At 66.8% G+C, this 56,378-nt stretch carries 48 protein-coding genes and 1 tRNA gene (1 of these 49 running past the window's edge); 27 read left to right on the forward strand and 22 right to left on the reverse strand.

Annotated features, from left to right (window positions below; all coding sequences use genetic code 11):
* The first annotated feature begins 1 nt into the window (after nt 1).
* Together ACFPK0_RS13905 and ACFPK0_RS13910 are read left to right on the forward strand one after the other, a co-directional pair.
* Nucleotides 2–871, forward strand: a complete 870-nt coding sequence (locus ACFPK0_RS13905) for a helix-turn-helix transcriptional regulator (protein ID WP_377341577.1) — start codon at nt 2–4, stop codon at nt 869–871.
* A gap of 48 nt (nt 872–919) precedes the next feature.
* Complete coding sequence (locus ACFPK0_RS13910) at nt 920–1,363, forward strand: nuclear transport factor 2 family protein (protein WP_377341579.1); 444 nt, start codon at nt 920–922, stop codon at nt 1,361–1,363.
* Nucleotides 1,364–1,653: 290 nt separating this feature from the next.
* On the opposite strand, the gene ACFPK0_RS13915 is transcribed toward ACFPK0_RS13910, so the two are convergent.
* From ACFPK0_RS13915 to ACFPK0_RS13925, 3 genes are all read right to left on the reverse strand, one after another.
* Nucleotides 1,654–3,990, reverse strand: a complete 2,337-nt coding sequence (locus ACFPK0_RS13915; RefSeq protein ID WP_377341581.1) for a S9 family peptidase — start codon at nt 3,988–3,990, stop codon at nt 1,654–1,656.
* A 305-nt stretch (nt 3,991–4,295) separates the two neighbouring features.
* Nucleotides 4,296–4,673: a hypothetical protein gene (locus tag ACFPK0_RS13920; protein ID WP_056084559.1), complete on the reverse strand. Its 378-nt coding sequence runs from the start codon at nt 4,671–4,673 to the stop codon at nt 4,296–4,298.
* A 286-nt stretch (nt 4,674–4,959) separates the two neighbouring features.
* Nucleotides 4,960–5,859: a LysR family transcriptional regulator gene (locus ACFPK0_RS13925; RefSeq protein WP_377341583.1), complete on the reverse strand. Its 900-nt coding sequence runs from the start codon at nt 5,857–5,859 to the stop codon at nt 4,960–4,962.
* Nucleotides 5,860–5,962: 103 nt separating this feature from the next.
* On the opposite strand from ACFPK0_RS13925, the gene ACFPK0_RS13930 reads away from it, so the two are divergent.
* The 4 genes from ACFPK0_RS13930 to ACFPK0_RS13945 all read left to right on the forward strand — a co-directional run bounded on the left by ACFPK0_RS13930 (nt 5,963) and on the right by ACFPK0_RS13945 (nt 9,936).
* Nucleotides 5,963–6,955 carry an aldo/keto reductase gene (locus ACFPK0_RS13930; protein ID WP_377341585.1) on the forward strand — a complete coding sequence of 331 codons (993 nt, stop codon included), beginning with the start codon at nt 5,963–5,965 and terminating at the stop codon, nt 6,953–6,955.
* 128 nt (nt 6,956–7,083) lie between these two features.
* Nucleotides 7,084–8,493 (forward strand): coniferyl aldehyde dehydrogenase, encoded by a 1,410-nt coding sequence (locus ACFPK0_RS13935; protein ID WP_377341587.1) that lies wholly within the window; start codon nt 7,084–7,086, stop codon nt 8,491–8,493.
* 55 nt (nt 8,494–8,548) lie between these two features.
* Nucleotides 8,549–9,373: an NADPH-dependent 7-cyano-7-deazaguanine reductase QueF gene (gene queF / locus ACFPK0_RS13940; protein WP_377341589.1), complete on the forward strand. Its 825-nt coding sequence runs from the start codon at nt 8,549–8,551 to the stop codon at nt 9,371–9,373.
* Nucleotides 9,370–9,936: a hypothetical protein gene (locus tag ACFPK0_RS13945; RefSeq protein WP_056607916.1), complete on the forward strand. Its 567-nt coding sequence runs from the start codon at nt 9,370–9,372 to the stop codon at nt 9,934–9,936. The genes queF and ACFPK0_RS13945 overlap by 4 nt, the downstream gene beginning before the upstream one ends.
* Nucleotides 9,937–9,946: 10 nt before the next feature.
* Here ACFPK0_RS13945 and ACFPK0_RS13950 read toward each other — a convergent pair whose 3' ends face one another.
* On the reverse strand, nt 9,947–10,516 hold the full coding sequence (locus ACFPK0_RS13950) for a hypothetical protein (RefSeq protein WP_377341592.1): 570 nt from the start codon (nt 10,514–10,516) through the stop codon (nt 9,947–9,949).
* A gap of 242 nt (nt 10,517–10,758) precedes the next feature.
* The gene (locus tag ACFPK0_RS13955; protein ID WP_007081333.1) at nt 10,759–11,142 is read right to left on the reverse strand and encodes an HU family DNA-binding protein; all 384 of its coding nucleotides are present in this window, start codon (nt 11,140–11,142) and stop codon (nt 10,759–10,761) included.
* 329 nt (nt 11,143–11,471) lie between these two features.
* Between ACFPK0_RS13955 and ACFPK0_RS13960 the strand changes: the two genes are divergently transcribed.
* Genes ACFPK0_RS13960 through ACFPK0_RS13970 form a run of 3 tightly spaced genes read left to right on the forward strand, consistent with a single transcriptional unit; the run spans nt 11,472 to nt 19,071 of the window.
* Nucleotides 11,472–16,178, forward strand: coding sequence for a PAS domain S-box protein (locus tag ACFPK0_RS13960; protein ID WP_377341594.1), 4,707 nt, complete (start codon nt 11,472–11,474; stop codon nt 16,176–16,178).
* Complete coding sequence (locus ACFPK0_RS13965; protein ID WP_056084539.1) at nt 16,175–16,633, forward strand: response regulator; 459 nt, start codon at nt 16,175–16,177, stop codon at nt 16,631–16,633. The genes ACFPK0_RS13960 and ACFPK0_RS13965 overlap by 4 nt, the downstream gene beginning before the upstream one ends.
* Nucleotides 16,630–19,071 carry an EAL domain-containing protein gene (locus ACFPK0_RS13970; RefSeq protein WP_377341597.1) on the forward strand — a complete coding sequence of 814 codons (2,442 nt, stop codon included), beginning with the start codon at nt 16,630–16,632 and terminating at the stop codon, nt 19,069–19,071. Before ACFPK0_RS13965 ends, ACFPK0_RS13970 begins: the two co-directional genes overlap by 4 nt.
* A 73-nt stretch (nt 19,072–19,144) precedes the next feature.
* Here the strand turns inward: ACFPK0_RS13970 and ACFPK0_RS13975 are convergent.
* Nucleotides 19,145–19,221 (reverse strand) — tRNA-Arg (locus ACFPK0_RS13975).
* A gap of 222 nt (nt 19,222–19,443) precedes the next feature.
* Entirely contained in the window at nt 19,444–20,940 is a 1,497-nt protein-coding gene (locus tag ACFPK0_RS13980; RefSeq protein ID WP_377341599.1) for an OmpP1/FadL family transporter, read from the reverse strand.
* Nucleotides 20,941–21,193: 253 nt separating this feature from the next.
* Between ACFPK0_RS13980 and ACFPK0_RS13985 the strand changes: the two genes are divergently transcribed.
* Both ACFPK0_RS13985 and ACFPK0_RS13990 read left to right on the forward strand, forming a co-directional pair.
* Complete coding sequence (locus tag ACFPK0_RS13985; protein ID WP_040670630.1) at nt 21,194–21,487, forward strand: YcgL domain-containing protein; 294 nt, start codon at nt 21,194–21,196, stop codon at nt 21,485–21,487.
* Nucleotides 21,488–21,575: 88 nt separating this feature from the next.
* Nucleotides 21,576–25,040: an ankyrin repeat domain-containing protein gene (locus ACFPK0_RS13990; RefSeq protein WP_377341601.1), complete on the forward strand. Its 3,465-nt coding sequence runs from the start codon at nt 21,576–21,578 to the stop codon at nt 25,038–25,040.
* A gap of 124 nt (nt 25,041–25,164) precedes the next feature.
* On the opposite strand, the gene ACFPK0_RS13995 is transcribed toward ACFPK0_RS13990, so the two are convergent.
* A complete protein-coding gene (locus ACFPK0_RS13995) occupies nt 25,165–26,988 on the reverse strand; it encodes a monovalent cation:proton antiporter-2 (CPA2) family protein (RefSeq protein ID WP_377341603.1) in 1,824 nt (607 codons plus the stop codon).
* A 103-nt stretch (nt 26,989–27,091) separates the two neighbouring features.
* Here ACFPK0_RS13995 and ACFPK0_RS14000 point away from each other — a divergent pair, with 103 nt between their 5' ends.
* Nucleotides 27,092–27,883, forward strand: coding sequence for a glutaminyl-peptide cyclotransferase (locus ACFPK0_RS14000; RefSeq protein ID WP_377341605.1), 792 nt, complete (start codon nt 27,092–27,094; stop codon nt 27,881–27,883).
* A 276-nt stretch (nt 27,884–28,159) separates the two neighbouring features.
* Here ACFPK0_RS14000 and hemB read toward each other — a convergent pair whose 3' ends face one another.
* A complete protein-coding gene (hemB, locus tag ACFPK0_RS14005) occupies nt 28,160–29,152 on the reverse strand; it encodes a porphobilinogen synthase (RefSeq protein ID WP_377341607.1) in 993 nt (330 codons plus the stop codon).
* Nucleotides 29,153–29,330: 178 nt separating this feature from the next.
* Between hemB and glk the strand changes: the two genes are divergently transcribed.
* From glk to ACFPK0_RS14020, 3 genes are all read left to right on the forward strand, one after another.
* Nucleotides 29,331–30,356 (forward strand): glucokinase, encoded by a 1,026-nt coding sequence (gene glk / locus ACFPK0_RS14010; RefSeq protein WP_377341609.1) that lies wholly within the window; start codon nt 29,331–29,333, stop codon nt 30,354–30,356.
* Between the two features lie 179 nt (nt 30,357–30,535).
* A complete protein-coding gene (locus ACFPK0_RS14015; RefSeq protein WP_056084503.1) occupies nt 30,536–31,219 on the forward strand; it encodes an HAD family hydrolase in 684 nt (227 codons plus the stop codon).
* 96 nt (nt 31,220–31,315) lie between these two features.
* Nucleotides 31,316–31,651, forward strand: a complete 336-nt coding sequence (locus tag ACFPK0_RS14020) for a hypothetical protein (RefSeq protein WP_377341611.1) — start codon at nt 31,316–31,318, stop codon at nt 31,649–31,651.
* 15 nt (nt 31,652–31,666) lie between these two features.
* Here the strand turns inward: ACFPK0_RS14020 and ACFPK0_RS14025 are convergent, their stop codons facing one another.
* The 8 genes from ACFPK0_RS14025 to secB form a co-directional block, all read right to left on the reverse strand.
* Complete coding sequence (locus ACFPK0_RS14025) at nt 31,667–32,899, reverse strand: ABC transporter permease (RefSeq protein ID WP_377341613.1); 1,233 nt, start codon at nt 32,897–32,899, stop codon at nt 31,667–31,669.
* A complete protein-coding gene (locus tag ACFPK0_RS14030; protein WP_377341615.1) occupies nt 32,896–34,101 on the reverse strand; it encodes an efflux RND transporter periplasmic adaptor subunit in 1,206 nt (401 codons plus the stop codon). Before ACFPK0_RS14030 ends, ACFPK0_RS14025 begins: the two co-directional genes overlap by 4 nt.
* Before the next feature lie 7 nt (nt 34,102–34,108).
* Nucleotides 34,109–35,995: an HlyD family secretion protein gene (locus tag ACFPK0_RS14035; RefSeq protein ID WP_377341617.1), complete on the reverse strand. Its 1,887-nt coding sequence runs from the start codon at nt 35,993–35,995 to the stop codon at nt 34,109–34,111.
* On the reverse strand, nt 35,979–36,683 hold the full coding sequence (locus tag ACFPK0_RS14040) for an ABC transporter ATP-binding protein (protein ID WP_377341619.1): 705 nt from the start codon (nt 36,681–36,683) through the stop codon (nt 35,979–35,981). The genes ACFPK0_RS14035 and ACFPK0_RS14040 overlap by 17 nt, the downstream gene beginning before the upstream one ends.
* A gap of 91 nt (nt 36,684–36,774) precedes the next feature.
* The gene (locus tag ACFPK0_RS14045) at nt 36,775–37,107 is read right to left on the reverse strand and encodes a DUF6289 family protein (protein ID WP_377341621.1); all 333 of its coding nucleotides are present in this window, start codon (nt 37,105–37,107) and stop codon (nt 36,775–36,777) included.
* 164 nt (nt 37,108–37,271) lie between these two features.
* Nucleotides 37,272–40,289 (reverse strand): DEAD/DEAH box helicase, encoded by a 3,018-nt coding sequence (locus ACFPK0_RS14050; RefSeq protein ID WP_377341748.1) that lies wholly within the window; start codon nt 40,287–40,289, stop codon nt 37,272–37,274.
* A gap of 152 nt (nt 40,290–40,441) precedes the next feature.
* Entirely contained in the window at nt 40,442–41,467 is a 1,026-nt protein-coding gene (locus tag ACFPK0_RS14055; protein WP_377341623.1) for an NAD(P)H-dependent glycerol-3-phosphate dehydrogenase, read from the reverse strand.
* Nucleotides 41,468–41,474: 7 nt separating this feature from the next.
* Nucleotides 41,475–41,984, reverse strand: coding sequence for a protein-export chaperone SecB (gene secB, locus ACFPK0_RS14060; protein ID WP_056085141.1), 510 nt, complete (start codon nt 41,982–41,984; stop codon nt 41,475–41,477).
* Nucleotides 41,985–42,281: 297 nt separating this feature from the next.
* On the opposite strand from secB, the gene rpmB reads away from it, so the two are divergent.
* Both rpmB and rpmG read left to right on the forward strand, forming a co-directional pair.
* Nucleotides 42,282–42,518 (forward strand): 50S ribosomal protein L28, encoded by a 237-nt coding sequence (gene rpmB / locus ACFPK0_RS14065; protein WP_007081352.1) that lies wholly within the window; start codon nt 42,282–42,284, stop codon nt 42,516–42,518.
* A gap of 10 nt (nt 42,519–42,528) precedes the next feature.
* Nucleotides 42,529–42,696, forward strand: a complete 168-nt coding sequence (gene rpmG / locus ACFPK0_RS14070) for a 50S ribosomal protein L33 (protein ID WP_056084493.1) — start codon at nt 42,529–42,531, stop codon at nt 42,694–42,696.
* A gap of 392 nt (nt 42,697–43,088) precedes the next feature.
* On the opposite strand, the gene ACFPK0_RS14075 is transcribed toward rpmG, so the two are convergent.
* Nucleotides 43,089–44,285: a DesA family fatty acid desaturase gene (locus ACFPK0_RS14075; RefSeq protein WP_377341626.1), complete on the reverse strand. Its 1,197-nt coding sequence runs from the start codon at nt 44,283–44,285 to the stop codon at nt 43,089–43,091.
* Between the two features lie 166 nt (nt 44,286–44,451).
* On the opposite strand from ACFPK0_RS14075, the gene ACFPK0_RS14080 reads away from it, so the two are divergent.
* The 5 genes from ACFPK0_RS14080 to mutM are packed head-to-tail and all read left to right on the forward strand — an operon-like array spanning nt 44,452 to nt 48,669.
* Nucleotides 44,452–45,213, forward strand: coding sequence for an ABC transporter ATP-binding protein (locus tag ACFPK0_RS14080; RefSeq protein WP_056607947.1), 762 nt, complete (start codon nt 44,452–44,454; stop codon nt 45,211–45,213).
* Complete coding sequence (locus tag ACFPK0_RS14085) at nt 45,210–45,980, forward strand: ABC transporter permease (protein ID WP_377341628.1); 771 nt, start codon at nt 45,210–45,212, stop codon at nt 45,978–45,980. The genes ACFPK0_RS14080 and ACFPK0_RS14085 overlap by 4 nt, the downstream gene beginning before the upstream one ends.
* A complete protein-coding gene (locus ACFPK0_RS14090; protein ID WP_377341630.1) occupies nt 45,980–47,335 on the forward strand; it encodes a GldG family protein in 1,356 nt (451 codons plus the stop codon). Before ACFPK0_RS14085 ends, ACFPK0_RS14090 begins: the two co-directional genes overlap by 1 nt.
* A 1-nt stretch (nt 47,336) precedes the next feature.
* Nucleotides 47,337–47,828 carry a hypothetical protein gene (locus tag ACFPK0_RS14095; RefSeq protein WP_056084473.1) on the forward strand — a complete coding sequence of 164 codons (492 nt, stop codon included), beginning with the start codon at nt 47,337–47,339 and terminating at the stop codon, nt 47,826–47,828.
* A 13-nt stretch (nt 47,829–47,841) separates the two neighbouring features.
* On the forward strand, nt 47,842–48,669 hold the full coding sequence (mutM, locus tag ACFPK0_RS14100; protein WP_377341632.1) for a bifunctional DNA-formamidopyrimidine glycosylase/DNA-(apurinic or apyrimidinic site) lyase: 828 nt from the start codon (nt 47,842–47,844) through the stop codon (nt 48,667–48,669).
* 115 nt (nt 48,670–48,784) lie between these two features.
* Here mutM and ACFPK0_RS14105 read toward each other — a convergent pair whose 3' ends face one another.
* The 3 genes from ACFPK0_RS14105 to yihA all read right to left on the reverse strand — a co-directional run bounded on the left by ACFPK0_RS14105 (nt 48,785) and on the right by yihA (nt 50,933).
* Nucleotides 48,785–49,549, reverse strand: coding sequence for a hypothetical protein (locus ACFPK0_RS14105; protein WP_056084467.1), 765 nt, complete (start codon nt 49,547–49,549; stop codon nt 48,785–48,787).
* Between the two features lie 85 nt (nt 49,550–49,634).
* Nucleotides 49,635–50,267 (reverse strand): thymidine kinase, encoded by a 633-nt coding sequence (locus tag ACFPK0_RS14110; protein WP_056084464.1) that lies wholly within the window; start codon nt 50,265–50,267, stop codon nt 49,635–49,637.
* 15 nt (nt 50,268–50,282) lie between these two features.
* Complete coding sequence (yihA, locus tag ACFPK0_RS14115; RefSeq protein WP_377341635.1) at nt 50,283–50,933, reverse strand: ribosome biogenesis GTP-binding protein YihA/YsxC; 651 nt, start codon at nt 50,931–50,933, stop codon at nt 50,283–50,285.
* Between the two features lie 383 nt (nt 50,934–51,316).
* Between yihA and ACFPK0_RS14120 the strand changes: the two genes are divergently transcribed.
* From ACFPK0_RS14120 to ACFPK0_RS14140, 5 genes are all read left to right on the forward strand, one after another.
* Complete coding sequence (locus ACFPK0_RS14120) at nt 51,317–52,075, forward strand: c-type cytochrome (protein WP_377341637.1); 759 nt, start codon at nt 51,317–51,319, stop codon at nt 52,073–52,075.
* A gap of 89 nt (nt 52,076–52,164) precedes the next feature.
* Nucleotides 52,165–53,055, forward strand: a complete 891-nt coding sequence (locus ACFPK0_RS14125) for a thiol:disulfide interchange protein DsbA/DsbL (RefSeq protein WP_377341639.1) — start codon at nt 52,165–52,167, stop codon at nt 53,053–53,055.
* 53 nt (nt 53,056–53,108) lie between these two features.
* A complete protein-coding gene (locus ACFPK0_RS14130) occupies nt 53,109–53,765 on the forward strand; it encodes a thiol:disulfide interchange protein DsbA/DsbL (protein WP_056084452.1) in 657 nt (218 codons plus the stop codon).
* Between the two features lie 96 nt (nt 53,766–53,861).
* Nucleotides 53,862–54,680 (forward strand): endonuclease/exonuclease/phosphatase family protein, encoded by an 819-nt coding sequence (locus ACFPK0_RS14135; RefSeq protein ID WP_007081369.1) that lies wholly within the window; start codon nt 53,862–53,864, stop codon nt 54,678–54,680.
* Nucleotides 54,677–55,111, forward strand: a complete 435-nt coding sequence (locus tag ACFPK0_RS14140) for a hypothetical protein (RefSeq protein WP_056607967.1) — start codon at nt 54,677–54,679, stop codon at nt 55,109–55,111. Before ACFPK0_RS14135 ends, ACFPK0_RS14140 begins: the two co-directional genes overlap by 4 nt.
* Here ACFPK0_RS14140 and ACFPK0_RS14145 read toward each other — a convergent pair.
* Nucleotides 55,016–56,378, reverse strand: the 3' portion of a protein-coding gene (locus tag ACFPK0_RS14145; protein WP_377341642.1) for a glycoside hydrolase family 17 protein. It continues 233 nt past the right edge of the window; 1,363 of the gene's 1,596 nt are visible here — the last part of the coding sequence; its start codon lies off the right edge, out of view; the stop codon is at nt 55,016–55,018. The genes ACFPK0_RS14140 and ACFPK0_RS14145 overlap by 96 nt on opposite strands.

Raw genomic sequence — 56,378 nt, forward strand, 5'->3', positions numbered from 1 at the left:
CATGGGCGCCTCCCATCTCACCGTGCTGTTCGACAGTCCGCTGCTGCGGATCACCGACATCGACTGCAGCCATCCCCGCGGTGGTTGCGGCGGCGAACGCGGCGACGAACACACCCACCTGATGCTGCTGCGGCGCGGCGGCTTCGGTTATCACCTGCGCGGGGCGGAATACGTGGGCGACCCCGCCACCGCCCTGCTCTACCGCGCCGGCGACAGTTACCGCATCTCGCATCCGTTCGAGGGCGGCGACGCCGGCAGTTGTTTCGAGGTGGCGCCCGCGCACGAGGAGGCGCTGTTTGGTCAACGCCTGCGCGGATCGGCCGACGCGGCGCGGCCCGTGGAGGCTATCGACCAGTACCGGCATCGTGCGCTCCACGCGGCGCTCGCCCACGATGAGCGCGATCGTCTGCGGATAGAGGAAGCGGCTGCCACACTGTGCACCGCGGTGCTTCGGCATGATGCGACGGCGAGCATCGCACCGCTGTCTCCCGCCATCCGGCGTCGGCTTCGTCAGGTGCAGGAAGTGCTGCTGGCCGATCCGACCACTGCCGCCGGCCTGGCCGAGCTCGCCACCCATGCCGGTTGCTCGCCGTTCCACCTTTCCCGCCTGTTTCGCCGCGCCTGCGGCAGCAGCCTGGTCGCCTACCGCACGCGCTTGCGCATCGCGCTCGCGCTCGACCGGCTCGCCCACGGCGCGGACAATCTCGCCGCACTGGCCAGCGAACTGGGCTTCAGCCATCAGAGCCACTTCGGCGCGACCTTCCGCCGACACGTCGGACTGACCCCGCGCGCCGCGCGCGAAACCCTGCGTCCGTCGGCGCTGGTCCGCACGGGCAAGAATTTGATAGCCGGACGCCGGCCGGAACCCTAGCGTCGGGGCCACGCCCGGCCTGTCGCCGGGCTTTCGACGGAGGCCACCATGAAACAGTCCGCCACCCTGCTCGCGATGCTGCTGGGTATCGCACCCGCCGCGGCAACCGCGCCGCACGCCTCGTTGCCGCCCGCGCTGGCCCGCGCGGTCGCCGCGTTCGATCGCGCCCAGGTCGAAGGCGATGGCGTGGCGTTGCAGCGCCTGCTCGCCGACGACTACGTGCTGTTCAACAGCCGCGCCCGGGTCGAGAACAAGGCGGACTTCATCCGCGACTACACCGCCCCGGGCTATTCGCTGAAACCGTTCACGGTCGAACAGGAGGTAGTGCGCTACTGGCCCGGCGGCGCCGTGCTCGGCGGCGTGGCCACGCTGGAGGGCAGCAGCGATGGCAAGCCATTCAAGGCGCGCCTGCGTTTCGCCGACATCTGGCGCGAGCGCGATGGCCAATGGCAGGTGATCTTCACCCAGGCGACCCGAATGAAGACACCGTAATCACCGCATGACTTCGGCAGGTTGACCGCGGAAACTGACGCGGGCACGCGCCCCGGGCTGCGGCCGGTAAGACGTTGAGCGAGGAGACGCGTTGCTGGCGCTGGGCCATGAGCTGACCCACGTGCGGCGCGGCTCCGCGTGGCTGGAAGCCCGCGATCGCGCATCATCTTGCTCCCTACCCTGCGCACACGGGAGTGCTGGGGCGGGGCGCTCTTCACCAAGTCGAGGTCAAGAGCGTTACTCCGTCCTGGCCTCCCGCTGCTGCGCAGGGGAGGAACCGGCCCTGGCGCTCACTTCCACGGCCACGCCTTCAATTCGTACTCCCTTGGTGGCGTATTGCCGGCGAGGTACTGCACGAAATAATCCCAACGCCGGCGGGTGGCGTACGGGGTGGATTCGGCGTAGCCATGGCGGGCGTTGGGGATCATCAGCAGGTCGAAATCCTTGTTCGCCTTGATCAGCGCATCGACCACCAGCAAGGTGTTGGATGGCGGCACGTTGTCGTCCATGGTGCCGTGCACCAGCATCAGGCGGCCCTTGAGATTCTTCGCGAAGCTCCGGTTGGCCTGGGCGTCGTAGTTGGTCTTGCCGTCCTTGCCGGTTTCCAGCAGCCCCTGCCATTTCTCGGCCCAATCGTCCTCGTAGTTGCGGTTGTCGTGGTTGCCGCTCTCGGCCCAGCCGACCTTGAAGAAATCGGGGTAATGGAACATCGCGCCGGCGGTGGCATTGCCGCCGCCGGAGTGGCCCCACACGCCCACGCGATCGAGGTCGATCCACGAATGCGCCTTGCCCAGCTGCTTGAGTGCAGTGACCTGGTCGGGCAGCGTGTTGTCCTCGATGTGCTCGAAGTACGCGTCGTGGAATGCCTTGGAGCGCCACGGTGTACCCATGCCGTCGATGGCCACCACGATGAAGCCCAGCTCGGCCATCGCCTGGTGATCGCTGCGTGCGGCCAGGAAGCTGCGGCCGCGCACCGAGCCGGTCTGCGGGCCGGGATAGATGTAGTCGATGATCGGATATTTCTTCGACGCATCGAAGTTCGTCGGCTTGAACATCATGCCGTACAGGTCGGTCTTGCCGTCGCGCGCCTTCACCGTGAAGGGGATCGGCGGCACCCAGCCGGCAGCCTTCAGGCGCGCGATGTCGGCGGTGGCGATGGGCGCCACGGTACGGCCGTCATCCGCGCTTCGCAGGGCGGTGATTGGCGGCACGGTGGGGGTGGACCAGGCATCGACAAACAGACGTCCATCCGGCGACAGCGTAACCGTGTGGTCGGCCGCCTCCGGGGTCAACAACACCGGCTTGCCGCCATCCAGGCTGACCTTGAAGAACTGCTGGTAATACGGGTTCACGCCCGCCGTGCGGCCCACGCCGCGAAACCACACGCTGCGGGTTTTCGGATCGAGCTTGAGCACCTCGGTGACATTGCCCTCGCCGGTGGTGATCGCGTGCTTGAGCTTGCCGTCGGTGAGGTCGTAGAGATACAGGTTGCCCCAGTTGTTGCGCTCGCTGAACCAGATCGCCTCGTTCGTCTCCGGCAGGTAGCGCCAGTTCACCGCGCCGTTGCCGCTCTCGTAATACGTGGGCACCTTTTCCTCGAACACGGTGCGCACCTTGCCGGTGCGCGCGTCGGCGATGCGGAACCACTCGTGCTTGTGGTCGCGCGAGGTGGAGACGAAGGCCAGGGTCTTGCCGTCGGGCGCCCATTTCACGTCGTCCCAGCCACCGTCGGGTCCGCAGCTGACGTCGTCGCACAGGGTGGAGCGGTGCTGGTCCGGCGGCATCTGCAAACGCGTGATCTTTTTCGCGGCGACGTCGATGATCACGCGCTCGATCATCGTCACGTCCTTGTCGCCCACCAGCGGATATTTCCACTTTTCCAGTTCGGGATGGCCGACCCTGGTCTTGATCAGGTACATGTCGCCGGTCTTGCGCTGATCCTGCTGGAAGGTGGCGATCTGCTTCGAATCGGGCGACCACTCGACGATGGCCTTGTCAGTGTGTTTCCAACCGGCGTTGTCGGTGGCGTAGCCGAAGTTCTCCACGCCGTCGGTGGTGAGCTGGGTCTCTTCGCCGGTGGCGACGTCGCGCAGCCACAGGTTCCAGTCGCGGATGAACGCTTCGCTCTTCTTGTCTGGCGACAGCGCGCCCGGTTCGTCACCGGTTTTTACCAACGTGGCGCGATCGACGCAGCTGGCCGTGGCGGCGGTCAGGTCGCACACGTAATGCTTCTTGCGCACGACGATGTCGATGCGGCCGTCCGTCCTCGCCTCGTAGCCGGTCACCGGCAGCTTCTTCGCATCGACCGGCTTGCCGCCGGCGTCGCTCAGTGCAGTGGCCAGTTTTGCCTGGTCGAACAAGGGCACGGTCTTGCCGCTGGCCGCATCCATCCGCACGAAATGATCGCCCTTGGCGTCGTGGTCCACGTACCAGAAGTGAGCGTCGTCCAGCCAATGGACCTCGGTCACCGCGTGATCGACCAGCGGCACGGTGTTGTAGCTCATGAACCGCTCCGCCTGCGCGTAGTCGCTCGCGCCCAGCGTGCGCCCCTGCGCGGCAACGCCGCCCGACAACAACCCCATCACCACCGCGCCAAGCAGGCGTGGCTTGCCGATCATCGAATGCATGCATTCCTCCACAGACGGATGGCATGCGCGCCACGATCCGCGCGCACACCTGACCGCAGGATGCTAGCGCATTGCCCACCGATGCCCCCCGTGCCAAAGGTCCATCCGTCAAACGCGGCGGTGCTCCGGGGAACGTCGAAGTCAGCGGTCCGCCTTGCGCGAATGCTTACCTGCACCGGCCGCCGCTGAACGCACCTGCCGCCCCGGTGGCGGTCCGGCGGGAAAAACGGTGCGCCTTGCGCGCCGGCTTCAACCCGCCGGGCCGTTTGCTGCCCGGACGGCCCGGGCAGTGACGCAGCGGGCTGTCACTGGATGTAACCGGATTCCTGGGTATCGACCTTGATCCGGATGAGTTTCATGGAACCGATGTTGCCCATGCCACCGTTGGAGAAGGTCAGCACGCCCTCACCCTTGTAGTGGTACTCGGTGCGCGAGTTGTCGCCACCGAAGTGGAAGGGAATCCAGGCTTTTCCGGTCATATACACCTTCTGGTCGGTCGGCGGACCGATCAAGTCCATGATCTGCTTCGAATGCATGCCCACCTGGATCTTGGCGAACTTGCTGCCCGGTGCCGGCGTTCCGATGACATCGGCGGCCTTCGGAGCACCGGCGCAAAAGCCCGCCGGAGCATAGCTGGCGAACAGCGCCAGCGACGACATGAATACGATCGACTTGATACTCATTGATTTGCTTCCTCCATGAATGGTGGCGGCCACAGCGACGAAACGGGTACGGACCAGGGCGACCTTGCACCGCCAAAACGGAACACCCGGGCGCAGGCCGACTTCGGTCTTGCTGCAGATGAAAAGATTGCGCCGGGTTGGATTGGCGGCGAAATCCTCGATGGATGATGGACAGGTGCACGGGGCGCAACAATCGGCGAACCCGCAGCGAAACGTAGGGGTTTTCCGAGCCTCGCGCCGTGGTGGTCCAGATACGTGCCGCAGGCCCGGATGGACGACAAGACTCTCAGCACTGCGCGGCGGTCAGCTCCACCAGCCAGTCGATGAAGACCCGCAGGCGCGCTGGCATCTGCCGCTGTTGCGGATACAACACGGTGATGGGCAGCGACGGCGGTGGATACGCTGGCAGGATCTCGCGCAGCCGGCCCGTCTTGAATCCCTCCGCGATGCGTTGGCGCGTCATCTGGGCGATGCCCAGGCCCGCTTCGCAGCAGCCGCGATAGGCATCCATGCCGCTGACGCTGACACAACCGGGCAGCGTGACCTCGCGACGGCGTCGGCCGACCATGAACTCCAGCGGCTCGGCGCGGCGGGTGTTGGGCGAAACCCAGTTCACCGCGACATGCCCATCCTGCAGTGCGGCCAGTGACTCGGGCAGGCCGTGCCGGCGCACGTAACCGGCGCTGGCCACGGTGGCCTGCTGCAGCATCCCCACCCGTCGGCCGACCATGCCCGAATCACCCAGATGGCCGATGCGCAGCACGCAATCCACGCCTTCGCGCACCATATCCACGAAGCGGTCGCCGGTGCCGATGTCCAGCTCGATCTGCGGGTAGCGTGCGAAGAACGTGGGCAAGGCAGGGATCACCAGCAACCACCCCAGCGAGGCGGGGAGATCGATCCGCAACCGACCCTTGGGCTGTATCGCGGCCTCGCGAAAATCCGCCTCGACCTCGTCCATGTCGGCCAGCAGGCGTCGGCAGTGTCCGTAATAGGTTTCGCCGTCGCGGGTGGTGCGCACGCTGCGGGTGGTGCGCTGGAGCAGCTGCGCGCCGAGGCGCGTCTCCAGCCGCTTGATCGCGTGGGTGACGGTGGCGCGCGGCAGGTTGAGGTCATCCGCCGCGGCGGTGAAGCTGCCCAGTTCCACGATGCGCGTATACAGCCGCATGGCTTCGAGACGGTCCATGGCGATTGTTGGTTGTTTTGGAATGGTGATGTCCATTATTGACCATTTATCCGGCCAACGTGGCGGCGCATCATGCGTCCACCTTCCACCACGGAGCCCCGCCATGCAGACCCGCACCCTCGGCCGCAACGGCCCGCAAGTTTCCGCCCTCGGCCTCGGCTGCATGGGCATGAGCGCGTTCTATGGCGCGCATGACGACGCCGAATCGATCGCCACCATCCACCACGCGCTGGAGCGCGGCTTCAACCTGCTCGACACCGCCGACATGTACGGCCCGCACACCAACGAGGTGCTGGTGGGCAAGGCGATCAAGGGTCGCCGCGAGCAGGCTTTCGTCGCCACCAAGTTCGGCATCGTGCTCGACCCGGGCAACCCGCAGGCACGCGGTATCGACGGCCGGCCCGAGTACGTGCGCGCCGCCTGCGACGCCAGCCTGAAGCGGCTGGGCATCGACACCATCGATCTGTATTACCAGCACCGCGTCGACCCGAGCGTGCCGATCGAGGACACCGTGGGCGCGATGGCCGAGCTGGTGACCGCGGGCAAGGTGCGTTACCTGGGCATGAGCGAAGCGTCGGGCGCGACATTGGAGCGTGCCTGCAAGGTGCATCCGATTGCCGCGCTGCAAAGCGAGTTCTCGCTGTGGACGCGCGACCCGCAGGAAAACGGCATGCTCGCCGCCTGTCGCAAGCTCGGCGTCAGCCTGGTGGCCTATTCGCCGCTGGGCCGCGGCTTTCTCACCGGCGCGATCCGCACCCCCGACGATTTCGAGGCCAACGACTACCGCCGCAACAGCCCGCGTTTCATGGGCGACAACTTCGACCGCAACCTGCAACTGGTCGAGAAGGTGAAGGCGCTGGCCGCCGACAAGGGTTGCTCGCCGGCGCAGCTGGCGCTGGCCTGGGTGCTGGCGCAGGGCGACGACGTGCTGGCGATTCCCGGCACCCGCAAACGCAGCCGGCTGGACGAGAACCTGGGCGCGCTGCAGGTGCGACTCCAAGCGGACGAGCTGGCCGCGATCGACGCGGTGTTCTCGCCCGGAGCGGTGGCCGGCCGGCGTTACACCGACGCGGGCATGCACATGGTCAACGTCTGACACCCCGCGGCGGGGCGACGAATCACCCGGCTCGCGACGATGGCGTGATAGAAAGGAGGCGAACATTCGCGGCGCGGGCGTCATCGAAACGCCGCGCCACGAATGGCCACCAGCACTGCGGAAATGCCTTGACCGATCCCGTCGCATTGAACGAAACGCTGCAGCGCATGCGTCACGCGCAAAGCGGCAATCCCCTGCCGGCATGGTCGGTGCGAGCGGGCCGGCTGCGAGCGCTGCGAGCGCTGCTGCGCGACCATCGCGCGGAGCTGGCGGCCGCCATCGACGCCGATTTCGGCCGCCGGCCGACGCAGGAAACCGACCTGTTGGAGCTGTTCCCCAGCCTCTCGGCGATCAGCCATGCGCTGCGCCACGGGCGGCGCTGGATGACACCACGACGACGCCTGGCCGGCGCGCTGTTTCTGCCCGCGCGCATCGAACTGCGACCGCAGCCGCGGGGCGTGGTGGGCATCATCGTGCCGTGGAACTACCCGCTGTACCTGGCGGTGGGGCCGCTGGTCGATGCGCTGGCCGCGGGCAACCGCGTGATGTTGAAGATGAGCGAATTCACCCCGCGCTTCTCGGCCCTGTTCGCCTCCTTGGTGGCGCGGCATTTCCATGCCGACGACGTGGTCGTGGTCACCGGCGCGGCGGATGTGGCGCAGGCGTTTTCCGCGCTGCCGTTCGACCACCTGCTGTTCACCGGCTCGACCGCGGTGGGGCATCAGGTGATGCACACGGCGGCGGCCAACCTCACCCCGGTGACGCTGGAGCTGGGCGGCAAATCACCGGCGATCATCGGCCCGGGCGCGCGCTTCGAGCACGCGGTGGAACGCATCGTGTTCGGCAAGCTGGTCAATGCCGGGCAGACCTGCATCGCGCCGGATTACGTGCTGTTGCCGCGCGATCGCATGGACGACTTCGTGACCGAGGCACGGCGCGTGATGGCGCGGATGTATCCGCAACTGGCGCAGAACGGGCAGTACGCCAGCATCGCGTCCGACCGCCAGTACCAACGACTGACCGCCCTGCTCGATGATGCCCGCGGTCGTGGTGCCCACGTGCATCCGCTGGGCGATGCCGCAGCGGATGCCACGCACCGGCTGCTGCCGCCGCAACTGCTCAGCCGGGTCGACGACAGCATGGCGGTGATGCACGAGGAGATCTTCGGCCCGCTGCTGCCGCTGCTGCCCTACGACACCATCGACCAGGCCATCGCCAGTGTGGCGGCGCGCCCGCATCCGCTGGCGCTATACCTGTTCGAGAGCGACAAGGCGCTGATCGAGCGCGTGCTGACACGCACGACCGCCGGCGGCGTTTCGGTCAACGACACGCTGTACCACATCGCCCAGCACGGCTTGCCATTTGGCGGCGTGGGCGCATCGGGCATGGGCGGTTATCACGGCGAAGCGGGTTTCCGCACGTTCTCGCACCTGAAGCCGGTTTTTCACCAGGCGCGGTTCAACGGTGCCGGCTTGTTCAATCCGCCCTATGGCGAACGGTTCCGCCGCCTGCTCGATCTGTTGCTGCGACGCGGCTGAACCGCAGCCACGGGGCGACGAGACACCTGCGTCGCGTATCAATAGACTTCCCGGCATGAATTCTCCCGAACACTCCCCGCTGGGCAAGGAAACGCCGTACGCGGACCGCTACGACCCCGCGCTGCTGTTTCCCATCCCGCGCGACAGCAACCGGGCGGAGTTGGGCCTGGCCGAACCCTTGCCGTTCCACGGCGTGGATATCTGGAACGCGTACGAATTGTCGTGGCTGGACCCGCGCGGCAAACCGGTGGTTGCGCTGGCCGAATTCCGTGTGCCGGCGACGTCGCCGCAGCTGATCGAATCGAAATCCTTCAAGCTGTACTTGAACGGTTTCGCCGGCGAGCGCATCGCGGACGCGGCCACCCTCACCCGTACGCTGGTGCGTGACCTCTCGTCCGCCGCCGGCGCGGTGGTCGGCGTGCAGCTGGGCGACGCCCGCGCGGCGGTCTACCCGGTCGACGATATGGACGGCCATTTGCTGGATGACCAGGCCATCGATATCGACGATTACGGTCCGCCGAACGCCGATTTCCTGCATGCCGATCGCAGCCTCACGCCGGTGGCCGAGACACTGGTGTCGCATCTGCTGCGCTCGAACTGCCCGGTGACGGGCCAGCCGGACTGGGGCAGCGTGCAGATCGCCTACCGCGGCGCGCCGATCGACCACGCGGGGTTGCTGCGTTACCTGGTGTCGTTCCGCAATCACAACGAGTTCCACGAGCATTGCGCGGAGCGCATCTTCGTCGACCTCAGCCGGTGCTGCGAACCGCAGCAACTGAGCGTGTACGCGCGCTACACGCGACGCGGCGGGCTGGATATCAACCCGTTCCGCAGCAACACGCCGGTCACTCCACCCAACCTGCGGACGGTGCGGCAATGAAGAACGATCGGGCTCGTTTCCGGGCGGCAACCATCGCATGCCAGGCACTGTGGCTGCTGGCACTGGGCGGCTGCGGCAAACCCGACACGCCGCCAGCCGCGCCGGCACCGGCACCTGCCCGCACGGTGCAAGCACCCGCCAGCGTGGCGCGGGTGGTTCCCGCGCCGGTGTCCTCCACGGCGGCGACGCCCGCACCGGCGGCAAGCGTCGCCGCCGCCGCGGCGATCAAGGTGATGCAGCTCACGCTGGGTACGAGCGTCGATGACGCCCACAAGATCACCGCGCCGGGCACGCGCTTCGCGCCCGACGCGAAAACGCTGTATGCCAGTGTGGATACGCGTGGCCAGACCGCCAAGTCCACGCTCAACGCGCGCTGGCGCTATCTGGAGGGCGACGGCCAGTTGATCAGCAGCATCAGCCAGTCGATCGCCGCCGACGGCCCGGCCACCACCACGTTCACGCTGCACAATCCCGATCTGTGGCCCGAGGGGAAATACCGGATCGAGATCTTCCTCGACGGTGCGCCGGTGATCCAACGCGATTTCGAGATCGCCAAACCCTGACCGCGCCGGGTCAGCCGGCCCGTCCGCCGTTCTCCCGCGTCACCGAGCCACCGAGATAGCGGTATTGATCGGGCGGCAGGTACAGCGGAAACAGGGTCGACTCCTCCTGTCGCAACAGCCGGCCCAGCAGGCTTGCCGCGCGCGCCACATCGGGTACGAAACGGCGGCGGCAGGTGGCATCCCACGGGGCGCCGAGATATTCCACCAGGATCGCCTCGATGCGCAGCACGTGGCGCCGCACGTCGGCCTGCACTTCGTTGAAGTGGACCATCGCCATCGTGTCGTGCTCGAGCGCGCAACGCAGGTACGGATAAAACTGCACGTCCTTGATCAGCGCCGTGCGCCGGAAACCATCGGCGAAATCCTGCAGGCAGGCAATCTGCGTGCTTTCGTCCGACGTGCGGCAGGCATCGAGCAGGGCGCGCATCAGCCCCCTTGCGGTCGCCGCATCCAGCTTCAGTTCGGCAACGAGGCGCTGTCGGTAGCGGACCGGAAACAGCGAGCCGCCGTCACCGGAGCTGGCCGTGGTTTGGCCCTCCGGAACCGGCGTTCGTTCAAGCATGCCGCGCAGCAAACGCATCGAAGCCCCCGTCCCTGAACCCCGGCCACGCCATCGCGTCGGCGCCGGGTCAAGTCCGAGTCTAGATTAATTTCGGGGTGATTCGACGAAATTGTGCGCTACCGCACGGAAATTCTTGCGCGCACATGTTTGAAACGAGGCGCCATGAGGGAGATTGTTTGCGCCTCCGAATCGTTTCCCCCACGACGGGAGGAACGAATCGGATGCGGCGGCATCACGCACGCCGCATCCAGGGTCCGACGTCAGGCAGCGGCGTCTTTCAGCTTCTTCAGCGGACGCACCTTGATCTTGACCGAGGCAGGCTTGGCGGCAAACACCTGTTCCTGCTTGGTGAACGGGTTGATGCCCTTGCGCTTCGGCTTGGCCGGCACCTTGACGGCGGTGACCTTCAGCAGGCCCGGCAAGGTGAACTCGCCAGCACCCTTCTTGTTGACGGAGGCGGTGACGGCGCCTTCCAGCGCAGCCAGCACAGCGCGCACATCTTTCGCAGCCACGCCGCTGCTCTCGACCAGGTGCGCGAGCAGCCCGGACTTGTTCAACGGTTCCTTGATCGGTTTCGGAGCAGCGGCAGGTTTGGCCACTGCTTTGGGTGCTGCGCCCTTCGTCTTGTTCGTCGTCTTGGCCATGGATTAATTCCGTGTATTCGATGATGGATGGTGGGTTTGCCGCGAAAACCCCTCTCGGCAATGTGGAATGTAGGGCAAGCGTGTTGGCTCGCCAAGTCATGATGCAGCTACAAAAGCGCTTACATGTCGCATCCCGGCGACAAGAACACCCCCGGCGAGGTCTTTCACGTCGATGTTCCCGTACCGGCGCGGGCGTGTTTTACTGCATGCCGCAGGCGAGGACAGGTGGATTCCAGGGGCGACTTTCCGGGGTTCATCGCTGCCGTTGCACCAGCAGGGTGTGCCTTGCGGCGTTGCGGGCGGCATGATGGAGTCATCAGGGGGATGACATGGCTGACGCCAGGCGGCATTTGCGGTTTCCGGTGACCGGCGCACTGCTGGTGCCCGCGCTCGCGCTGCTGGACGCCTGCGGCGCGACGCTCGCCGGATCCTTTTCGATGGAACGCGTGGCGCTGGATGCGTTGCTGGCCGTGCTGGCCTTGTCGGCCTGGTCGACGGCGCGCGGGCAGAGGCGTGGCGGGCTGGTGGTCGCCCTGTGTGCCACGGCGTGGGCGGCGCTGCTGATCAGGGCCGGGCATGTGCCCGAAGCCAGGCTGCCGCTCTGGTACATCACGCTGCTGGTCGTGCCGGCCGCCATCTGTGCCACCGTCACCACATCCGCCGCCGTGCGCGCAGCGGCACGCGGTATTGCCATGGTCGCCGTGTTTGCGGGACTGGCCTACCTGCTGCGGGCGTGGAGCGAACCACACACGGCCATGAGCCTGTTGCTCAGCGCGCTGCAGACGCTGGCGCTCAGTTGCACCGGGTGGCTGTTCGCTTCGTTGCTGGAGGAACCCGCGCGGCCTGCGGCCATCGCGCCGGCCGCGTTGTCGGGCATGGGCTGGATGGGTTTGCTGGGCTGGATGGTGCAGGCCACCGCGCTGGTGCAGGGCGGAACGTTCCTGGTGCCGATGGCGTTCAACACGGCGCTGGCCTTCGTGCTGCTGGGCCATGCCCTGTGGCTGCTGGGCAGTGGGCGCACGTTGGCGGCGTGGTACCTGGGCCTGCTGTGCATCCCGCTGGCGGTGTCGCCCTTGCTGGCGGAGTACCTCGACCGGGTCGACGTCGTCGGTGAACTGCTGTGGGGGCAGCAGGCGATCCAGGCCGAGAACGCCATCCCCGGCCGACTGGCACCCAACACCGCGTTGTCGTTGCTGCTGGCCATCGGCGGGTTGACGTGCGCGCTGTTCGCCCGGCGAAACCCTGCCTGGTGGAGCGCCACCTGGGCCTGCGGCCTGCTGATTTCGCTGGCCGGCGTACTGACGCTGGTGGGCTACATCTTCGCGCTGCCGGGCATGCGTACGCTCGGCCCGCATACGCCAATGTCGCTACCGGTGGCGCTGGGCATGTTGCTGCTGGGTATCGGGCTGGCCGCCAGCAATCCGCGCCCGCCATCGCAACACCACTACCGCACCGTGGTTTTCCCGGCGGTCATCTGCCTGCTGACGGTGGCGTCGTCGCTGCTGTTGTGGCGGTCGCTGGAACAACAGCAAAGCCGGCTGGAATGGGATGCGCTCCAAAGCCGCCGCGACAACGTCGCCAACCTGCTGCACGAAGGCATGAGTTCGCGGATGGAGGCCTTCGAACGGCTGGCGTCGCGCCTGGCCGGCATGCCTGCCCCCATGCGCGAGCAGCTTTTTGCGCGGGATGCCACGAACTATCTCCGCGACATGATGGGCCTGCGCGCGATGGGCTACGCCGACGCCGGCCACGTGATGCGACAGACGCTGGTACGGCCATCCACATCCTCCGCTCGATCCGACGGCCAGCTGTTTGCGCCCGCGCGCATCTTCGACCAGGTCGACGCCGGCGAAGGCGCCGTGCTCAGCGCGCCGCTGACGCTGCTCAACGGCAGGCAGGGCCAGTTGATCGTGGTGCCGGTGCGCGCCGACAACGCGACACAGGGCTACGTCGTGGGGGCGTTCCAGTTCGATCGGCTGTTTCCGAGCCTGCTGGACGCCATGCCCGGGTTGCACGGCCTGCTGATCACCCAGCATGGCCAGACGCTGTACACGCAGGGTGACCACGGCGCGGCGCAGGCTCCCGCCAGCATGGATCTGCAGCTGTACGGCCAGTGGTTGAGCGTGAGCGTCTACCCCGGCACGGGCGGCGAGCACGGCCGCATACCGCAGCTGGTGTTGCTGCTGGGCTTTGCCCTTGGCGGCCTGCTGGCGGTTGCCTTGCGGCTGTCGGCACTGGCGCGCGAACGCACGCAACGGGCGGAGGCCGACAGTGCACGGCTGAGCGAACAGGGCCGCGAACTGGAGCGCGCGCTGGAGGCGTCGCGATTGATGATGGACAGCGCGCCGGACGTGATCTGCGTGCTGGATCGCGAGGGCCGTTTCCTGCAACTCAGCGCCGCGGCGCAGCGGCGCTGGGGGTTCGCGCCGGAGTCGCTGCTGGGCAAGCCGCTCACGGAGGTCGTGCATCCGGATGATCGCGAGAACACCGCCGCGGCCGCCGCCCAAGTACAGCAAGGCGTACCCAACCCCAACTTCCGCAACCGCATCGTGAGCCACAACGGGCAGGTGCTGTACATGCAGTGGTCGGCCGTGTGGTCGGAGCAATCGCACTGCATGTACGTGGTCGGCCGCGACCACACCGAGCTCCATCGCGCGGAGGATCTGGAGCAGCGCCAGCGGCAGATCCTCACCGCCATCGCTCGCGGCCATGCATTGCCGCAGGTGCTGGAATCAATCGTGGCCGCGTACGAAACGGCGCACCACGACGCGACCTGCTCGATCCTGCTGTTGCGCGACGGCCGCTTGCACCACGGTGCCGCGCCCGGGCTGCCGGCTGGTTTCCGCCACGGCATCGACGGCTCCCCGATCGGTCCGGCGGCCGGCTCCTGCGGCACCGCGGCGTGGCGCGGCGAGCGCGTGGTGGTGACCGACATTGCCACCGATCCGCTGTGGCGCGATTACGCCGCGTTGGCCCTGGCGCACGACCTGCGCGCGTGCTGGTCGACGCCGGTACTGGCCCGCGATGGTTCCGTGCTGGGCACGTTCGCGGTGTACTACAACGCACCGCACGATCCGTCCGCCGCGGAGATGAGCGGCATCGACACGCTGGCGGCGTTGACCGGCGTGGCGATCGAGCACGCCGACGCGTTCACCCGGCTGAGCGAGAGCGAGCAGCGTTTCCGCTCGCTGTTCGAGCATCACCCCGACGGCGTGCTGGCGCTGGACCTGGATGGCAGGGTGATACGCCGCAACCCGGCGGCCAATGCCTTGCTGGGGCTGGACCGGCCGCAACGGCTGGCCTTCGTGCACAGTTTTGCGTCAGTGGACGGCGCGCGCGTGCAAGCGGCGCTGGACAACGCCACGCGCGGCGAATCCGCACGCCTGGACGTGGCCGCGCTGGACGCGAACGAGCAGCGCTTCGCGGCACATCTGGTCAACATCCCGATCATCGTGCAGGGCGAACCGCGCGGCGTCTTCGCCGTGTTGCAAGACCACCGCGAACTGCGCCACGCGCAACAGGCGCAGGCCAGCCAGCTGGCGCTGATCTACGCGATCGCCGAAAGCGTGGGTGAAGGCCTGGTGGCGGTCGATGCCGATGGCCAGCCGACCTTCCTCAACCGCACCGCGTCGCGCACGCTGAAGCTGTCGGCCGAACGGTTGCCGACCGGCGACGAACTCCCCGACAACATGCGCGACACGCTGCAGAAAATACTCGGCGGCGTGGCCCATGCCTCCGACGATGACGCCGCGTTCAAGCTGACCGACGGCAGCGTGCTGGACGTGGCCTACCTCGCCACCCCGCTGATCATCCGCAACCAGCTGGCCGGTGCGGTGATGGCGTTCCGCGACATCGGCGGGGTCAAGGCAGCCCGGCGCGTGCTGCAGCAGCGCAACCAGTTCTTCGAGATGTCGCAGGAGGTGTTCTGCATCGCCGATCCGCTCAGCGGCATGTTCCTGCAGGCCAACCCGGCCTACGCCCGACTGCTGGGCCTGGACGAAGCGGACATGCTGGCCATTCCCTTCATCGACCTGCTGCATCCGCTGGACAAGGCGCCCACGCAACTGGCGATCCAGCGCCAGCTTGATGGCGTGGAATCGATCAACGGCCTGCTGACCCGGATGCGCTGCGCCGACGGCAGCTACCGCTGGCTGGAGTGGGTGTCGATCAGCGCGGCCGATGGCCTGCTCTACGGTGCCGCGCGCGACGTGACGGCGCGTCAGCAGGCGGACATGGCGCTCGCACGGGCGATGGACGACTTGCGCATCCGTAACCGCGAGCTGCAGGATTTCGCCTATGTCGCCTCGCATGACCTGCAGGAGCCGCTGCGCAAGATCCAGTCGTTCTCCGACCGCCTGCTGTCGCGGCTGTCGGCCACGTTGGACGAGTCATCCAGCGATTACCTGCAACGCATGGGCCACGCCGCCCACCGGATGCAGGCGCTGATCGACGACCTGCTGGCCTACTCCCGCGTGGCCACGCGCAACGTGGCGGTCAGCGCCGTCGACCTTTCGACCACCCTCAGCGCCGTCATGGACGACCTGGAAACGCGCATCGCCGAGGCGCAGGCGGTGATCGAGGTGGGCACGTTGCCGGTGATCCAGGCCGACCCGACCCAGATGCGCCAGCTGCTGCAGAACCTGCTGGCCAATGCGCTGAAATTCCGCGCCGCCGACCGCCCCTGCCACATCAACATCACCGCCACCCGGATCGAAAATGCCGACGCCCCGGGCGCCGCGCGCTGGGAATTGCGCATAACCGACAACGGCATCGGCTTCGAGAGCAGTTACGCCGAGCGCATCTTTGCCCCGTTCCAGCGCCTGCACCCGCGCAACGTCTATGAAGGCACCGGCATCGGCCTGGCCATCGTGCGGCGTATCGTGGAGCGCCACGGCGGCTCGGTACGCGCCGAGGCGCAGGCTGGACAGGGGGCCAGCTTCATCGTCATGCTGCCCGGGTCGGCCAGCACGCCAGAACCGGCCGATCCGCAGGATGCCTCCTCTATCGACGGAAAGTTTCTGGGAGTGGATTCATGAGTCAAGCCCGTGCCGCGCTGTCCATCCTCATGGCCGAGGACGATGCCGACGACCGCGTGCTGATGCGCGACGCGTTTCGCGACAGCGGTGTCGAGGTGGAACTGGAATTCGTACCCGACGGCGTGGAGCTGATGGCGCGCCTGAATGCGCTGATCGACGCACCCGACGGCGAACTCCCCGACCTGCTGCTGCTTGATCTCAACATGCCGCGCATGGATGGCCGCGAGGCCTTGCATGCGATACGCGAACACGACGGGCTGAAACACCTGCCGGTGATCATCCTCACCACGTCGCGCGCCCGGCTCGACATCCTGGCCAGCTACCAGCTTGGTGCCAATTCGTTCGTGACCAAGCCGAGCCGCTTCGAGGAGCTGATCGCGGTGCTGCGTTCGCTGGAACGCTACTGGACCGACATCGTGCAGCTCCCCACCGAGAAACAGGGGAGCGGCGAATGAATGCGGCGCCGCTGCGGGTTCTCGTGGTCGATGACGATGAGGACGATTTCGTCCTCATCCGCGACCTGCTCAACGATGCCCCCGGCAGCCACTACGCGTTCGACTGGTGCGCCACGCCGCAACAGGGCCTGGAGGAATTGCGCAAGGGCGCGCACGACGTCTACCTGGTGGACTACCTGCTGGGGCCGTCCAGCGGGCTGGACCTGATCGAAGCGGTAAGCCGCGAAGGCCTGTCGCGCGCCTTCATCGTGCTGACCGGGCGCGGCAACCACGCGGTGGACGTGGCCGCGATGGAGGCCGGCGCCAGCGACTACCTGGTGAAGGGAACGATCGATGCCGAGCGGCTGGACCGCAGCATCCGCTACGCCGTCGATCGCATGCATTTCATGGAGGCGCTGCGCGACAGCGAGGCGCAGCACCGGCTGCTGTTCGAGCAGAGCCCGGTGCCGCTGCTGGTGTTCGATCGCAACACCCACGCCATCCTCAACGCGAACGCCGCCGCGCACGTGCAATACGGCTGGTCGCCCCTGCACCTGTTCGGGCAGAACATCGACTCCGTATTGGCCCCGGAGGAGCGCGCCCGCTTCCTGGCCGACCTGGAGAGCGGCGAGCTGTTTTCCGCCACCGCACAACCCTGGGACATCCAGCACAGCGATGGCCGGCAGTTGCAGGTCGAGGGCCTGTTTCATCCATTGACCTACCACCGCGTCAACGCGGTGCTGGCGCACCTGCAGGACATCACCGAGCGCCGCCGCGTCGAGGCGCAGTTGCGGCTGCTTGAACGCGCCATCCAGTCCACCGGCAACGGCGTGGTGATTGCCGACGCGCGCGAGCCGGGCGCACCGGTGACCTTCATCAACCACGCATTCGAACACATCACCGGCTACAACGCCGCGGAAGTGATCGGCCAGAGCTGTCGCCAACTGGGTTTCGAGGACAGCAGCGAAAGCGAGCGCGCGATAGTCCGCCGGGCGCTGGCCGAACAACGCGACTGCAACACGGTGCTGCGCGACCAGCGCAAGGACGGCACGCCATTCTGGAATCAGCTTTATTTCGCACCGGTGCGCGAACCCGGCGGCGAAACCTCGCATTACATCGGCATCCTCAGCGACATTACCGAGCATCGCGACACCGAGGCGCGGCTGGCCTACGCGGCCACCCACGACGTGGCCACCGGCCTGGCCCGCTTTCCGGTCATCGAGACGATGCTGCAGGAGCACGCCGAGCAGCGGGCGGACGAACCCTTCAGCCTGGTGTTCGCCGACATCGATCGCTTCCACGCCGTCAACGAGGCGATGGGCTACGAAGTGGGCGACCGGGTCATCGCGGAGCTGGCGCAGCGCCTGAGCGCCCATGTCGGAACGCGCGGCCGCGTGGCCCGCTTTACCGGCAACGAGTTCGTGGTCGCCCTGCCCTACATCGACCGCGAGGAGGCGACGGTGCTGGCCGAGCAACTGCGCCGCGCGGTGGCCGAGCCGGTGACGCTGGGCGATGGCGAGGTGCGGGTCACCATCAGCGTGGGCGTGGCCACGTATCCCGGCCGCGTGCACGACATCAATGACCTGCTGCGCCGCGCCGAAGCCTCCATGTCGCGCGCGAAGCAACTGGGGCGCGATCTGGTCTGCGAATACTCGACCGACGACATGCGCCGCATGGAAGACCGCCGCATGCTGGGCATCCGCCTGCGCCATGCGATGCAGCATGACGAGCTGCATCTGGTGTACCAGCCGGAAATCCGCAGCAGCGATCGCGCCGTGATCGGTTTCGAGGCGCTGTTGCGCTGGAACAGCCCCGAGATGGGCCTGGTGATGCCCGAACGTTTCATTCCGGTGGCCGAAGGCCTGGGCCTGATGCCCGAGCTTGGCGGCTGGGTGCTCAATCACGCCTGCGCCCAGTCGCGCGCGTGGATGGATGCCGGCCTGGGCGATTTCTTCGTGGCGGTGAACGTGTCGGCGCAGCAGATCCAGCGCGGCAACTTCGCCGAGCAGGTGGCCGAGACGCTGCGCCGCCATGGCTTGCCGGCCGACCGGCTGGAACTGGAGTTGACCGAAAGCGCCCTGCTGGAAAACGTCGACCGCGCACTGCACTCGATGCAGCAGCTGTCCGCACTGGGCGTGCATCTTTCCTTCGACGATTTCGGCACCGGCTATTCCAGCCTGTCCTACCTGCGCCAGTTCCATGTCGACAAGCTGAAGATCGACAAGTCCTTCGTCTGCGACATCCCGCGGGACGCCAGCAGCGTCGCCATCGCCCATACCGTGGTGGCAATCGGCCATCAATTGCGCATGACGGTGATCGCTGAAGGCGTCGAAACCGCCGAGCAGGCGCAGCTCCTGATCGACATGGGTTGCGATGCGTTGCAGGGTTACCTGTTCAGCCGCCCCATGAAAGGGCCGGCCGTTGCCGAGTGGCTGGCGGATTATCAGCTCGAGGCGTGAGCGGCGCCGGCTGGCGCAGGTAACGGCGCAAGGTCATCGGCATGGCCGATCGCGCAAGCGGAAAGAGTCAAGGTGGTGCGCCCGGCGGGATTCGAACCCACGACCACCGCCTTCGGAGGGCGGTACTCTATCCAGCTGAGCTACGGACGCATGCATTGATGGCCGGCCGTTCCATGCAAGGCGCATGGCGGCGGACGCGCAGTATAGCCGAGTTGTCTACGTGCGCACATTGGACGCGCGCCATGCACGGATAGCGTACGAGGACGCCTGGCGGCGGCCTCATGACGCCACATCGCGAGCGCGACCCATGAAACGAAAAGCCTCCCCGTTCGCACGGGGAGGCTTGGGTCGTGACTCGGGTTTGTCGGGGAATCAGAACTTGTACGTGGCCGACACGCCGAGCAGGTTGCCGTAGTCCTCGAAATTGCCCGCCAGCCGGTTGCCGGTGGAATCGATGGTATCGACGTGCGCGTTGTTGACGAAGATGTGCGCGTACGAGGCGTTGATCTCGAAGTTGTCGCTGGCCTGGTAGCTCAGGCCCACCGTGGCCAGCTTGCGGGTGGAGTCAGGCACGCGCGCGCTGCGGGTGGCCAGATACGTCGGCGTGCTGTCGACGGCAACGCCGGCGCGCACGGTCAGCTTGTCGTTGACGTTGTAGTCGCCGCCCACGGACGCATACCAGGTGTTGCGCCAGTTGTAGTGCTCGGTCGTCGACGGCTGGCTGTTGCCGTAGTTCACGGTCAGATCCTGGAACGCGCTCCACTTGGTCCAGGCCAGGTCGATGCCGAGGCCGAAGCGTTCGGCCTGATGCCAGTAGCTGGCGCTGGCCACGGCCGGGGTGGTGAAGTCCGCGGTGCCGGTGGTGTGCTGGAACGGCGGGATGGAGGCGGCCAGCTGCGGGTTGGCGAGCAGTGCGTCGTAGCCGGCGGTGGTGGTGAAGTTGCCGGTGCCTTCCAGGGTGTGGCTGATCTTGGAGCGGTAGTTCAGCGCCAGCTTGTCGTTGGGGCTGAGCTTCCAGTAGCCGCCCAACTGCCAGCCGTAGGCCCAGTCGTCGCCCTTGATGCGGGCGAAGCCGTCACCACCGACCGGCGTGGCGGCCGCTACACCCGCGGCGGCAGCCTGGGCTTCCTGCATGGCAGCCTGAATCATCGCCTGGGCGGCCTGCGGCGAAAGCTGGCCGGCGGCAGCGGCGGCCTGGATTTTCGCCACGCCAGCGGCGGCATTCGCGCCGATGCCCTGCTGGATGCTCAGGCCCACCGCGTTGTAGTTGATGGCGCTGGTCAACTCGGCCGAGGTCTTCTGCGCGATCACGCTGGCGCCGAGGCTGAAGTTGTCGGTGACATCGAACGAGGCGGACAAGGTGGCGTCCAGCGACTGGAACTTGGATTTGACCGCACCGTAGCGGCCCTTCCAGTTGCGGTCATATTCGGTCTGGAAGCCGAACGGCACGGAGAAGCCGAAGCCCAGATGCATGCGATCGCTGACCTGGGTGGCGAAGAACAATGCCGGCACCGGCAACGTGGTGCCGCCATCGCCGCCGTTGCCGCCATCGATCGGGAGTTTATTGGCGTCGGTCGCCGTGCCGCTGAACTTGGTGCTGAAGTTGATGGCGGTGACGTCGGCCTGCAGATAGGTGCCCTTGAGGTCGCTCATCGCGGCGGGGTTGTTGACCACCACCGACACGTCGCCGCCAGCGGTAGCCGAGCCGGCATAGGCGCGGCCCATGGCCTTGGCGCTGTTTTCCTTCAACTGGAAGGCGCTGGCATCGGCGTTGGAGGGCGCAACCAAAGCACCCACGATGGCCAGGCTCAACGCGGCGAGCGTGAGCGGCCGGGCGGTGCCGGAAAGGATACGGAATGAAGTTTGCATCGCTTGCTCCTGCTTTTGTTCGTACGGGGCCCGGTTCGGGGTGGTAGTTCTGTATAAATTAATACAATCGTTTGAACGACCTTTGGGCACTTTGCCCACTCTGCCAAGCAGTTGCAAGTGTGGCAGCAGCAATGTCCACGGCCCGCAAACACGGTTTCCGGAGCAAACGGGGCGGGGCCTGTCGCAGACGGCCAGGCTGGCAGGTTCAGGTGGTACCGTGGAGAATCGCCGCACCCCCTTCCGGATGCCCGCCATGCCCTGTTTTGTCTACGCCAGCCTGCGCAAACACGACAGCTACGTGTGGCTGGCCGAGCGCGATGCGTTCGACGTATTGCCCGAATCGCTGATGCTGTTGCTGGGCGAATTGCGCTTCGTGATGGAGGTGCAACTGGACGAGCAGCGCAAGCTGCCGAACGAGGACACCTTGCAGGTACTCGATCACCTGCGCACCCAGGGCTGGCATCTGCAGGTGCCGCCGCAGGAAACCCTGGCCGCCGCCAACCACCCGGCCTACCGGCGTGAACTCCACGGCGACCGCGACGATTGAAGATCACCGGATACAGGGCCGGCAGCGCACGCGCACGCGTTAACGCTGGGTTATCGTCTGGATTCGTCACGGTTTCTATACTGTCGACATGACCCTGCCCAAATCGCGACGCCGCCCGCCCCTCCCGCATGCCCTTGCCTGGTTCATTCCGGGGCTGCTCGCCGTCGCCGCCGCCGGCCTGGCCACCCACCCGCTGACGCTGATTCCTCTGCTGCTGGCCAACGCGCTGACGATGGCCGCCATCTGCCATGCCATCGGCTTCGACCCGGAACCCCGCTTCGTACGGACGGTGTTGCGCCGGGGCGCGGCGCACCTGGTGATGTTCACCGGCTACACCGCACTGGTGTTCGTGCTGGTGGCGTGGCCGATGCTGCAACTGAACCTGTCACACGGGCTGAGCGCCGCGCTGGCGCTGGCGGCCACCTGCGTGATTGCGCTGGCGGTGCTGTGGCGGCTGTGGCCGGCGTTCGGGCTGGTGTTCGTATGGGATGACGCCTACCCGCAACAAAGCGACGGCTCATGGATTTTCACCGCCACCTTGCGCAGCCTGGCGTTCGGTCGCCACCTGTCCAGCGAGGAGCGTTTTTTCAGCCACTTCCTGCCGGCGGCCTTTTCGCTGCTGGTGATGGCGTTCGTGGCCATCGCGCTCACCGGGCTGTACGGCGTGCTGCCCTCGGAGCTGCGCATCGCCGCACTGGCCGTCTATGGCGTGGTGGTACTGCCGCTTGGCTGCCTGGTGGTAGCCAACCGCACCTTGCGTGCCCTGCTTTGCACGCGCAGCGGCAAGGGTCGCAAACGGCCTCTGCTGGCGGACGATGTGGAGAATCCACCGCGCCCGGCACCGGTGCCGTTGAACGAACAGGAGCGCATCGCCGGCACGCCCGAGCAGGCCCAGGCCTTGCTGGCGGCGACCCGCGACGGCGACATCGAGCGGGCGCTGGCGCTGATCGAGGCCGGTGCCGATCCGGATACCGCGCCCGATCCCGCCGATCGCGACCAGCGCCCCGTGCTCATGCTGGCGGCGCTACTGCCGGACACCCGCCTGCTGCGCGCGCTGATCACCCGCGGCGCCGACGTCAATCGCGCCTCCGGCGGGCTGACGCCGCTGCTGGCCGCCACCCGCGACAGCCGCCACGGCCGGCCCGAGGCGGTACTCACGCTGTTGGCCAATGGCGCCAGCCCGACCGTCACCGACGCCGAAGGCAACACCCCGCTGCATGGCGCCGCGTTGAGTGCCGAACCCGGTGTCGCGGCGATGCTGCTGGATGCCGCCGCGCCGATCAACGCGCTGAACAAGGCCGGCATCAGCCCGCTGGCCGGCGCCTGCCGCGCCGCCAACTGGCCGCTGGCCAAATTCCTGCTGGAACACGGCGCCAAACCCGCCCCCGCCGATGGCGAACCGGCACTGGTCGCCGCGGCGGGCATCGCCGACGACGACGTGGCTGGGGTGAAGCTGCTGCTCAAGCATCGCGCGGCGGTCAACGCGGTCGATGCCCGCCATCGCAGCGCGCTGCAGGCCGCCGCCGCGGAAGGCCACGAACAGATCGCCCGCGCCCTGCGCGCTGCCGGTGCCGACGTCAACCTGGTCGACCAGCACGGCAGCACGGCGCTGATGGAAGCCGCCCGCGCCGGCGCCTGTGGCGTGGTGCAACTGCTGGCCGAGGCGCAACCGGACGCGCGCCAGCGCGACGAACACGGGCGCGACGCGCTGACCCTGGCCTGCCAGTCGCCGCACGCCCACGCCGAAACCGTCCGTGCGCTGCTGGCGCTCGGCGCCGAACCCAAACTCCCCGGCAGCGACGGCCGCAGCGCGCTCGACCATGCCACCGCCGCCGGCCGCTGGGATCTGGTGGCGCTGCTGGACCCGGAAACGCCGCTGCCGGCCAACCTCAGCCACGACACCCTGGCCGAGGGTTCCGACACACCGGCGCATCTGCTCGATGCGCTGCGCTTCGGCCATTGGGCCGTGGTTTCCGGCTTCGCCGAGCGCGTGCGCCAATGGCCGCCCGCCGAGCTGGCGCAGCTGTATCTGCAACTGGCCACCCCCGGCCTGCGCCATGCGCGGTGCTGGCTGCTGGATCACGGCCTCGACGCCGAAGCGCGCCTGCCCACGCAGCAACTGGACGACGCCGAAACCGATGCCGGCGATCCGACCGAAACCGCTTTTTCACCGCTGGGGTGGCGGCTGTTCGACGCCCTGCTGCAGCGGCTTCCGGGTTCGGCCGAGGCGGTCGGGGAATTGCTGCAGGCCGGCGCAAGCCCGGCCGGCGCCGGGCTGCTGGCGCAGGCCCTGGTGCGGTTGCACGGCAGCACCGACTTCAACGCGCTGCCGCTGGACATGCTGGAGCGCGGCGCCGACCCGTTCGGCCCCGATGCGCGCGAACGTTCGCCGCTGCATCTCGCCGTGGTCAACGCGCAAACCGACGTACTGCAAGCATTGCTGGCGCGCGGTTGCGATCCGAACACCCGCGACCGCGAAGGCCGCACGCCGCTGTTCGCCGCACTCGAGCACGGCCCGCAAGCCCTGCCGCTGGTGCGCCTGCTGATCGCCCACGGCGGCAATCCCGAGGCCGCCGACGCCAATGGCGAAACCCCGCTGGGCCTGGCGCTGGAAGACCCTGCCATCGAGCGCTGGCTGAACTGGGCCGACTGGCGCCTGCCGCGACGCCCGCTGCGCGCCGGCGACCTGCCGCTGGCCGCAGCCGCCGGCGCCACCGCCGCGGTGCAGCGGCTGCTGGAACTCGGCTTCGCCGTAGACACGCCCGACCCGCACGGCGCCACCGCGCTGCTGCACGCCTGCGGCGCCGGCCATCGCGACATCGCCAACCACCTGCTCGATGCCGGTGCCGATGCCACGCTGGCCGCGAGCAATGGCGTAACGCCGCTGGGCGCCGCCGTGGCGGCGCGCCGCGAAGTCCTGGTCAATCTGCTGCTGCAACGCGACGTCGCCGTCGACCAGCGCCTGCCCAACGAAGCGACCGCGTTGATGGTGGCCGCCGCGATGGGTTATCCGGAGATCGTCGAAATGCTGCTGGAGGCGGGCGCCGAACTCGGCGCCGTCGATGCGCGCGGACGTGGCGCCTTACATGCGGCAGCGCAGTTCGGTTTCGAGCACAACGACAGCCTGCGGGCACGGCGCCTGTTCGACGTGCTGCTCAAGCACGGCGCCGACATCAACCGCGCCGACAACGAAGGCATGACGCCGCTGCTGTTGTTGCTGGGCGCGCAGTTGCGGCCGGGCAGCGAATGCGACGCCACCCACATCGGCGCACTGGTGCCGGTGCTGCTGGAAGCCGGCGCGCGCGCCGGGCATGCCGACCAGCGCGGCGTCACCGCCCTGCACGCCTGTGCCATGCACGCCCTGCTGCCGCCGGCCCGCGTACTGCTGTCACGCGGCGCCGATCGCAACGCCGCCGACGCGTTCGGCCGCACCGCCGCCGACGTAGCGCGGCAACTGGGTTACATCGACATCGCCCACGAACTGGCCGCCCGCGCCAGCGCCATCCCCAGCGTGCGACAGACCCTGCGCCAGCCGGCGCAACCCGCCGACTGAGCACCGTCTTCCCTTCTCCCGCTGCGCGGGAGAAGGTGCCGCAGGCGGATGAGGGCGCTCTTGCCTTTATGCTGCAAGCAGAGTGTTTGGACGGCTAAACGCTGCCGTTGATTGACTCCTTCCCTCAGGACTCCTCGGGCCGCACCGTGCCTTTCTCGCGCTCCCGTTCCGCCCCCGGCTCCGCATCCGCCTCGAACAGCTTCTGCAGGTCGACCAGCGCATCGCGGGTGCTTTGTATCAGCTTGGTTTCGTCGTCGTAGACCAGCGCCTGCTTTTTCAGCAGATCCTCGTCGTAGCGTCGAAACCGCTCCACCCGGTCGACCGCGAATTCATGCGTCAGGCCCAGCGCCTCCAGCGTCTTGAGGGTCATCTTGAGGCTGGAGTGGAAGGTTTCGCGGATGGGCTCGTCCACCCCCATGTCCATCAGCCGGAACACGTGCTGGCGATTGCGCGCGCGGGCGATGATCTTCAGGTGCGGATACTGTCGCTTCACCAGCCGCGCCGTGCGCAGGTTCGCCTCCGGGTCATCGGTGGCCAGCACGAATACCTCGGCCTTTTCCGCCTGCGCCGCGCGCAACAACTCCGGCCGCGCGGGGTCGCCGAAAAACAGGTTGATGGTGCCGAAGCGGCGCGAGACATCGACCTGCTCGGCCGAATGCTCCAGCGCCACGAACGGAATGCCCTGCGCGCGCAGCACGCGGGCGATGATCTGGCCCATGCGACCGAAGCCGGCGATGATCACCCGCGGCGTATCGGTATCGATCGCGTCGAACTCGCGCGAAGGCTTTTTCGGCCCACGCTGCAGGCCCCGCGACGCCAGCACCACCAATAGCGGCGTCAGCGCCATGGTCAGCGTGATCGTCAGCACCAAGGCATCACGCTGGGCCACGGCGATCAGGTGCTTCTCCGCCGCCAGGCGCAGCACCACGAACGCAAATTCGCCGCCGCAGGCCAGCAGCACCACCAGGCGCAGCGTGTCCGAGCGGTTGAGCCCGCCCAGCAAACGACCCAGCGGCCACAGCAGCAGGCCCTTCAGCACCAGCAACGCCGCGACCAGGCCGAAAATCAGCCCGGGCCGTTTCAGCAGCAGCGACAAGTCCATCGACATGCCCACGCTGATGAAGAACAGCCCCAGCAGCAGGCCTTTGAACGGCTCGATGTTGGATTCCATCTCGTGCCGGTATTCCGAATCCGCCAGCAGCATGCCGGCCAGGAACGCGCCCAGCGTGGCCGACAACCCCGCCAGCTCCATCAGAAAGGCCACGCCCATCACCACCAGCAAGGCGGTGGCGGTAAACACCTCCACCGAATCGGCGCGCGCCACGAAACGGAATACCAGCCGCAACAGGTAGCGACCACCCACGCCCACTGCCACGATCACCGCCACCGTGCGCGCGATCGCCAGCAGGTCGAAACTCTGCGCCGTCGACGAGGCCAGCAACGGCACCGCGGCGATCAACGGGATAGCGGCCAGATCCTGAAACAGCAGGATCGAGAAAACCTGGCGCCCGTAGGCAGAGCCGGCCTCCTTGCGCTCGGCCAGGATCTGCAGGCCGAACGCGGTGGAGGACAGCGCCAGGCTGCCGCCCACGATCACCGCCGCCTTGCCGGTAAGGCCGAACAGGTAATACGCCACCGCGCCGATCGCCATGCTGGTGGCCACCACCTGCAGCAAGCCGGTGCCGAACACCGAGCGGCGCATCACCCACAGCCGCTGCGGCGACAACTCCAGGCCGATAACGAACAGCATCAGCACCACGCCAAACTCGGAGATCGTGGCCACGCCCTCGGTATCGCTGACCAGCCCCAGCAACGGCGGCCCGATCACCACGCCGGCCAGCAGATAGCCCAGCACCGAGCCCAGCCGGAACCGCTTGGTCAACGGCACGGCAATGACCGTGGCCAGCAGAAAGACCACCGCCGTCTGCAAAAATTGGTGACTTTCCACGCGTATCCCGGCTTCGTCGCAAGCCTCGATTATTCCATGCGCCGCCCCGGCCGGGGTGACCCGTCACTGACACAGCGGCGCACGGCTCCGGCATCATGGCGCCATGAAACGACTCGCCATGGTTATCGCCTTGCTTGGCACTTCCCTCGTCGGCGCGACGGCGGCTGCCGGCAACGTGCCGGTTTACGGTTACACCGTGACGCACGCGTGGCCGCACGACACCCACGCCTACACCGAGGGCCTGTTCTATCTGGACGGCTATTTGTACGAAGGCACCGGCAACGTGGGGCAATCCTTCGTGCGCAAGGTGGACCTGCAAAGCGGCAAGGTGCTGCAGCAGCAGGCCACGCCGGGGCCGGGGTTTTTCGGCGAAGGCATCGTCGCCTGGAAGGACCGCCTGATCGAACTCACCTGGCGCGGCCAGCAAGGCTTCGTCTTCGATCTGGCCACGCTAAAACCATTGGCGCGCTTCAGCTACCCCGGCGAAGGCTGGGGACTGACCAGCGACGGCACGCACCTGCTGATGAGCGACGGCACCCCCACCCTGCGTTTGCTCGATCCGGAAACCCTGCAGCAGGTCGGCAGCATCGACGTCACCGCCGACGGCGATCCGCTGCCCAACCTCAACGAACTGGAATGGGTGAACGGCCAGATCTACGCCAACGTGTGGCTGACCCAGCGCATCGCCCGCATCGACCCGTCCAGCGGCAAGGTGGTCGGCTGGATCGACCTGAGCGGATTGGCACCGCGACCCGAAGACACACCCGACCCCGCCAACGACGTGCTCAACGGCATCGCCTACGACGCCACGCATGACCGGCTGTTCGTCACCGGCAAACGCTGGCCGCATGTGTACGAGATTCGCTTGACCGGGCCGCGCGGCGGCGCGCCTTAGCGCCGCACCATGCTCGCAATGCGATGGCTCAAGTCGAAGTATTCGAACCCTGACCTTCCGCATGTAGTGCGCCGCGGAAAGTCCCCCTCACCCCAACCGTTTCGATTTTGTTTTCGAAAGCGATGGAAATCCAGAAAAACATCGGAAGCGAATCCTGGCTTCTGATCCGCACCGATCATGGCTGGAAAATCTCGGCCATCGTGTATTCCATGAACTTCCCTGAGAAATAAAACTGAAGCGCTCCCGCTCGCGATCCATTGTGCCAGTGGGCGGAGTTCACTCCCCGCGCAACCACCTCGCCGCGTCGATCGCGTAGTACGTCAGAATCGCATCCGCCCCCGCCCGTTTCATCGCCGTCAGCGACTCCAGCACCACCGCCTTTTCATCCAGCCAGCCGTTCTGCGAGGCCGCTTTCAACATCGCGTATTCGCCGCTGACCTGGTAGACGAACGTGGGCACCCCAAAAGCGTCCTTCACCCGGCGCAGCACATCCAGATAAGGCATGCCCGGCTTCACCATCACTGCGTCGGCACCTTCGCTGATATCCAGTTCCACCTCGCGCAGCGCCTCGTCGCTGTTGCCTACGTCCATCTGGTAGGTGTGTTTGTTGCCCTTGCCCAGGTTGGCCGACGAACCCACCGCGTCGCGGAACGGCCCGTAGAACGCGGAGGCGTATTTCGCCGAATAGGCCAGGATGCGGGTGTGGATGTGGCAGGCTTCCTCCAGCGCGTCGCGGATGGTGCCGATGCGGCCGTCCATCATGTCCGAGGGCGCCACGAAATCCATGCCGGCTTCGGCCTGCGCCAGCGCCATTTTCACCAGCGCCTCGACGGTGGGCTCGTTCATCACGTAGCCGTCCGCATCGATCAGGCCGTCCTGGCCATGCGTGGTGTACGGATCGAGCGCCACGTCGCCGATCAGGCCCAGATCGGGGTAGGCAGCTTTCAGCGCACGGGTCGCGCGCTGCATCAGGCCATCCGGGTTCCACGCCTCGGCGGCGTCCTCGCTTTTCACCGCGGCGCCCGGCGACGGGAACAATGCCAGCGCGGGGATGCCCAACCGCACGCATTCGCCGGCCAGTTTCAGCAATTCGTCGATCGACAGCCGCTCCACGCCCGGCATCGAGGGCACGGCTTCGCGCTGGCCTTTGCCGTTGATCACGAACGCCACCATGATCAGGTCGCTGGGCAGCAAGGTGTGCTCGCGCATCAAGGCGCGGGAGAAGGGGTCACGACGCATGCGGCGCATGCGGACGGCGGGGAAATTCATGGGTGTGGGCTCGCGAAATCGATAACCGCCATTTTAGCGCCAGGGCGCAAAACGGCGCCCCTGAAACGGCGACTGGAAGGCCTTCAAGGCCCATTCCACCACGTATGGTTGGGTAAAACACTGGACGAACAGCCGCCGCAACGTGCACGCTAGGGGTTTTCCCGTCGCCAGGAAGATCATGAGTCAGCCCAGCCGTACCCCGACCTTGCTCGCCGATCTCGGTGGTACCAACGTGCGTTTCGCACTGGCGGACACCGATCTGACCGCGCCGCTGCTGACCGACAGCATCCGCCGCTACCGGGTAAAGGATTTCGACACCCTGGCCGAGGCGATCCGGCAGTATTTCGCCGACACCGGCTTCAGCGCGAAGCACGCGATCATCGCCGCCGCCGGGCGCATCGCCGACGGCGAGACGGTGCAGATCACCAACAACCCCTGGGCGGTTTCGGCGCAGTTGCTGCGCGACAAGCTGGACATGAACTCGGTGCGGCTGGTGAACGACTTCGCCGCCCAGAGCATGGCCGTGACCCTGCTGACCCCGAAAGACCTGGTGACCGTGGGTGCGCCGCCACTGCCCCGGCTGGGCAGTCATGCCTCGCAGACCTTCGTGGTGATGGGGCCGGGTACCGGTCTAGGCGTGGGCGGGTTGCTGCTGCGCGAAGGCAATTGCAGCGTGCTGGAAAGCGAGGGCGGCCACGCTGGCTTCGCGGCGCACACTGCCGAAGACGTGGAGATCCTGCACCGGCTCAACCAGCGCTTCGGTCGCGTCTCCAACGAACGCATGATCTGCGGCAACGGCCTGGTCAACCTCTACCTTGCACTGGCCGACATCGCCGGTCAGCCGGTCGAGGAACTGACGCCGGAAAACATCACCGCCCGCGCCGTCTCCGGCGAAGACCCGCTGTGCGTGCGCACGGTGGAGACGCTGGCCGGCATTTTCGGCAGCGTGGCCGGCGACCTGGTACTGACCATGGGCGGCTGGGACGGCGTCTACCTCACCGGCGGCGTACTTCCGAGCCTGCTGCCGTGGCTGCAGCATGGCGGCTTCCGCGAGCGCTTCGAGGCCAAGGGCCGCTTCCGCGACACCATGGAGCAGGTGCCCACGGTGGCGATCACCCATTCGGAACCGGGCCTGCTGGGCGCCGCCGCGCTGGCGATGCAGGAAACCGGGCACGCCTTGTGGGCTTCTCCCGGGCAAAATTGACAGCGCTATCAGGACCACGCCGGATGCGCTGAAACCACGCTGATGGCGAGCCTGAGGCCGGCATCGACCCGCGACCATCGGCCCGTCTGGACGGCCAATCGCGATCGCACGCGCCTTGTTGTCGCCGCGCTCATCGCCTGACCGTCATACTGGCGTCGACTACTTACTGGAGAACCCCGATGCCACGCAGCGACACTGCTTTCCTGTTCGATCTCGACGGCACGCTGGTCGACAGCGTCTACCAGCACGTGCTGGCCTGGAAGGAAGCGCTGGAGCGCGAAGGCGTGGAGCTGGCGGTGTGGCGCATCCACCGCAAGATCGGCATGAGCGGCGGCCTGTTCGCCAATATCCTGCTGCGCGAAACCGGGCTGGAAATCACCGAAGAGCGCCTCGCGCGACTGCGTAAGTGGCACGCCGAGGCCTACAACCGCCAACACGCGGCCAGCGCCATACGCCCGCTGCCCGGCGCGCGCGAACTGCTGGATTACCTCACCGCGCAGGACATCCCCTGGGCCATCGCCACCAGCGGGCGCATGGCGACCGCCGCGGCCAACCTGGAGGCGCTGGGCGTCGACCCGGCCAAGGTGCATGTGGTGACCCGCGACCAGGTGCGCCACGCCAAGCCGGACCCGGACCTGTTCCTGACCGCGGCGCGCCGCCTGGGCGTGGACATCCACCAGTCGCTGGTGATCGGCGACAGCGTGTGGGACATGCTGGCGGCCCAGCGCGCGCATTCGCTGGGCGTGGGCGTGCTGTCCGGCGGCTACGGCCGCGGCGAGCTGCAGGAATCGGGCGCCTTCCGCGTGTACGACGACCCGGCCGACCTGCTGCTGCACATCGACGAGGTTGCGGCGCGCAACTGAACACCGCAACCGGCAACGGCTTGCTGATGAAAAATTAATCCTCTGCGCAGGCCGCCCGGTTAGGCTTCGAAGCCGCCCTCCGCCACAGGAATGACCATGCGCCGATTCGTCGCCTGTATTCCCCTGCTGCTCTTGCTGACGGCGTGCTCGCCCACGCCGCCGGCCGACGCGCCCACCGCCGCACAGCAAACCCAGCCAGCCAACACCCCACCGGCGAATGCCGCGCTGGGCTCGCCCGGCTGGTACGCGTGGGTCGACCGCACACTGGCCATCAGCGACAACGGCCACGGCCCCGATCACGGCTCCGCCGAATGGAACCAGGCCGTGCAGCACAAGCTGGGGCAGGAAGCGCCGCAATCGGAGCCCGGGTCGCCGCAGTGGCAGCAGTCGGTGGATGCGTTGCTGCGCACGCGTGTGTCAACAATGCGCTGAACGGGCGATCCGCCGCTATTCGTCGCGGATTGCCGCGATCGGGTCGAGCGCCGCTGCCTGTCGTGCGGGGTAGATGCTGAAGGCCAACCCGATAAGCATGCACACCAGTACCGAGGCGATCACCCCTACCGGCGCCCACGCCACCTCCCAGCCGGCAAACGCGGCAATCGCATAGGCCAACAGCGCGCCGAACAATAATCCGATCAACGCGCCGGAGGCACAAAGCACCAACGCCTCGCGCAGGAAGCGTTGCACGATGTCCTGTCGGCGCGCACCGATCGCGCGCAGCAGGCCGATCTCACGGCGTCGCTCCAGCACGTTGGCTAACATGATGTTCATGATACCGATGCCGCCAACCAGCAGGCTGACACCAGCGATCGAGCCCATCACCACCCTGAAGATGCGCTGGGTCTTCTGGTTCTGCTGGTACAGCTGTTGCGGCACGATCAGCCGGTAGTCGCTGGCACCGGCATGACGCTGGCCCAGTAGTTCGGTGAGCACACGCGCACCAGCAGCGAGACCTTCGGGATTCTTGAGGCGCAGCAGGAAACGATCGATCTCGTCTTCCATCGGTTGGAAGCGAAAACGCGCCCGCGCGCTGGACAGCGGTACGAACACCCGGTTGCTGTCGGCACCCAGCGACACGCCCTCAAACTTGTCCTGGCTCAGGTCGCGGTCGGCCAGTACACCGACCACGCGCAGCCACACCTGGTTGACCTTGAGCAACCGGCCCAGCGGCTTGCCGTCGGGAAACAGGTCATGCGCCACTTGATGACCGAGCACGGCGACCGCGGTGAGCTTGTCGTCGTCTTCGACAGTGAGCGCGCGGCCTTCGGCCACACGCAGCGAGGCGAGTTGGAAATAATCCGGGCTAATCCCGCTGATCTCTGCGTCGGCATGTCCAGTGTCGCTGAACACACCCCAGCGCGTGACCCGCTTTTCAGCGGCGTAATGCTCGGCCGAGGGCACCACGTCGAGCGCGGCGCGCGCATCGGCGACGGTAAGGCCCATGCTGCGCGCGCGGGCTTCCTTCAGCGCATCACCGTCCTGACTCTTGGCCTCGACGATCAGATTGTGCAAGCCGAGGCTGTCGACCAGCTTCAACGCTTCGCGCCGGCTGCCTTCGCCGACGCCCTGCATCGCCACGATCGCGCCGACGCCGAAGATCATGCCGAGCAGGGTCAGCATGGTGCGCAGCTTGCGCCGCGAGAGTTCCTCGATCGCTTCACGCCACAGTGTGGGAATCATTGTGACTCCTCGGCATCCGTGTCGCCCAGCAACACGCGATCGCCCGGCCGCAATCCCTCCAGCACCTGCGTGCGGGTAGCTCCGCGCACGCCGAGCTTCAGCGTGCGGCGGATCACCTTGCCATCTTCCAGCACCTTTACGCTGGGCTTGCCGTCGGCACCGCCCAGCGCCACGTTTGGCACGCTGTAGCCCTTCGCCACTTGCAACAGGATGATCTTGCCGACGAAACGCTGGCCGGGAAGCCAGCCGTACTTGCGCGCCACCTCGGCCGGCACGGACATTTTCATCATCAGGTACTTGACCGGGTTTACGCGGCTGCGCTGCTGCGCCGTCGAGGCGACCCAGTTGATGGTGGATTTCACGGTCTGCGCCGGCATACCCCAGCGATGCAGTTCCACCTTGTCACCGACCTTGATGCCCTGCGCCTCGATCTGCGGCACGGTGAGCCGCACTTCGAGCACGTCCAGATCAGGCAGGTTGGCGAAAGCGTTGCCCGCGTACAGGCTGCTGCCCACATGCGGCACTTGGTTGGTCCAGTCCTTTTCCAGTACCAATATACCGGCGTGCGGCGCGCGCAGTTCCAACGCATCCAGATCGGCCTTCTTCTGTTTTGCCACTGTGTCGAAACTGCTGCGCTGCGCATCCAGCACGGCCAGCTCGGCAACGCCGCGCGCGGTAGACTGGTCCTCTCGCCAGTGCAGGATGCGCTGGCGCACGTCGAGGTAATGCACGTCCTGCACCGCGTCGAGGATGTCGTTGCGTGCGATCGCATCCAGCGTGGCGTTGGCGTAACGTTCGGCGATCACGTACTGCGCGATCACCTGGGTGAGGTCCACATCAAGCTGGCCGTTTTTATCGTCCAGTTCGGCCTGCTTGGCGGCACGCGCCAGCAAGTTGCGCTCGAGGTCGATGCGCGCTTGTGCCAGATCCTGCTTGCTTTGTTCGGCCGAGAATCGGGCCACCAGGTCGCCCTTGGCCACCATGCTGCCATCGGGCAGCATCCAGTTCAGCTGGCGCGATGTCCACTGCGCGCCGGGTACTAACAACGGTGTCGGCTTGGTCGATTGCAGATCGCCCTCGCCCAGCACGCTGAATTCCAGCGGCATCGCCTGCGCCTGCTCCAATACGGTGTGATCGGTATCTGGGGGTTTGCAGCCCCCCAGTAACGGCAGCAAAAGAAGCCATGCGCATGCGCGCTTCATGGGGCGCTCACTTCGCCACTGGAATGCGTACTTGCACCGACTGGCCGGGCTTGAGGTTGAACCGGCCCGGATCCAGCTTCACGACCAGATCGACAACCGGCACCGCCGCGACCCGCGACTTGCTGTGCACCGTGCCGCCAACCTCCGCGATGCTGCCGCCCAAGCTACGGTCACCGCCGCCGGCCAGTATCACGCTCACGCGTTGGCCCTGGCGCACATGGGTAAGGTCTCGCTCGGGCAGTGCGGCGCGCACGGCCAACGTCGACAATTCTGGCATCTGCGCCACCGACTGGCCACGCCATACCTGCGAGCCAACATCGGTCTTGCCGCCACGCCAGTCATTCTGATGCAACACGATGCCGTCGCGCGGCGCCCTGACTGTGAGCGTGGCGAACGACTCATTCAGTTGTTTCACGTCACCTTCGAGCTGTACCACTTCCTCGTCTGCCATGCGCTGTTCGGCCACACGTTCCAGCGTCGCCACATGCTGGCGGTGTGCGATAAGAGATAGGCGCTGTTCGGCCTTGCGCCGCGCTACCACCAACTTCTGGTAATCCACTCGTGCGATGTAGTCCATAGGTTGGTCGGCCTTACGCCGTGCTTTTTCCATCTCGGCCTGCGCCTGTGCGGTGGCTAGTTCGGCCTCGCGCGCACGATCCGCTAGATCCAATCGAAGTTGCTCCCGCTTGCGTACTTTCTCGGCCAGCTCGCCCTGTTTTGCGGTAAGGTTCTTGAGCACCTCGGCGCCTTCAAACACCACCAGCATGTCGCCCTTCTTCACCATATCGCCATCGCCAGCCATCTGGGCCACCGTCATCTGCCACATCCCGTCCACCACGGGCGGCGAGATCGCAAGGCTCCGTTGCGCGTAGATCTCGCCATCCATCTCCAGCGTTTCGGCGCTGACGACCGCGGGGGAGGCGGCAGGAGCGTCGACATCGTCGACGTCGCTATCCGCCCGCACGCTCATGCCCTGGCGCAATGGCAGATCGAACTTGTCCGGCAGTGCGATCTCTACCTCGTAATAGCGTCCGTTACCCCACTCGCTCTTGCTGGTGGAGGCCCCGCTAATTGCCTCGATGCTGCCGCGCACACTGCTGCCTGGCAGCGCATCAAAATGCAGTTGCAACGGTTGGCCGATTCGCAAGCCAACGCGGTCGGGTTCCAGCACCCAGCCGCGCACGGTATATCTATCGCCATCGCCCACCACTTCGCCGACTTCAGTGCCGGGATAGCTGAGGGAACCTTCCTCGTAACGGCCCACGGAACCGAACAGGTTGTCGACGCCGTGCGTCACCGTGCCGTCGCGCGTCGCATGCACCACCGCGCCAGTCACTTGGCCTTGATAGAAGTCCAGCGACAAACGCAGCTTACGCAACTCCAATTCGCTGTCCTCGCGACGCCGTGCGACCGCCTCGACGGCTTGCGTAACCTGCAGCTTCTTCAGCGCCAAAACGCTATCAGTACGTTGCATCTCGCCCTGGTAGCGATCGTAATCGAGCGCGGAGATCAGCGACTTGGGAATCACCGCATCAATCGCGGCGGTATCACGGTCGGCTTGTGCATCGGCCAACGCCAACTCGGCATCGGCCTGCTTGAGTTCGAGTTCGGCAACCTCCTTGGCGTTATTGACAGTCACCTGCTCAAGTTGCGTCTGTAAGGTGCGCAACTGGGTTTCAGCCGGGCCAGCGTCGATGCGCAGCAGATCGTCGCCCTTCTTTACCCGGGCGCCGTCATCGACGTAGTAGCGCAACACCACCGGCGAACTCATCGACGACGGTGTGAGAATCTCCTGCGCGCCGGTAACCTGCACCTCGCCGCTGAACACCGTGGCCGACACGGGCAGCGGCAGCAGCGCCAGTGACCACACCAGCGAGTCAAACCGCAGAATCATGCTCGATCTTCCCATCACGCAAACTAATCTGCCGTTGCGCCCGTGCGGCCACGTCGGCGTCGTGAGTGACTATCACTACAGTCTGGCCCGACGCATGCACTTCGGTGAACAGGGCCAGCACGTCGGCGGCACTTTTCGAATCGAGGTTGCCGGTGGGTTCGTCGGCCAACAACAGGGCTGGTTTCATTAATAGCGCTCGGGCGATCGCCACGCGCTGCATCTGGCCGCCGGAAAGCTGGTCGGGTCGGTGCGACAGATGCCGCTGCAAGCCCATGCGTTGGAGCAGCGCGTGGGCACGCTGCTCCAACCCTTCATCTGGCCCACGCAAAAAACGTCGCGGCAGCAAAGCGTTTTCCAGCACGCTCAGCCGCGGCAGCAGATGAAACGACTGGAACACGAAACCAATACGCCGATTGCGAAAATCGCTAGCACTTTCGTCGTCGAAGGTGGATACGTCGACGTTATCCAACAAATATCTTCCGCTATCGGGACGATCAAGGCAGCCGAGTATGTTCAACAACGTTGATTTGCCCGAGCCCGACGAGCCCACGATCGCCATGAACTGGCCTTGCGGCAGCTCGAAGCTAACGTCATCCAGTGCGACAAGAGCTTGTCCACCAACCGAGTAGTTACGTTTTACAGCATCGAGGCGCACCATAACCATGGCGCCAACGGACGAACTATTCATTCGTTGGCACCATATCCCCCACAGGCTTAACCGCAGAAAATGGCCCCGAAGTTACGGGAAAACCATTTGGATTTGCCATAACGAACCAAAACTAATGGCAGCCATATACCGGGTCTAACGTGGTGCAATCAATGGGCCAATCAAAACCGGGATCACCGGGATCCGGACCATCGGGACCGCCGCTAACACATTCCTTCCCCTGCTCAATCTTGTAAGGAGTGACTTTTCCCCAATTATTCACCCTACCATCGCAGTAATAATGTCTCACACCGACCACAGCGGCATGTGACGCGTTATTGTAGTAAATGTTATAGGTTTCGAAATAGCTAGTTGGGGGACGACTAAATGCCGAACTGCTGATCGTCAATCCACCGATCCCAGCGAGGGCCGTCGCGCATGCCAACAATCTAAAACTAGATTTCATTTTATCCTCCGTTGATAATAATCAAACCATAACTAGAACTAATGAACCCCAGTAACTGCGCCTCGGGCGCATTTCGACACTAGCAGTCAGATTTCCTTGCGTCAATAACGGCATCAAAAATGTTCCGTGTAATCCAGTTGCTTGGAGACGCACTTCTCTCTGACTCAACTGGGTGCCAGCAGCGTATCCAGGTCGAGCTGGTCGAAACTGAGCCTTTCGCGGGTGCCACCGCCTTCCAGCACGGCGTCGGCCAGTTCGGCCTTGCGTGCTTTCAGTTCCTCGATGCGTTCTTCCACCGTGCCACTGGTGATCAGGCGGAACACGAACACCGGCTTGTCCTGGCCGATGCGGTGCGCACGGTCGCTGGCCTGCGCTTCGGCGGCGGGGTTCCACCACGGGTCGTAGTGGATCACGGTGTCGGCCGCCGTGAGGTTGAGGCCCACGCCGCCGGCTTTCAGGGAAAGCAGGAACAGTGGCACTTCACCGTTCTGGAACCGCTGCACCGGCTCGGCGCGGTCGCGGGTGTCGCCGGTGAGGGTGACGTAGGGGATGTGGCGGCGGTCGAGCTCGGCGGCGATCAGCTTGAGCATGCCGGTGAACTGGGAGAACAGCAGCACCTTGCGGCCTTCGTCGATCAGCGCGGGGAGCATATCCATCAGCAGTTCGAACTTGGCCGACTCGTGCACGCCCTGCGCCGCCTCCAGCTTCACCAGCCGCGGGTCGCAGCAGACTTGCCGCAGCTTCAGCAGCGCATCCAGCACCACGATGCCGGAATGGGCGATGCCGCGCTGGGCGATCACCTCGCGCAGCTCCTCGGTCAGCGCCAGGCGCAGGCCTTCGTACAAATCACGTTGGCGGCCTTCCATCACCACGCGGCGGGTGATCTCGGTCTTGGGCGGCAATTCGGTGGCCACCTGCGCCTTGGTGCGGCGCAGGATGAACGGCGCCAGCCGCAGGTTCAGCCGCTGCTGGCATTCCTCGTCGCGCTGTTTCTCGATCGGCACGCGGTAATGACGGCGGAACGCGCCCTCGTCGCCCAGCAGGCCGGGCACGGCGAGATCGATCTGCGACCACAGTTCGCCCAGGTGATTTTCCAGCGGCGTGCCGGTGAGGCAGACGAAGCGCGGCGCACGCAGGCTCAGCAGCGCGCGGCGCGCCTGGGTGCGGGGGTTTTTCACCTGCTGGGCCTCGTCCAGCACGATCAGCGCGAAGGCCTGCTTTCTTAGCGCAACCACATCGCGCGGCAGCAAGGCGTAGCTGGTCAGCACGATGTCCTGGTCGCCGAGCTGGGTGAATTCCTCGGCGCGTTGCGGCCCGTGCAAGGTGAGCACGCGCAGCATCGGCGCGAAGCGGGCGATTTCCGATTGCCAGTTCGGGATCAGGCTGGTCGGCACCACCACCAGCGCTGGCTGGGTCAGCGCGCCGTGCTGTTTCAGCGACAGCAGGTGGGTGATCAGCTGCAACGTCTTGCCCAGGCCCATGTCGTCGGCCAGCACGCCGCCCACGCCGGCTTCGGCCAGCGCGTTCAGCCAGCGCAGCCCCTCGCGCTGGTACGGGCGCAGTTCCACCGTGAGTCCTTCGGGCACGACATCGCTGGCGCGCTCGGCCGCATCGCGCAGGCGCGCGGCAAAACCGAACAATGGCTCGGCCGCATCCAGCGTGCCACCACCGGGCATGGCCGCGGCCAGCTCTTCCAGCCGGCCGGCCTGCACCTTGGGCAGGTGCAGTTTCTGGCGCGGTTTCTCCAGGTATTCGGCCAGCGGCGCCAGCAGCCCGCGCAATTCCTTCAGTCGCACGGGCACGCGACGACGGGCATCGACCGGCGCGTACCACACCGCATCCTCCGGCTCGTTCGGCGCGGGGCTGAGGTTCAACTGGTGCTCGGCCAGCGCCTGCGCCACGGCGGGCAGCAAGCTATGACGCTCGCCGTCCAGCTCGATGCCGACCTCCAGGTCGAAAGCATGATCGTCGGCGTCTTCCACCGCCTGGCCGTACCAGCGCACCGGGCCTTCGAGCACCTCGAACGGGAAGCTGGGCGAGTATTCCAGCTGGAAGTTTTCCTCCTCCAGCCGGGGCCGCAGCGCCAGCCAGCGCGCGGGCGTGTTGACCTCCAGCGCGCCGGCGTGGCCGGTGCCGGGGAACAGCCAGGCGTCCTCGGGCAGGGTTTCGGCCACGTCCCAGGGCAGGCCCTCGGTATCCACGCCCGGCGTGAGCCCGGCGCGTTCGAGTTGCTCCATGGCGGAGAGTTCTTCCGCGCGGCGGCGGGTGATCTCGACCAGCTGGCCGTCGCGCACGCGCCGCACCAGCGGCTCGCCGCCGCGGCCGGGGAGCCGCTCGCCGGCGTAATCGAAGGCCAGCCGCGCATAGGCCAGCGGCGGCGTGCCGGCGGCCAGGCGTGCGTGGCGGGTCAATGCATGCAGGGTCAATACCGGTTTGGGCGCCAGTTCGGATCGGCGCATCTCGCCGAAAACCTGCGGCGGCGGCAGCCGCGTGGCCAGCCGGCTGGCCGGCAGCAGGTCGCGCAGGCGATGTCCGTCCTCGGGTTTCAGCGGCGGCAATTCCAGCCAGCGGGTTTCCTCCGCCGCGGCGTCCAGCAAACCCAGCGCCGCATGTTCGGCGTCGAGGTACCACAAGGCATCGATGCGCAGCAGCCGCTGGCTGTTGGGCAGCAACGGCAGCAGGCGCTGGCTGCCGTCGGGCGCCATCGACCAATGCCAATTCAGCGGATGCGGCCGGCTGCGCGACAGCCGCAAGCCGCCCAGGCCGCCCAGGAAGCAGGGCGCGGTATCCAGCATCTCGGCCAGCAGGGTGTCGCCCACGTGACCGCTGAGCCGCGCATAGCTGCGTCCCTTGCGCACGCTCTGCGGCAGGCCCAGCACGGTGGCGGCCAGGCGCTGTTCGTGCGGCGCCAGTGTCACCTGCACCAGATGGCGGCTGTCCAATGGAACCGGGCGCGCGTATCGGCCGTGTTCGGCCACGGTGAGCAACACCGGCGCGGCATCCATGCAAGCGAAGGAGGCGTTGTCCTGCGGGATCACTTCAAGGAAAAAGCCGAGCACGACCGGCTCGTCGGCCGCCGCCACGCGCGGCTTGGCCAGCAGTCGTCGCCACGCTAACGGAAGCGTGTCGTCAGCGTTGGCTGACGCGCCGCCGGCGCGCTGTTTCCCGTCCGGTTGCTGCATGCGCATGCGGTCCATGGCGACAAGCAAAACATTGAGCTTAGCAGGCGCGCCGCGCATTGGCGGCACACTTGCCACTCACCGGAAACAGGGTTCGGTCGGTGCGAGCACGCGGCACGTTTTCGCGCTAACGTGGCCGGCTGGCCGCGGTTTGATCAGTGGGTGCGGAACAGGCCCGGCGGGTATTCCGCTTTCTGTTCGCGCGCCATCAGCCGGCGCAACGCATCCACCGGGGTGACCTCGCCGTGCAGCACGGCGTGCACGGCCGCGCTGATGGGAAGATCCAGCCCGTGCTTGAGCGCCAGGCGGTTCACTTCGTCGGCGGTGAGGATGCTTTCCACCACCTGGCCGATCTGGCGCAGGGCTTCGTCGATCGCCACGCCGCGGCCCAATGCCAGGCCGAGACGGCGGTTGCGCGACAGGTCGCCGGTGCAGGTCAGCACCAGGTCGCCCAGGCCGGACAGGCCGATCAGCGTTTCGGGGCGCGCACCCAGGGCCATGCCCAGGCGCAGCATCTCGTTCATGCCGCGGGTGATCAGGCCGGCGCGGGCGTTCAGGCCCAGCTCCATGCCGTCGGCGATACCGGTGGCCACGGCCAGCACGTTCTTCATGGCGCCGCCGAGCTCGCCACCGAGCACGTCGCTGCCCGAATACGCGCGCAGGTTCGGCGCGTGCAACAGGCCGGCCAGTTGCCGCGCGAAGGCCTCGTCTTCCGAATGCACGGTGACGGCACTGGGCAGGCCAGCCGCCACCTCACGTGCGAACGACGGACCGGTGACCACCGCGGTGGCACGGCCCGGCAAATGTTCCGCCACCAGCTCGTGCAGGAAGCGGCCCGTGCCCGGCTCGAAACCCTTGGTGGCCCAGGCGATCGCGCTGCCCGCATCCAGCAGCGGCGCCACCTCGACCAGCATGGAGGCGAAGGCGTGGCTGGGCACCGCGATCAACACGATGTCCGCGCCACGCAGGGCCGCGGCCAGGTCGCTCTCGCAACGCAGTTCCGGCGGCAGTTCCACATCCGGCAGGTAACGCTGATTGCGATGGGTTTGCGCGATCGCCGCCAGCGCGGCGGCATCGCGCCCCCACAGGCGGGTAGGCACCCCGTTGCGCGCACTCAGCGCGGCCAGCGCGGTGCCCCAGGAGCCGGCGCCGAGCACGACCATGGTCGGGAGATCAGCCATTTTCGACTCAGCTGTTGAGCGTGGTCGGGGCCTCGTCGCCGCCCTGCATGCGGCGCTGCTGTTCACCATAAAGCGCGTCGAAGTTGATCGGCTGCAACAGGAACGGCGGGAAGCCGCCTTCCAGCACCAGCGACGAGATCACCTGGCGCGCGTACGGGAACAACAGGTTCGGGCAGTAGCTGCCGATGATGCCGGCGTGCTCTTCCTCGCTGAAACCGGCGATACCGAACAGGCCAGCCTGCTCCACCTCGGCCAGGTACGCGGTGCGATCGCCCAGCGTGCAGGTCAGGGTGAGGCTGAGCGCCACTTCGTACAGGTCGTTGCCCAGGTCGGTGGCCTTCTGGCCCACGTTGAGCTGGATCTGCGGCTGCAGCTGCTCGTTCTCGCCCATGGCCTGGAACACCTGCGGCGCATTGGGCGCCTCGAACGAGACATCCTTCACGTAGATCTTCTGCAACATCAGTTGCGGCTGGCTGCCCTGGCCATTGGCCTGGCCGTTGTTGACTACTTCTGCCATCGGAAATCCCTTGGAACGCGCTTGCGTCGATTCAAAGGGGCTGATTGTTCCATACATCCCCCACTCGCGCACGCGCATTCCGCACCGATGATTGCGCATTGCCCTGTTTTTCTGGGAGAATACGCGGCTCGCCACGTCGACCTGATGCTTTGGGCCATCCGCCACGCGATGCGGATTCACGACACGCGACAGCACCACCTCCAGCATCGCGGGGCGCCCAGGCGCCGCTGGGCCGATGCTGCCCTGGCCAACGGGCGGCAAATCAGGCTTCAAAAAAGCCATTCAACGGAGGTCGTCATGGCCCGTGTATGTCAAGTCACCGGAAAGGGTGTGCAGAGCGGCAACAACGTCTCGCACGCCAACAACAAGACCCGTCGCCGCTGGTTGCCCAACCTGCATGAGCGTCGCTTCTGGGTCCCCGGCGAGAATCGCTGGATCAAACTGCGCGTTTCCAACCATGCGTTGCGCACGATCGACAAGAATGGCATCGAAGCCGTGATTGCCGAAATGCGCGCCCGCGGCGAAAAGGTCTGAGGATTGAGCCATGGCTAACAAGACACAAGACAAGATCCGCATGATCTCCTCGGCCGGTACCGGCCACTTCTACACCACCAAGAAGAACAAGAAGAACACGCCGGAAAAGTTCGAGTTCAAGAAGTACGACCCGGTGGTGCGCAAGCACGTGATCTACAAGGAAGGCAAGATCAAGTGACGTTCTGACCCGCTCGCGCTATGCGCGAGTGGCTTTGTCAGAACGTCATCCCGGACGTCGCGCAGCGACGATCCGGGATCCAGTGCCTTTCAGCGTCATAAAAACCCACCTCCATGGTGGGTTTTTTTGTTGGGGAACGAGGTAGGGAGGGCTGAAGCACCGCACATCCAACTGTTCACCCTGAGCGTAGCCGCGCAACGGTGGAATCGAAGAGCAGCATCGCCGCAGGGCTCCGACTTCGCCGCCACGCGCCTACTTCAGCCTGAACGACTGAGGGAAAACCGCGCCTTCCAAACCCACCGCACCACAAGGCTGGTCGCATCGCGTTCCCTTTTCCCAAAAACAAAACCCGCCAATGGCGGGTCTTGTCGAAACACATGTGCCGGCGATACTCAGGCAGCGTTGGCGACCGTATAACCCTTCAGCCGCTGGGCGAAGTCCTGCAACGCACGGATGCCACTTTCCTCGGCTTCGTGGATCCATTGCTGCAGGCCCTTCAGCGCCTGCTCGGCGCCGCGCTGTTCCATCAGGGCCGCGAGGCGGTTGCGGAAGTCGTAGACGGTTTGCAGGGTGGGACGGCGGGCCAGTACGGCCTGCAGTTTTGCGCTGCTGTCCTGATCCAGCCAGCGGCCGCCGTCGGCCAGGGCGCGACGCATGCGGCGCGGCATGGATTTGATGTTGTCGCCGGCGTGGGTCGCTTCTTCGCGCAGGGTGGGCACGATCACGCCGCGGTAGTAGTCGGTCATGGCCTGGAAGCGGTGGGTCAGCACGGCCTTCAGGGTGTCGGCGTCGGGCAGGCGCACGTTGGGGCGCACGTCCAGCGACGGCGCCACACGCAGCACCTTGGCCAGGCCCACGGCACGCAGGCCGCAGATGGCCGCCCAGCCGATGTCGAACTCCCACTTGCGCAGCGCGAACTTGGCCGAGCTGGGGAAGGCGTGGTGGTTGTTGTGCAGCTCTTCTCCGCCGATCCAGAACGCCCACGGGATCAGGTTGCGCGCGGTGTCGGCGCTCTCGAAGTTGCGGTAGCCGGCCCAGTGACCGATGCCGTTGACGAAGCCGGCGGCCCAGAACGGGATCCACACCATCTGCAGCGCCCACATCGCGGCGCCGATCACACCGAACAGCGCCACGCTGATCACCAGCATCAGCGCCGGGCCCCAGTACGGGTGCGCGCCATAGAGCTTGTGCTCGACCCAGTCGTCCGGCGTGCCGCGACCGTACTGCACCATGTCCTGCTTGTTCTCGCAGGCATCGCGGTACAGCGAGACGCCGTCCCAGAACACTTTCTTGATGCCGTAGATCATCGGGCTGTGCGGGTCTTCCGCCGTCTCGACCTTGGCATGATGCTTGCGATGCACCGCCACCCACTCGCGGGTGACCATGCCGGTGGTGAGCCAGCCCCAGAAACGGAAGAAGTGCGCCAGCGCCGGGTGGAAATCCACGCCGCGATGGGTCTGGCTGCGATGCAGGTACAGCGTCACCGTGAAGATGGTGAGCTGGGTCATGATCAGCAGGTAAACGAGCTTCTGCACCCAACTGGCGCCGGTGAGGCCGTCGTTGAGGAAATTGAGTACCGCGTCGAGCATGGAAAAAATACCGGGAAGTGGATGGAGCAACGTGCGCGAGACTGGCAGCGCGCCAGCGCGAAACACAATGATACCAGTCGGTCAAGCGGAAAAAGCTAACCGGCCGTTAGCCTGCATGCATCCGTGCCCTGTTGTTTAACAGTGGGGGCGCCGTGACAATCACGCAATGACCACGATCATCCCCTCCTCGCCGCCCGTCGTCCTGCAACTGGACCGACTCAGCCGCCGCCGTGCCGGCCGGCACGCCGTACGGGGCCTCGATCTGTCGCTGCACGCCGGTCAGGTGCTGGGCTTGCTGGGCGTCAACGGGGCGGGCAAATCGACCACCTTGTCGATGATCGCCGGCGCGCTGCGCCCCGACAGCGGTGGCATCCGGTTGCGTGGTGAGGATTTCCTGGAACACCCGGAACTGGCCCGCAGCCGCATCGGCTGGCTGCCTGAACGCGCGCCGGTGTGGGCAGAACTCAGCGTCAGCGAGCATCTCGACGCGCACGGCCGATTGCGCGGCCTGAACGGCAGCACCTTGCGCGCCGCCCGCGAACGCGTGCTGGACCGTCTCGACCTGCAGCCGCTGGCCCGCCGCCTGGCCGGCGTGCTGTCGCAGGGCCAGCGCCAGCGCCTGGGGCTGGCCTGCGCCCTGCTTCACCGGCCCGAGCTGCTGGTGCTGGACGAGCCAGCGAACGCGCTCGATCCGGTGCAAGCGGTGGCCTTGCGCGGGCTGATTCGCGAGCAGGCCGCGGCCGGCACGGCGGTGATCCTGTCCACCCACCTGCTGGCCGAGGTCACCGCCGTCTGCGATCGCGTGGCGATCCTGCACGACGGCTGCCTGCGCCACGACGGCCCGGTGCAGGCGGACGATCATCAGGCGCTGGAACGCACCTTCTTCGAGATCGCGATGCACGGCGACGCCGCGGCGCGCGCCGCATGAGCGGCGGCGTGGCCGGTACGTTCGCGGTGACGCGACTGGAATGGCGTCGCATGGTGGTGCGCCCGCTGGCCTGGGTGCTGGCGGCATTGACGCTGGCCTGGCTGGCGTGGAATTTCACCCTGCTGCTGGGCGGTTTCCTGGCCGGACAGGTGCAGCGCGCCGCGTTGCCGGATGGCCCGGGTTTCACCGATCTGGTCGCGGTGCCGCTACTGGGCCAGCTGGCCCAGCTGTCCTTCCTGGTGGTGCCGTTGCTGGGCATGTCGGTGATCGCCGGCGAGCGGCGCAACGGCACCTTGCCGCTGCTGTTTGCCGCCGGCCTGCCCGCCTCGCGCATCGTGCTGGGCAAATACCTGGCGCTGCTGGGCTGGCTGCTGTTGTGGCTGGCATTGACGCTGGCGATGCCGCTGGCGTTGGCGCACGCCACCGATCTGGACTGGGGCAAGCTGGCCGCCGCCACGCTGGGTCTGGCGCTGATGCTGGCGGTGCTGGCAGCGCTGGCTGTGACCTGCTCGGCTTTTGCCTCGCATCCGGCAATCGCCGCCGCGGCCGCGTTGATCATCGCGCTGGCGTTGTGGAGCGTGAACGTGGGCGCACAGATGGCCGGCATCAACGGTGGCGTACTGAACTGGCTGGCGATGAGCACGCATGAGCAACCACTGCTGCGCGGGCTGGTTTCCACCGCCGATATTGCCTGGTTTGTGCTGCTGATCGTGGTGGCGCTGGCGCTGGCGTCGCGACGGCTCGACAACGAGCGGGAGCGCGGCTGATGCGCGCACTATTCAGACGTCTGGACGGCTGGTTGTTTGCGCTGATGCTGCTGCTGGCTGCCGGCGCGCTGGGCTTTCTCAGCACGCGTTTCGCCCATGTATCGGATTGGACCGCCGGCGGCCGCACCAGCCTGTCGGCGCAAAGCCGCGCGGTGCTGGCGCGGCTGGATGGCCCGATGGAAATCACCAGCTACGCGAGCCCGCAAGGTGACCTGCGCCAGACCGTGGCCGGCTTCCTGCAGCGCTACCAGGCAGTGAAGCCCGACCTGCAACTGCGCTTTGTCGATCCACAGCAGGACCCGGCCGCGATGCGCGAGCTGGGCATCACCGTGGATGGCGCGCTGATCATCCGCTACGGCCAGCGCGAGCAGCGGCTGGACGAACTCTCCGAGCGCAGCCTCACCAACGCGCTGGAGCGCCTGATCCGCGGCAGCGACCGCATGGTGGCCTTCGTCACCGGCGACGGCGAGCGGCGCGCCGACGGCAAGGCGAATGCGGACATGGGCACGTTCATGGCGCAGCTGGAAAGCCGCGGCATGCGCGCGGTGCCGTTGAATTTCAGCCAGGTCAGCGCGGTGCCGGAACACACCGACCTGGTGGTACTGGCCAGCCCCACGGTGGCACTGCCGCCTGGCGCGGTGCAGGCCCTGGTCGACTACGTGCAACGCGGCGGCAACCTGTTGTGGCTAACCGAGCCGGCGAACGACACGCTGGGCCTCGATCCGCTGGCCAGCGTGCTGGGTGTCCACGTGTTACCTGGCGTGCTGGTCGACGGTTCCGGCGCCGCCTTGGGCCTGCACGATCCGCGCATCATCACGCGCGGCGACTACCCGGCGCAGGCGATCACCCGCGGTTTCACCTTCACCACGCTGTTTCCGCAGGCGTCGGCGCTGGCGCAAGTCAGCCAGCGCGACTGGGCGGTGGCACCGTTCCTGCGCTCGGGCCCGCAAAGCTGGACGGAATTCCAGCCGATCGCGAACGACGCCACGTCGGATATCCGCTTCGATGCCGCCGCCGGCGAGTTGAAGGGGCCGCTGGATTTCGGGCTGGCGCTGAGCCGGCTTTCGCCCAGCCCGGACAAGAGCGAGCAGCGCGCCGTGGTGATCGGCGACGGCGATTTCCTCTCCAACACGTTCCTGGGCAACGGTGGCAACCGCGCGCTGGGCGAGCGCGTGTTCGACTGGCTGCTGGGCGACGACAAGCTGGTCGACCTGCCGCCGCGCGGCGCGCCGGATCGGCTGCTGCAGATCTCCCAAGGCGGGCTCAACGCGATCAGCGTGGGCTTCCTGATCGTGCTGCCGCTACTGTTGCTGCTGATCGGTGGCGCCATTGTGTGGCGTCGGCGGCGGCGCTGAGATGACGCGCGCCAGTCGCCGACGTCTTGCCCTGCTGGCCGTGGTGGTCGCACTGCTGGCCGTGGCGGGATGGCAGTGGCAGCGCGATGCGCAGGCTGCACCCGGCAGTTTGCTGACCCTGGAACCGGCCTCGGTCGACCATATCGCACTGGCGATTTCTGGCGCGCCAGCGGTGCATTACGAAAAGCGCGACGGTCACTGGTGGATTGTGGATGGCACGCCCCGCCGCACCGATGACGGGCGCCTCGCCGAACTGGCCGATACCGCCGCCGCCAACGTGCTGAGTTGGCGGCCGGCCGCCGATTTCCAGCCCGCGAAGATCGGCCTGGCGCCGCCCTCTGCCGTGCTGACCCTGAACGGCCAGCGCATCGAATTCGGCGAGACCTCGGTCACCGGTCCGCAGCGCTACGTCCGCGTGGGTGATCGCGTTGCGCTGGTCCCCGCCCACTACACGCCGCGGCCGCCCACCGGCCACGTCACCGATCTGCACTGACGGCGGAACATCTGTGCCCGAACTGCCCGAAGTCGAAACCACCCGCCGCGGTATCGCGCCGTACCTGATCGGCCGCCGCGTGCTGGGCGTCACCTTGCGCCGGCCCGACTTGCGCTGGCCGATCCCGCCGCAGATCACCACCCTGCTGCCCGGTCAGCGCATCGAGGCGGTGGAACGGCGCGCGAAGTATTTGCTGTTGCACACCGAGGCCGGCAGCGCGTTGTTGCACCTGGGCATGAGCGGCGTGCTGCGCGTGCTGCCGCCGGACGCGCCGGTGGGCAAGCACGATCACGTGGATATCGCGCTGGAACGCACGATCGCGCAGGCGCCGCGCATCCTGCGCTTCACCGATCCGCGCCGGTTCGGCTGCCTGCTGTGGCAGGCGCCGGGCGAAACCCACGAACTGCTTGCCAGCCTCGGCCCCGAGCCGCTGACCGACGACTTCGACGGCGACCTGCTGTGGCGCCGCTCGCGCGGCCGCAAGGCGGCGGTGAAACTGTTCCTGATGGACAACGCGATCGTGGTGGGCGTGGGCAACATCTACGCCAGCGAGGCGTTGTTCGCCGCCGGCATCGACCCGCGCCGCGCCGCCGGCACGGTGTCGCGCGCCCGCTATGCGCGGCTGGCCGCCGAGGTGAAACGTATCCTGGCCTGGGCGATCGAACGCGGCGGCACCACCTTGCGCGATTTCATCAGCCCTGACGGTGCGCCCGGCTATTTCTTTCGCGAGCTCAATGTCTACGGCCGCAGCGGTGAGCCGTGCCACGTCTGCGGCACGCCGATCCGGCAGGTGACGCTGGGGCAGCGCTCCACGTTCTGGTGCCCGCGCTGCCAAAAGTAGGAGCGCACGCTGATGTAGGAGCGACTTCAGTCGCGACGCTTTCCCCGCCACCAAAAGCAAAAGCTGTCGCGGCTGAAGCCGCTCCTACAGGGTGGTTTTGCGTTACCGCAAAGCCTCAATCAGGCCAGTGGAACGCCACATGGGTGTTGTTGAACTGCGGATCGTCGGCGCTGCCGCCGGGTTCGGCCACCATGTCGCTGGACAGGCCGTCGACGGCGAGTTCCTGGCCGGCGCGGAAATGGCCGCCCATCGACAGGAATTCCATCAGCCGCTCGCACATGCTGCCGGCGCGGCCCAGCTCGCTTTCGGGCACGTTGCGCACGCTGAGGTCGGGGCGGCCGAACTTGCGCATGCCGCGGGTGCGCACCCAGGAGCGGTCCGGCGTTTCATCGGCGTTGCACAGGATCAGCACGTGATTGCGCGGCGGCGCGCCACCGGGCACCAGGTAGCGCTGACGCCACTGGTCGGCGCTGAACAGGCTCAGGATCTGCGGATCGAGGATCGAGGTGCCACCCACGTCGAGCAGGCCGGCCAGCACGCCCAGCGTGTCGTGCAGGTAGTCGAGGCTGTTGCGATCGTCGATCTCGCCGCGCACCACCAGCACCTCGGGCGCGATGCGCGCCTGCTGGGTGATTTCGGGATTCTCGGTGTGCAGGATTTCGCCCAAGGCGCCCTGCAACGGGTAACCATCCCACTGGCGCAGCACCGCGTTCTGGAAGCGCTGGATCTCGATGCCCTGGGGCAAACCCGGGCTCTGGTAGCGCATCGACGGGATCACCAGCTCCGCGTCGAACTTGCCGAACACATAGAACACCAGCACGGCTTTCTCTTCGCCCGGGGTCCAGTACGGGCGCGGCCAGGCGGGGCTTGTCTCGGTCATGCGGGATTCCTTGGGATGCGCGAAAACGGTGGGCGGTCGGTCAAGGTAACGGCAGCATTGTCGCCAGCGGGTGAGCCCGGCAACGTCATCGCGGCTCGCCCAGCGGCAACACGGGCTGCTGCAGTTCGATGGAGCCGTCGCCCTGGTTGATCTTCTTGAACTCGGCGCGGCTCACCGAGACATAGCGCTCGTTGCCGCCGATCTCAACCTGCGGGCCGTCGGTGACGGCGCGGCCGTGCTCGTCCACGCGCACCACCATGGTGGCCTTGCTGCCGGTGTGGCAGATGGTCTTGATCTCCTGCAGCTCGTCCGCCCAGGCCAGCAGGTATTGGCTGCCCTCGAACGGCTCGCCGCGGAAATCGGTGCGCAGGCCATACGCCAGCACCGGGATGCGCAACTGGTCGACCACGTCGCTGAGCTGCCATACCTGCGCCTTGGCCAGGAACTGCGCCTCGTCGACAAACACGCAATGCAGCGGACCGTGGGCCGCGATATCGGCCTGCACCAGCGCCAGCAGGTTCTCCTCGGCGCGGAAGCGGCGCGCATGCGCCTTCAGGCCGATGCGCGAGGCAACCACGCCCTCGCCGTAACGATTATCCAGCGCCGGGGTGAGGATCAGCGTGCGCATGCCGCGCTCGTGATAGTTGTACGCGCCCTGCAACAGGTTGGTGGTCTTGCCGGCATTCATTGCCGAGTAATAGAAATAAAGCTTGGCCATGACGGAGCGCGGACGTCAGCGGTCGTGGGCCGGAGCCATTTCGCGCGGCGTGCGCAGCAAAGTCATCACCGCTTCGCGCGCCTCGTCCACGCCGGTGTTGGCGGAGGACGAGAAAATCTGCGCGGTGGCGTGCGGGCTGTTGTCGGCAAACTGCTTGCGCAAGGCGGCAAGCGCCTGCATGGCCTGGTTGCGCGACAGCTTGTCGGCCTTGGTCAGCAGCACGTGACAGGGCAGCTGGGTGGCGAAACAGAACTCCAGCATCATCCGGTCGAATTCCTTCAGCGGATGGCGGATGTCCACGATCAACACCAGCCCGCGCAGGCTGCGGCGCTGGTGCAGGTAGGCGTCGATCTCCAGCTTCCAGTGCTCGCGCATCTCCAGCGGCACCTTGGCGTAGCCGTAGCCGGGCAGGTCGATCAGGCGCGGCTCCAGCGACACGCCGTCGATCTGAGTCGGCGGCAGGCTGAAAGCCACCATCTGTTGCGTGCGCCCGGGCGTCTTCGACGTGCGCGCCAGCCCCTTGTGATTGGTCAACGCATTCAGCGCGCTGGACTTGCCCGCGTTGGAGCGGCCGGCGAACGCCACCTCTGCCCCCTGGTCGGCAGGCAACTGGCTGATGCGATGGGCGGCGAGTACAAACTGCGCACCCTGTAAGAGTCTGCTCATGATGTCCAGATGCCCCGCGTAGCCGTCGAGTGGCTGCCAGGTGGTAGTGGGCGGCGCAGCGCCTGACTGGCTGTCAGGCCAAGCCGCGCGCTGCCGCCTGGCGGCCACTCGACAGCTACCCTTCGGGCCGGGTCTGTTTGCGCGCAGGCCGGCGTCATCGTTCGGTCGTGGACGGACGTCCACTTCCTCACTCTTTCTTGGCCTGCGTGCAAACAGCTCCCGGCGCGGGGCGTCTGGACATCACGAGCAGACTCTGAGGGATTCGGCATGGGGATGGTTTGACCAAGGTACGGTGGCACAGGGATAATTCTGCGGTTTCTGCCGATCGCGGGCCCATGGGCGCAATCAACGGCAGTGTCTGCAGTCTCTCGGGAGTCAATTGTATGAGTTTTCGGTCCGCCGGTTTTCGGCCAGCTGTTCTCGGGGCCGCCGTAGCCCTTGCCTTGGTGCTGTCCGGCACGGCCCTGGCGCAGGATGCCCAGCCGGCTGCCGCCGCCACGGCCGCCCAACCGGCCGCCGCTGCCGCCGCGCCCGCCGTGGCTGCAACGCCCGCCGCCGTGAAGCCGGGCGACGCCACCGCCGGCCAGGCCAAGGCCGCTGTATGCGGCGCCTGCCACGGCATGGATGGCAACTCCGCCGATGCGCAGTACCCGAAGCTGGCCGGCCAGAGCGAGCAGTACATCGTGCGCCAGCTGACCGACTTCAAGTCGGGCAAGCGCCAGAACCCGATCATGATGGGCATGGCCGCGCCGCTCTCCGAGCAGGACATGCATGACCTCGGCGCCTACTTCTCCACCAAGAAGCCGCTGCCCGGCGTGGCCGATCAGGCGCTGGTCGAGCACGGCGAGAAGCTGTACCGCCAGGGCGATTCCAGCCGCGACATCCCGGCCTGCATGGCCTGCCATTCCATCGACGGCAGCGGCAACCCCGGCGCGATGTACCCGCACCTGGCCGGCCAGCATGCGCAGTACGTGGAAGCCACGCTGAAAGCCTGGCACGACGGCACCACCTGGGGCGACGACGCCCACGCCAAGATCATGCCGTCGATCGCCGCCAAGCTCGACAGCAAGGACATCGCCGCCCTGGCCAGCTACATCGAAGGGCTGCACAGCGCCGACGCCGAATCGACCACCCAACCCTGATTCCCCGTGCGCCGGCCCTGTGCCGGCGCTTTCGGTTTGGGCCCCCACTCTGGCTTGCTCCCGCTGCGCCACACCCGTCGAGGTGATCCATGTTGAAACGTCTGCCGCTTCTCTGTGCCGCCCTGTTTGCCCTCGCGGCCTGCAGCAATTCCAGCGATACCACCAGCGCACCGACCGCCGCACCCGTGGCAACGGCCACCGCCACCGCTCCGGCGGCACCGGCCAGCGTGACGCCAGCACCGGCGGCGACCGCCACCACCATCATGGCCCCGGCCATGGCCAGCACCGCGCCAGCACCGGAGAGCGCCGTCGAGCCTGAGGCGGCCGCCCCGGTCGCCAGCAGTGCCACGCCGTTCGTTGACGACGGCAAGTGGGTCGAAGGCAAGAACTACTTCCTGATCGAACCGGCGCAGCCCACCAGCCAGCCTGGCAAGGTCGAGGTCACCGAGGTGTTTTCCTACGGCTGCCCCGCCTGCAACGCGTTCCACGCCACCGCCAACCAGATCGCCGCCAGCCTGCCCGCCAACGCGGTGATGACCTACCTGCCGGCTTCGTTCAACCCGCCGGAAAACTGGGTGATGCTGCAGCGCGCGTACTTCACCGCGCAGGCACTGGGCGTGGCCGAAAAGGGCAACGACGCCATGTACGACGCGGTGTGGAAGACCCGCGCGCTTAGCGCCATGAACCCCGCCGGCACCGGCCTCAAGCCCGCCAGCGCGCTGCCCACGATCGCCGATGCGGCCAAGGTCTACGCGCCGTTCGGCGTCGACCCGAAGGAATTCGAGGCGGTGGCCGCCTCGTTCGCCACCAACCTGAAAATGAAGCGCGCCGATGAGCGCGTGAAGGCGCTGGGCATTGAACAGACGCCCAGCATGGTGGTCAATGGCAAGTACCGCTACACCGTTGGCAGCGCCGGCGGTTATGCGCAGACGGTCGAGCTGACCCGTTGGCTGGTGGCGAAGGAAGCCGCCGGCAAGTAAGTCGCGCCCGGCACTTGAGGCGGGTCGCGAAGCCACCCATATCGAGAGGTCACATGAAGACATTTTCCCGCTTGCGTGTGTTGACCCTGGCCGCCGGCCTCATGCTTACCGCCGCCTGCACCGCGCAGCCCGGCCCGGCCACGCCCGCGCCTTATACCGAGGGCTCGGAGTACGTCACCTTGCCCGCGCCGAACCAGCGGCTCAGCAATGACGGCAAGGTCGAGGTGGTGGAGATCTTCTCCTATGGCTGCGTGCACTGCGCCCACTTCGCGCCGATGGCCGAGAAGCTGCGCAAGGAGCTGCCCGCCGGCGTGACATTCAAGCTGCTGCCCGCACCGTTCAGTGCGGAATGGCTGCCGTATGCGCGGGCCTACTACGCCGCCAAGCAGCTGGGCGTGGTCGAGCGCACACATCAGGCCTTGTTCGACGCCAAGTTCAAGCAGAACTACCCGATCAACTCGCTGGACGATCTGGCTGATTTCTACGCGCGCCAGGGCGTGGATCGTGCCGAATTCCTGCGCATCGCCAACTCCGACGCAGCCACCGCCGCGATGAAAAGCGACCTGGACCTGATCCGCCATTGGCAGGTCGACAGCACGCCCACCATCGTGGTCGACGGCAAATACCGCATCACCGGCGTGAAGACGCAGGAAGAAATGGCTGCGGTGGCGCTGTGGCTGGCCAAGCGCGAGCTGACCGCCAGGAAATAAGCCCGGCGTCGGCCAGCGCACACGCTTTCACGTTTGCTGTTCCATGCTTGGCACCGCATCGGCCCGCCGACGCCTCCTTTCCCACGATGTGATGCGATGAACCGCGCCGTACCCACCACCAGCAGCCCCGCAAGCGGCAACGAACGCCGCTTGCGCCTGCTCAGCTGCAACATCCTGGCGGGCGGCAGCGTGCAGCGTTATCGCGAGTACGTCACCCGCAGCCTCAGCGCGGTGCTGCCCGGGCGCAGCAAGATGGACAACCTGGACCGGCTGGCCGAGGTGCTGCCGCAGTTCGACGTGATCGGCCTGCAGGAGGCCGACGCCGGCAGCCTGCGTTCGGGTTTCCTCAACCAGACGCGCTACCTGGCGGAAACCGCCGGCATGCCGTTCTGGAGCCACCAGCCCAACCGGCCGATGGCGCGGCTGGCGCATTCGGCCAATGGCCTGATCAGCCGGATGGAGCCGCACGCCGTGCTGGATTACCCGCTGCCCAGCCGCATCCCCGGCCGCGGCGCGCTGCTGGCGCAATTCGGTGAAGGCCCCAATGCGCTGGCGGTGATGATCGCGCACCTGTCGCTCAGCGCCGCGGCCCGCGCGCAGCAACTGGGCTTCATCGCCGAGCTGCTGCAGGATTTTCCGCACGCGGTGCTGATGGGCGACCTCAACACCGAGCCGGGCAGCACCGAGATGGCCCGGCTGTTCGCCAAATGCAGCCTGCAGCCGCCCGCGCAGGCGACGCCCACGTTTCCCAGCTGGAAACCGCGGCGGGCGCTGGATCACATCATCACCTCGCCCGGCATCGTGCTGGACAAGGTCTGGGCGCTGCCTCAGGCGTTCTCCGACCATCTGCCGCTGGCGGCGGAAATCCGCTTGCCGGCCAACGTCGGCAGCGTCGCCAACGGTCACCGCGAATGACGACCACCGCCGGACAACGGTGGCGAACCGCCCTGCCCTGGCTGCTGCTGGCGCTGGTGGGCGTGGGCGCCGCGGTGCTGCGCTACGGCCTGATCGAAAGCAGCGCGATGGGTCAGCTGTGCGGCGCCGCCAACGGCCCGTGGTGGTGCAGCGTGCGGCAATGGCTGGTGCTGGGTTTCCTGCATGACATCTACGGTATCGCGGCGCTGATCGCCGCGGCTGCGGCTCTGCTGCACCGAAGCGCATGGCTGGCGTGGCTGGCCGCGGCGCTGGGCGTGTTTGCGCTTGAGCTCTATTGCTTCGAAGCGGGCGCGCTGGCCCTGCTGATCGGCTGCCTACGCCTGTTGCGTCGGCAGGCCACGCCGCCGCGCAGCGCGCCACCAGCCGAGCAACACCGGCACGGCCAGCAGCAGGTTCAGTCCCAGCCATAACCAGCTGGCGGGATTCAGGCCACGCTCCTGTACCAGCACGATGCTGCCCAGCAGCAGCAAGGCGACGGCCAGGAAGCGCGCCTCCAGCAACAGTGCCGACACCGCGCGCGGGCTCAGCCACGCGGCCAGCGCAAAACCCACGCAAGGCAACGCGAACAGCCCCAGCGGGAAATCGCGGTAGCGGCCGTCGAACACCAGCAGCAAGCCGTAGAAAGCCAGTACAAACAGCCAGCCGAAGCGCACCGGCAGCATCGGCAGTTCCGCCCGCTGCTCGCCATCCAGCCGTGCCGCGATCCAGCGCGCCAGCCACAGCGCGGTGCCCAGCGCGCAGAGGCAGGCGATGGTCGAGATGCTCCATTCCCAGGCGTCACGGCAGGCGTAGGCCATTTGCCGCGCCTGCCACGCCAGCGCACCGCCACTGGCCCAGCCGGCCAGCATCAGCGCCAGTCGTCCGCGCCAACGCCGCCGCCAGCCGCCGACCAGCACGAACAGCAGCGCGCCGGCGCCCGCGGCGGCTTCACCGATCCACCAGCGCGGCTCTTCCACCACCGGTCCCTGCATCGGGAATTTGGCTTTCGCCTGCGCGTCGAAGATGCCCCAGTAACCGCCGACGGTGCCTTCCTGCGCCCGCTTCCACGGTTGGTCGAACGCCTCGATCACGTTGTACGGCAGATCCACCTTCGCCGCGTAGCGCAGGAACTCGCGCAGGTAGCGCGCCTCGTTGATCACGCTGGCGGCGGCCCGCTGGCGCGGCCGGCCCGCGCTGGGCCAGCCGGTTTCGCCGATCATCACGCGCCGCCCGGGAAACGCCTGCTGCACCCGGGCATAGACCTCGGCCACGTGTTGCACGGCGCGCTCGGGCGCCACCGGCTTGTCTTCCCAATACGGCAGGATGTGGATGGTGATGTAGTCCACCGACGCGGCCAGTTGCGGGTAGCGCAGCCAGAATTCCCACACGTCGGCGTAGGTCACCGGCGCGTCCACCGCGTCGCGCACCTGACGCACGTAACCGGCCAACGCCGACGCCGACAATTCGCCGCGCAGCAGCACTTCGTTGCCCACGACCACGCCGCGCAAGGCCTGCGGTGTTTCTTTGGCCGCGGCGATGCCCAGGCGTACCTGTTCCTCATTGGCCTTCGGATCGGCGCCCAGCCAGATGCCCATCAGCACTTTCATGCCGTGGCGCGCGGCGATCCGCGGCACGGCGCTGAGGCCCTGTCCCTGCGAGTAGGTGCGCACGCAGTCGAAGCGTTGCGACAACACCTGC

Source organism: Rhodanobacter ginsenosidimutans, assembly GCF_042655685.1.
Taxonomy (GTDB): domain Bacteria; phylum Pseudomonadota; class Gammaproteobacteria; order Xanthomonadales; family Rhodanobacteraceae; genus Rhodanobacter; species Rhodanobacter ginsenosidimutans.

What these genes read in the sequence shown, in the direction of transcription:
- ACFPK0_RS14075 (WP_377341626.1), bottom strand. Translation starts at nt 44,285, where the DNA reads ATGCTCGACGCGGTACTCAATTTCCTCAACGACGGCCTCACCGGCGCC.
- ACFPK0_RS14095 (WP_056084473.1), top strand. Translation starts at nt 47,337, where the DNA reads ATGACGCGCGCCAGTCGCCGACGTCTTGCCCTGCTGGCCGTGGTGGTC.
- ACFPK0_RS13970 (WP_377341597.1), top strand. Translation starts at nt 16,630, where the DNA reads ATGAATGCGGCGCCGCTGCGGGTTCTCGTGGTCGATGACGATGAGGAC.
- ACFPK0_RS14040 (WP_377341619.1), bottom strand. Translation starts at nt 36,683, where the DNA reads ATGAATAGTTCGTCCGTTGGCGCCATGGTTATGGTGCGCCTCGATGCT.
- ACFPK0_RS14030 (WP_377341615.1), bottom strand. Translation starts at nt 34,101, where the DNA reads ATGAAGCGCGCATGCGCATGGCTTCTTTTGCTGCCGTTACTGGGGGGC.
- hemB (WP_377341607.1), bottom strand. Translation starts at nt 29,152, where the DNA reads ATGAATTTCCCCGCCGTCCGCATGCGCCGCATGCGTCGTGACCCCTTC.
- rpmB (WP_007081352.1), top strand. Translation starts at nt 42,282, where the DNA reads ATGGCCCGTGTATGTCAAGTCACCGGAAAGGGTGTGCAGAGCGGCAAC.
- glk (WP_377341609.1), top strand. Translation starts at nt 29,331, where the DNA reads ATGAGTCAGCCCAGCCGTACCCCGACCTTGCTCGCCGATCTCGGTGGT.
- rpmG (WP_056084493.1), top strand. Translation starts at nt 42,529, where the DNA reads ATGGCTAACAAGACACAAGACAAGATCCGCATGATCTCCTCGGCCGGT.
- ACFPK0_RS14105 (WP_056084467.1), bottom strand. Translation starts at nt 49,549, where the DNA reads ATGACCGAGACAAGCCCCGCCTGGCCGCGCCCGTACTGGACCCCGGGC.
- ACFPK0_RS14130 (WP_056084452.1), top strand. Translation starts at nt 53,109, where the DNA reads ATGAAGACATTTTCCCGCTTGCGTGTGTTGACCCTGGCCGCCGGCCTC.
- ACFPK0_RS14015 (WP_056084503.1), top strand. Translation starts at nt 30,536, where the DNA reads ATGCCACGCAGCGACACTGCTTTCCTGTTCGATCTCGACGGCACGCTG.
- ACFPK0_RS14080 (WP_056607947.1), top strand. Translation starts at nt 44,452, where the DNA reads ATGACCACGATCATCCCCTCCTCGCCGCCCGTCGTCCTGCAACTGGAC.
- ACFPK0_RS14110 (WP_056084464.1), bottom strand. Translation starts at nt 50,267, where the DNA reads ATGGCCAAGCTTTATTTCTATTACTCGGCAATGAATGCCGGCAAGACC.
- ACFPK0_RS14045 (WP_377341621.1), bottom strand. Translation starts at nt 37,107, where the DNA reads ATGAAATCTAGTTTTAGATTGTTGGCATGCGCGACGGCCCTCGCTGGG.
- ACFPK0_RS14135 (WP_007081369.1), top strand. Translation starts at nt 53,862, where the DNA reads ATGAACCGCGCCGTACCCACCACCAGCAGCCCCGCAAGCGGCAACGAA.
- ACFPK0_RS14000 (WP_377341605.1), top strand. Translation starts at nt 27,092, where the DNA reads ATGAAACGACTCGCCATGGTTATCGCCTTGCTTGGCACTTCCCTCGTC.
- ACFPK0_RS13910 (WP_377341579.1), top strand. Translation starts at nt 920, where the DNA reads ATGAAACAGTCCGCCACCCTGCTCGCGATGCTGCTGGGTATCGCACCC.
- yihA (WP_377341635.1), bottom strand. Translation starts at nt 50,933, where the DNA reads ATGAGCAGACTCTTACAGGGTGCGCAGTTTGTACTCGCCGCCCATCGC.
- ACFPK0_RS14140 (WP_056607967.1), top strand. Translation starts at nt 54,677, where the DNA reads ATGACGACCACCGCCGGACAACGGTGGCGAACCGCCCTGCCCTGGCTG.
- ACFPK0_RS13960 (WP_377341594.1), top strand. Translation starts at nt 11,472, where the DNA reads ATGGCTGACGCCAGGCGGCATTTGCGGTTTCCGGTGACCGGCGCACTG.
- ACFPK0_RS13930 (WP_377341585.1), top strand. Translation starts at nt 5,963, where the DNA reads ATGCAGACCCGCACCCTCGGCCGCAACGGCCCGCAAGTTTCCGCCCTC.
- ACFPK0_RS13925 (WP_377341583.1), bottom strand. Translation starts at nt 5,859, where the DNA reads ATGGACCGTCTCGAAGCCATGCGGCTGTATACGCGCATCGTGGAACTG.
- ACFPK0_RS13980 (WP_377341599.1), bottom strand. Translation starts at nt 20,940, where the DNA reads ATGCAAACTTCATTCCGTATCCTTTCCGGCACCGCCCGGCCGCTCACG.
- ACFPK0_RS14025 (WP_377341613.1), bottom strand. Translation starts at nt 32,899, where the DNA reads ATGATTCCCACACTGTGGCGTGAAGCGATCGAGGAACTCTCGCGGCGC.
- ACFPK0_RS14090 (WP_377341630.1), top strand. Translation starts at nt 45,980, where the DNA reads ATGCGCGCACTATTCAGACGTCTGGACGGCTGGTTGTTTGCGCTGATG.
- ACFPK0_RS14035 (WP_377341617.1), bottom strand. Translation starts at nt 35,995, where the DNA reads ATGATTCTGCGGTTTGACTCGCTGGTGTGGTCACTGGCGCTGCTGCCG.
- queF (WP_377341589.1), top strand. Translation starts at nt 8,549, where the DNA reads ATGAATTCTCCCGAACACTCCCCGCTGGGCAAGGAAACGCCGTACGCG.
- ACFPK0_RS13950 (WP_377341592.1), bottom strand. Translation starts at nt 10,516, where the DNA reads ATGCGTTTGCTGCGCGGCATGCTTGAACGAACGCCGGTTCCGGAGGGC.
- ACFPK0_RS14020 (WP_377341611.1), top strand. Translation starts at nt 31,316, where the DNA reads ATGCGCCGATTCGTCGCCTGTATTCCCCTGCTGCTCTTGCTGACGGCG.
- ACFPK0_RS14085 (WP_377341628.1), top strand. Translation starts at nt 45,210, where the DNA reads ATGAGCGGCGGCGTGGCCGGTACGTTCGCGGTGACGCGACTGGAATGG.
- ACFPK0_RS13955 (WP_007081333.1), bottom strand. Translation starts at nt 11,142, where the DNA reads ATGGCCAAGACGACGAACAAGACGAAGGGCGCAGCACCCAAAGCAGTG.
- ACFPK0_RS13915 (WP_377341581.1), bottom strand. Translation starts at nt 3,990, where the DNA reads ATGCATTCGATGATCGGCAAGCCACGCCTGCTTGGCGCGGTGGTGATG.
- secB (WP_056085141.1), bottom strand. Translation starts at nt 41,984, where the DNA reads ATGGCAGAAGTAGTCAACAACGGCCAGGCCAATGGCCAGGGCAGCCAG.
- ACFPK0_RS14055 (WP_377341623.1), bottom strand. Translation starts at nt 41,467, where the DNA reads ATGGCTGATCTCCCGACCATGGTCGTGCTCGGCGCCGGCTCCTGGGGC.
- ACFPK0_RS14120 (WP_377341637.1), top strand. Translation starts at nt 51,317, where the DNA reads ATGAGTTTTCGGTCCGCCGGTTTTCGGCCAGCTGTTCTCGGGGCCGCC.
- ACFPK0_RS13920 (WP_056084559.1), bottom strand. Translation starts at nt 4,673, where the DNA reads ATGAGTATCAAGTCGATCGTATTCATGTCGTCGCTGGCGCTGTTCGCC.
- ACFPK0_RS13965 (WP_056084539.1), top strand. Translation starts at nt 16,175, where the DNA reads ATGAGTCAAGCCCGTGCCGCGCTGTCCATCCTCATGGCCGAGGACGAT.
- ACFPK0_RS13945 (WP_056607916.1), top strand. Translation starts at nt 9,370, where the DNA reads ATGAAGAACGATCGGGCTCGTTTCCGGGCGGCAACCATCGCATGCCAG.
- ACFPK0_RS14125 (WP_377341639.1), top strand. Translation starts at nt 52,165, where the DNA reads ATGTTGAAACGTCTGCCGCTTCTCTGTGCCGCCCTGTTTGCCCTCGCG.
- ACFPK0_RS13905 (WP_377341577.1), top strand. Translation starts at nt 2, where the DNA reads ATGGGCGCCTCCCATCTCACCGTGCTGTTCGACAGTCCGCTGCTGCGG.
- ACFPK0_RS13990 (WP_377341601.1), top strand. Translation starts at nt 21,576, where the DNA reads ATGACCCTGCCCAAATCGCGACGCCGCCCGCCCCTCCCGCATGCCCTT.
- ACFPK0_RS14050 (WP_377341748.1), bottom strand. Translation starts at nt 40,289, where the DNA reads ATGCAGCAACCGGACGGGAAACAGCGCGCCGGCGGCGCGTCAGCCAAC.
- ACFPK0_RS13985 (WP_040670630.1), top strand. Translation starts at nt 21,194, where the DNA reads ATGCCCTGTTTTGTCTACGCCAGCCTGCGCAAACACGACAGCTACGTG.